This window comes from Scytonema sp. PCC 10023 (assembly GCF_963920835.1).
Classification (GTDB): Bacteria; Cyanobacteriota; Cyanobacteriia; order Cyanobacteriales; family Nostocaceae; genus Kalymmatonema.
Genome location: NZ_CAWUDP010000072.1, coordinates 1 through 50,080, shown reverse-complemented (window position 1 = coordinate 50,080; position 50,080 = coordinate 1). Strand labels below are relative to the sequence as shown.

54 protein-coding genes and 2 pseudogenes are annotated in these 50,080 nt (G+C 43.2%); 20 read left to right on the top strand and 36 right to left on the bottom strand.

The features are described from left to right. The 15 genes and pseudogenes from ACM0OZ_RS33640 to ACM0OZ_RS33570 form a co-directional block, all read left to right on the top strand. Positions 1-183 (top strand): hypothetical protein (locus tag ACM0OZ_RS33640; protein WP_414587182.1); only part of this gene is annotated, 183 nt, incomplete at its 5' end. Beyond that, on the top strand, positions 104-382 hold the full coding sequence (locus tag ACM0OZ_RS33635; RefSeq protein ID WP_414587181.1) for a hypothetical protein: 279 nt from the start codon (positions 104-106) through the stop codon (positions 380-382). The genes ACM0OZ_RS33640 and ACM0OZ_RS33635, both read left to right, overlap by 80 nt. A 22-nt stretch (positions 383-404) precedes the next feature. Then, positions 405-705 (top strand): annotated as a pseudogene (locus tag ACM0OZ_RS33630) (alpha/beta fold hydrolase); the annotation flags it as partial. Positions 706-741: 36 nt separating this feature from the next. Beyond that, entirely contained in the window at positions 742-1,443 is a 702-nt protein-coding gene (locus ACM0OZ_RS33625) for an NAD(P)H-dependent oxidoreductase (RefSeq protein WP_414587177.1), read from the top strand. A gap of 531 nt (positions 1,444-1,974) precedes the next feature. Beyond that, positions 1,975-4,563 (top strand): AAA-like domain-containing protein, encoded by a 2,589-nt coding sequence (locus ACM0OZ_RS33620; RefSeq protein ID WP_414587176.1) that lies wholly within the window; start codon positions 1,975-1,977, stop codon positions 4,561-4,563. 1,508 nt (positions 4,564-6,071) lie between these two features. Next, complete coding sequence (locus ACM0OZ_RS33615; protein WP_414587175.1) at positions 6,072-10,361, top strand: carotenoid oxygenase family protein; 4,290 nt, start codon at positions 6,072-6,074, stop codon at positions 10,359-10,361. Between the two features lie 171 nt (positions 10,362-10,532). Then, on the top strand, positions 10,533-10,658 hold the full coding sequence (locus tag ACM0OZ_RS33610; protein WP_414587174.1) for a hypothetical protein: 126 nt from the start codon (positions 10,533-10,535) through the stop codon (positions 10,656-10,658). A gap of 126 nt (positions 10,659-10,784) precedes the next feature. Further along, positions 10,785-11,591: an SAM-dependent methyltransferase gene (locus ACM0OZ_RS33605; protein WP_414587173.1), complete on the top strand. Its 807-nt coding sequence runs from the start codon at positions 10,785-10,787 to the stop codon at positions 11,589-11,591. Continuing rightward, positions 11,591-12,517, top strand: coding sequence for a tetratricopeptide repeat protein (locus ACM0OZ_RS33600; protein ID WP_414587172.1), 927 nt, complete (start codon positions 11,591-11,593; stop codon positions 12,515-12,517). The genes ACM0OZ_RS33605 and ACM0OZ_RS33600 overlap by 1 nt, the downstream gene beginning before the upstream one ends. Before the next feature lie 24 nt (positions 12,518-12,541). Beyond that, the gene (locus ACM0OZ_RS33595) at positions 12,542-13,963 is read left to right on the top strand and encodes a tetratricopeptide repeat protein (RefSeq protein ID WP_414587171.1); all 1,422 of its coding nucleotides are present in this window, start codon (positions 12,542-12,544) and stop codon (positions 13,961-13,963) included. 110 nt (positions 13,964-14,073) lie between these two features. Continuing rightward, positions 14,074-14,361 (top strand): hypothetical protein, encoded by a 288-nt coding sequence (locus ACM0OZ_RS33590; protein ID WP_414587170.1) that lies wholly within the window; start codon positions 14,074-14,076, stop codon positions 14,359-14,361. Positions 14,362-15,052: 691 nt separating this feature from the next. Further along, entirely contained in the window at positions 15,053-20,470 is a 5,418-nt protein-coding gene (locus ACM0OZ_RS33585) for an AAA family ATPase (RefSeq protein WP_414587169.1), read from the top strand. 2 nt (positions 20,471-20,472) lie between these two features. Beyond that, on the top strand, positions 20,473-20,841 hold the full coding sequence (locus ACM0OZ_RS33580; protein WP_414587168.1) for a response regulator: 369 nt from the start codon (positions 20,473-20,475) through the stop codon (positions 20,839-20,841). Positions 20,842-20,864: 23 nt separating this feature from the next. Further along, a complete protein-coding gene (locus tag ACM0OZ_RS33575; protein ID WP_414587167.1) occupies positions 20,865-23,045 on the top strand; it encodes an AAA-like domain-containing protein in 2,181 nt (726 codons plus the stop codon). A gap of 43 nt (positions 23,046-23,088) precedes the next feature. Beyond that, the gene (locus ACM0OZ_RS33570; RefSeq protein ID WP_414587166.1) at positions 23,089-24,006 is read left to right on the top strand and encodes an ABC transporter permease; all 918 of its coding nucleotides are present in this window, start codon (positions 23,089-23,091) and stop codon (positions 24,004-24,006) included. A gap of 211 nt (positions 24,007-24,217) precedes the next feature. Here the strand turns inward: ACM0OZ_RS33570 and ACM0OZ_RS33565 are convergent, their stop codons facing one another. From ACM0OZ_RS33565 to ACM0OZ_RS33555, 3 genes are all read right to left on the bottom strand, one after another. Continuing rightward, positions 24,218-24,523 carry a helix-turn-helix domain-containing protein gene (locus ACM0OZ_RS33565; RefSeq protein WP_414587180.1) on the bottom strand — a complete coding sequence of 102 codons (306 nt, stop codon included), beginning with the start codon at positions 24,521-24,523 and terminating at the stop codon, positions 24,218-24,220. Between the two features lie 327 nt (positions 24,524-24,850). After that, entirely contained in the window at positions 24,851-25,879 is a 1,029-nt protein-coding gene (locus ACM0OZ_RS33560; protein WP_414587165.1) for an RNA-guided endonuclease TnpB family protein, read from the bottom strand. 19 nt (positions 25,880-25,898) lie between these two features. Then, positions 25,899-26,591 carry a hypothetical protein gene (locus ACM0OZ_RS33555; protein ID WP_414587164.1) on the bottom strand — a complete coding sequence of 231 codons (693 nt, stop codon included), beginning with the start codon at positions 26,589-26,591 and terminating at the stop codon, positions 25,899-25,901. On the opposite strand from ACM0OZ_RS33555, the gene tnpA reads away from it, so the two are divergent. Continuing rightward, positions 26,566-26,964, top strand: a complete 399-nt coding sequence (gene tnpA, locus ACM0OZ_RS33550; RefSeq protein ID WP_414587163.1) for an IS200/IS605 family transposase — start codon at positions 26,566-26,568, stop codon at positions 26,962-26,964. The genes ACM0OZ_RS33555 and tnpA overlap by 26 nt on opposite strands. Positions 26,965-27,456: 492 nt before the next feature. Continuing rightward, positions 27,457-28,471, top strand: a pseudogene (locus tag ACM0OZ_RS33545) (transposase). 124 nt (positions 28,472-28,595) lie between these two features. Here the strand turns inward: ACM0OZ_RS33545 and ACM0OZ_RS33540 are convergent. Then, entirely contained in the window at positions 28,596-28,958 is a 363-nt protein-coding gene (locus ACM0OZ_RS33540; RefSeq protein WP_414587162.1) for a helix-turn-helix domain-containing protein, read from the bottom strand. A gap of 223 nt (positions 28,959-29,181) precedes the next feature. Between ACM0OZ_RS33540 and ACM0OZ_RS33535 the strand changes: the two genes are divergently transcribed. Beyond that, complete coding sequence (locus ACM0OZ_RS33535) at positions 29,182-29,649, top strand: hypothetical protein (RefSeq protein WP_414587161.1); 468 nt, start codon at positions 29,182-29,184, stop codon at positions 29,647-29,649. Between the two features lie 43 nt (positions 29,650-29,692). On the opposite strand, the gene prfA is transcribed toward ACM0OZ_RS33535, so the two are convergent. The 32 genes from prfA to ACM0OZ_RS33375 form a co-directional block, all read right to left on the bottom strand. Beyond that, positions 29,693-30,793: a peptide chain release factor 1 gene (prfA, locus tag ACM0OZ_RS33530; RefSeq protein WP_414587160.1), complete on the bottom strand. Its 1,101-nt coding sequence runs from the start codon at positions 30,791-30,793 to the stop codon at positions 29,693-29,695. Positions 30,794-30,897: 104 nt separating this feature from the next. Beyond that, positions 30,898-31,140, bottom strand: a complete 243-nt coding sequence (rpmE, locus tag ACM0OZ_RS33525) for a 50S ribosomal protein L31 (protein WP_073629566.1) — start codon at positions 31,138-31,140, stop codon at positions 30,898-30,900. Positions 31,141-31,539: 399 nt separating this feature from the next. Continuing rightward, positions 31,540-31,956: a 30S ribosomal protein S9 gene (gene rpsI / locus ACM0OZ_RS33520; protein ID WP_414587159.1), complete on the bottom strand. Its 417-nt coding sequence runs from the start codon at positions 31,954-31,956 to the stop codon at positions 31,540-31,542. Next, on the bottom strand, positions 31,956-32,417 hold the full coding sequence (gene rplM, locus ACM0OZ_RS33515) for a 50S ribosomal protein L13 (protein ID WP_073629570.1): 462 nt from the start codon (positions 32,415-32,417) through the stop codon (positions 31,956-31,958). The genes rpsI and rplM overlap by 1 nt, the downstream gene beginning before the upstream one ends. A gap of 106 nt (positions 32,418-32,523) precedes the next feature. Then, the gene (truA, locus tag ACM0OZ_RS33510; RefSeq protein WP_414587179.1) at positions 32,524-33,351 is read right to left on the bottom strand and encodes a tRNA pseudouridine(38-40) synthase TruA; all 828 of its coding nucleotides are present in this window, start codon (positions 33,349-33,351) and stop codon (positions 32,524-32,526) included. A gap of 107 nt (positions 33,352-33,458) precedes the next feature. Continuing rightward, positions 33,459-33,809, bottom strand: a complete 351-nt coding sequence (rplQ, locus tag ACM0OZ_RS33505) for a 50S ribosomal protein L17 (RefSeq protein ID WP_073629572.1) — start codon at positions 33,807-33,809, stop codon at positions 33,459-33,461. A 39-nt stretch (positions 33,810-33,848) separates the two neighbouring features. Then, positions 33,849-34,796: a DNA-directed RNA polymerase subunit alpha gene (locus ACM0OZ_RS33500; protein ID WP_073629574.1), complete on the bottom strand. Its 948-nt coding sequence runs from the start codon at positions 34,794-34,796 to the stop codon at positions 33,849-33,851. Positions 34,797-35,146: 350 nt separating this feature from the next. Next, entirely contained in the window at positions 35,147-35,545 is a 399-nt protein-coding gene (rpsK, locus tag ACM0OZ_RS33495; protein ID WP_041036056.1) for a 30S ribosomal protein S11, read from the bottom strand. Between the two features lie 54 nt (positions 35,546-35,599). Then, positions 35,600-35,980 (bottom strand): 30S ribosomal protein S13, encoded by a 381-nt coding sequence (gene rpsM / locus ACM0OZ_RS33490; RefSeq protein ID WP_041036058.1) that lies wholly within the window; start codon positions 35,978-35,980, stop codon positions 35,600-35,602. 106 nt (positions 35,981-36,086) lie between these two features. Next, positions 36,087-36,200 carry a 50S ribosomal protein L36 gene (gene rpmJ / locus ACM0OZ_RS33485; protein WP_071599794.1) on the bottom strand — a complete coding sequence of 38 codons (114 nt, stop codon included), beginning with the start codon at positions 36,198-36,200 and terminating at the stop codon, positions 36,087-36,089. Positions 36,201-36,670: 470 nt separating this feature from the next. Then, on the bottom strand, positions 36,671-36,895 hold the full coding sequence (infA, locus tag ACM0OZ_RS33480; RefSeq protein ID WP_006276978.1) for a translation initiation factor IF-1: 225 nt from the start codon (positions 36,893-36,895) through the stop codon (positions 36,671-36,673). Between the two features lie 195 nt (positions 36,896-37,090). Beyond that, on the bottom strand, positions 37,091-37,645 hold the full coding sequence (locus ACM0OZ_RS33475; protein WP_414587158.1) for an adenylate kinase: 555 nt from the start codon (positions 37,643-37,645) through the stop codon (positions 37,091-37,093). Beyond that, positions 37,645-38,958 carry a preprotein translocase subunit SecY gene (secY, locus tag ACM0OZ_RS33470; protein ID WP_414587157.1) on the bottom strand — a complete coding sequence of 438 codons (1,314 nt, stop codon included), beginning with the start codon at positions 38,956-38,958 and terminating at the stop codon, positions 37,645-37,647. Before secY ends, ACM0OZ_RS33475 begins: the two co-directional genes overlap by 1 nt. 71 nt (positions 38,959-39,029) lie before the next feature. Next, positions 39,030-39,479, bottom strand: a complete 450-nt coding sequence (gene rplO / locus ACM0OZ_RS33465) for a 50S ribosomal protein L15 (protein WP_096567062.1) — start codon at positions 39,477-39,479, stop codon at positions 39,030-39,032. Positions 39,480-39,619: 140 nt separating this feature from the next. Beyond that, positions 39,620-40,144 (bottom strand): 30S ribosomal protein S5, encoded by a 525-nt coding sequence (rpsE, locus tag ACM0OZ_RS33460; protein WP_041037869.1) that lies wholly within the window; start codon positions 40,142-40,144, stop codon positions 39,620-39,622. A 217-nt stretch (positions 40,145-40,361) separates the two neighbouring features. After that, on the bottom strand, positions 40,362-40,724 hold the full coding sequence (gene rplR, locus ACM0OZ_RS33455; protein WP_414587156.1) for a 50S ribosomal protein L18: 363 nt from the start codon (positions 40,722-40,724) through the stop codon (positions 40,362-40,364). Positions 40,725-40,726: 2 nt separating this feature from the next. Then, the gene (gene rplF / locus ACM0OZ_RS33450) at positions 40,727-41,272 is read right to left on the bottom strand and encodes a 50S ribosomal protein L6 (RefSeq protein ID WP_414587155.1); all 546 of its coding nucleotides are present in this window, start codon (positions 41,270-41,272) and stop codon (positions 40,727-40,729) included. A 93-nt stretch (positions 41,273-41,365) separates the two neighbouring features. Next, the gene (gene rpsH / locus ACM0OZ_RS33445; RefSeq protein ID WP_041036065.1) at positions 41,366-41,767 is read right to left on the bottom strand and encodes a 30S ribosomal protein S8; all 402 of its coding nucleotides are present in this window, start codon (positions 41,765-41,767) and stop codon (positions 41,366-41,368) included. A gap of 20 nt (positions 41,768-41,787) precedes the next feature. Then, positions 41,788-42,336 (bottom strand): 50S ribosomal protein L5, encoded by a 549-nt coding sequence (gene rplE / locus ACM0OZ_RS33440; protein WP_414587154.1) that lies wholly within the window; start codon positions 42,334-42,336, stop codon positions 41,788-41,790. Between the two features lie 100 nt (positions 42,337-42,436). Continuing rightward, entirely contained in the window at positions 42,437-42,793 is a 357-nt protein-coding gene (rplX, locus tag ACM0OZ_RS33435) for a 50S ribosomal protein L24 (RefSeq protein ID WP_414587153.1), read from the bottom strand. After that, entirely contained in the window at positions 42,793-43,161 is a 369-nt protein-coding gene (gene rplN / locus ACM0OZ_RS33430; protein WP_041036069.1) for a 50S ribosomal protein L14, read from the bottom strand. The genes rplX and rplN overlap by 1 nt, the downstream gene beginning before the upstream one ends. Positions 43,162-43,208: 47 nt before the next feature. Further along, complete coding sequence (gene rpsQ, locus ACM0OZ_RS33425; protein WP_073629594.1) at positions 43,209-43,457, bottom strand: 30S ribosomal protein S17; 249 nt, start codon at positions 43,455-43,457, stop codon at positions 43,209-43,211. 6 nt (positions 43,458-43,463) lie between these two features. Further along, positions 43,464-43,697 carry a 50S ribosomal protein L29 gene (gene rpmC, locus ACM0OZ_RS33420; protein WP_414587152.1) on the bottom strand — a complete coding sequence of 78 codons (234 nt, stop codon included), beginning with the start codon at positions 43,695-43,697 and terminating at the stop codon, positions 43,464-43,466. A gap of 3 nt (positions 43,698-43,700) precedes the next feature. Then, positions 43,701-44,126, bottom strand: coding sequence for a 50S ribosomal protein L16 (rplP, locus tag ACM0OZ_RS33415; protein WP_414587151.1), 426 nt, complete (start codon positions 44,124-44,126; stop codon positions 43,701-43,703). A 119-nt stretch (positions 44,127-44,245) separates the two neighbouring features. Beyond that, positions 44,246-45,013: a 30S ribosomal protein S3 gene (rpsC, locus tag ACM0OZ_RS33410; RefSeq protein WP_041036075.1), complete on the bottom strand. Its 768-nt coding sequence runs from the start codon at positions 45,011-45,013 to the stop codon at positions 44,246-44,248. A 38-nt stretch (positions 45,014-45,051) separates the two neighbouring features. Further along, positions 45,052-45,414 carry a 50S ribosomal protein L22 gene (rplV, locus tag ACM0OZ_RS33405; protein ID WP_414587150.1) on the bottom strand — a complete coding sequence of 121 codons (363 nt, stop codon included), beginning with the start codon at positions 45,412-45,414 and terminating at the stop codon, positions 45,052-45,054. Between the two features lie 97 nt (positions 45,415-45,511). Continuing rightward, positions 45,512-45,790: a 30S ribosomal protein S19 gene (gene rpsS, locus ACM0OZ_RS33400; protein ID WP_414587178.1), complete on the bottom strand. Its 279-nt coding sequence runs from the start codon at positions 45,788-45,790 to the stop codon at positions 45,512-45,514. 113 nt (positions 45,791-45,903) lie between these two features. After that, positions 45,904-46,767 carry a 50S ribosomal protein L2 gene (rplB, locus tag ACM0OZ_RS33395; protein WP_414587148.1) on the bottom strand — a complete coding sequence of 288 codons (864 nt, stop codon included), beginning with the start codon at positions 46,765-46,767 and terminating at the stop codon, positions 45,904-45,906. Between the two features lie 4 nt (positions 46,768-46,771). Beyond that, a complete protein-coding gene (locus ACM0OZ_RS33390; RefSeq protein ID WP_073629608.1) occupies positions 46,772-47,086 on the bottom strand; it encodes a 50S ribosomal protein L23 in 315 nt (104 codons plus the stop codon). Continuing rightward, positions 47,079-47,711: a 50S ribosomal protein L4 gene (gene rplD, locus ACM0OZ_RS33385; protein WP_414587147.1), complete on the bottom strand. Its 633-nt coding sequence runs from the start codon at positions 47,709-47,711 to the stop codon at positions 47,079-47,081. The genes ACM0OZ_RS33390 and rplD overlap by 8 nt, the downstream gene beginning before the upstream one ends. A gap of 68 nt (positions 47,712-47,779) precedes the next feature. Further along, positions 47,780-48,421: a 50S ribosomal protein L3 gene (rplC, locus tag ACM0OZ_RS33380; protein WP_414587146.1), complete on the bottom strand. Its 642-nt coding sequence runs from the start codon at positions 48,419-48,421 to the stop codon at positions 47,780-47,782. A gap of 248 nt (positions 48,422-48,669) precedes the next feature. Next, the gene (locus ACM0OZ_RS33375; protein WP_414587145.1) at positions 48,670-48,807 is read right to left on the bottom strand and encodes a hypothetical protein; all 138 of its coding nucleotides are present in this window, start codon (positions 48,805-48,807) and stop codon (positions 48,670-48,672) included. 494 nt (positions 48,808-49,301) lie between these two features. Between ACM0OZ_RS33375 and ACM0OZ_RS33370 the strand changes: the two genes are divergently transcribed. Further along, positions 49,302-49,778 (top strand): NAD(P)H-quinone oxidoreductase subunit N, encoded by a 477-nt coding sequence (locus ACM0OZ_RS33370; RefSeq protein ID WP_414587144.1) that lies wholly within the window; start codon positions 49,302-49,304, stop codon positions 49,776-49,778. A gap of 71 nt (positions 49,779-49,849) precedes the next feature. Further along, positions 49,850-50,080: DUF99 family protein (locus ACM0OZ_RS33365; RefSeq protein WP_414587143.1), on the top strand; the 231-nt coding region annotated here is incomplete at its 3' end.

Sequence of the window (50,080 nt, the reverse complement as noted above, 5' to 3'; positions counted from 1 at the left end):
TCATGCACGGTTCTGAAGACCAACGGATTTGGTGACAAATTCGTTGAGTTTAATCTGGTTGATGTGCGCTTGCTATTTGTCAATCGCCGTGTTCCAAAACTCGATACTGTTTATCCCCTTGAGCATTCTAATGGGATTGGGCTTCTATATGATGCACAGCACTTTCCAGACACAAGCGACTGAATTAGCACCCCAAGCACGAGGGACTGCGGTTTCGTTATTCGCGTTCAACCTGTTTATCGGACAGGGAATTGGCGCAGCAGCTTTCGGTAGGGTTGTGGATAGTTTGGGCTACGTTCCGTGTTTTGTTGTGGCTGGTGTTGCGATCGCCCTCCTTTCTATCTGGTACGTATATCAAAAGCAGCGTATTAGATTGGGATAAAACCGAAGCGGGAAAAATGAGTGATTACCCCTTCCCGCCCACGACTCATGGATTGTATCATCAGAGCCGGGCTATCCTGAAGAGCGACACACCAAACATGAATGAAAAACATTCATTGCCCCACGTTGGTTCTACTTGGTAAGCAGGAAATTTTAACCCCGGTGAAGTTTAATGAGCAACTTGCCCAAGGAATTCCTCACGCCGAACTAGTTGTGCTTAAGCGTGGTGGTCATGGTTTCTTGATTGAGTCGCCAGATGCTGTGGCTCAACTCATGCTTAACTTCCTAGCGAAGCTATGTCACTCTCATTTGCCTGTCTCATGACAACTTAATTTTATTAATTTGACGGATGTTGAATTTATGAAATTCTTTATTGTTCACGCGCATCCAGAACCCAACAGTTTCAATGGTACGTTGACTCGCTATGCCAAGGAAGTTCTGAAAGCTACAGGACATGAAGTCATCATTTCCGACCTTTATGCCATGCAGTTCAACCCAGTTTCTGATCAGCGCAACTTCACTTCTCAAAAAGACCCAAACTACTTTAGACAACAAGCTGAAGAAATGTATGCCACCGAAGTTAATGGCTTTGCTCCCGATATCAAAGCCGAGATGGAAAAACTCGACTGGTGCGATGTGCTGATTTTTCAGTTTCCTCTTTGGTGGTTTGGACTTCCTGGTATCCTCAAGGGTTGGGTTGACCGAGTCTTTGCAATGGGGCGAATTTATGGCGGCGGTAGATTTTATGACAATGGAGTATTCCAAGGCAAAAAAGCCATGCTGTCTCTCACCACAGGTGGTCCATTAACTATGTATACCGAAATAGGTATCAACGGTGATATTCATACTATCCTTTATCCGATTAATCACGGAATTTTTCGCTTTGTGGGTTTCGATGTTTTGCCACCTTTCATCGTTTGGAATGCAAGCCGTATCGGGGATGAACGTCGCCAAGCCTATTTGGAGGAGTACAAGCAGCGGTTGTTAATGGTGAATGCAACGTCTCCTATTGTCTATCCATCGCTTGCAGACTTTGATGAAGATTTCCAACTCAAGCAGTGATGACAGTTAGTTAAATACTAAACTTTACCTAGATTCAGTAGATTTATGTTAACTACTGCTACATCTAGGTATTTAACAATTTCAAACAGTAGTTAACCCGATTTGATATCAGTCTCAAGCACTAAATTTTACTTTAAGTATAGAGTTTTCTACCAATTTAATTTTTTTAAAAAACCACTTATTGTAATATAGGAGAAAAACATTTTCAACTGCTTGAACACTAAAATTCCCCAGAAGAATTAGGAAATTAGGGATTGTCAAAACAAGATTTAAAAACAATGTTATATTTTTGTCATAAAAACCAATACACTTAACTAGTCAATAAAAAACATAGAAATAAAAATATAATTATGACAAAATAATGAAAAATAGTCAAGATAAAATGAAAAAATAATATTTACTTAATATTTTCTACTCCATTCTGTGCTAGGAGAAACTGCCCTTACGGTAATACACTTGTATACTGAGATTACCTCATCCTTGCGAAGTATCTGTCGCGTTTACAGTTAACTTTATATTTTATAAACTGCTATGAGTAGGTTAGTTGTTTTAAACTTAGGTCAGGGAAACCTACACGATGGCTTTGCCAGTGTTACGGCACAGCTTGGAGAAGCAGACAACTCTTACCTGACCAAATTTACTGCCAGTTTGCCACCTGCACCAAAAATTCCTGAACTCTACCAAAATTGGCAGTCAGTTTACTATGCTTTCTATCAACGTTTGAGTTGGCGTCTTGATATCGAAATAGACGATAATTTTGAAATTGAAGAAGGTTATGTAACTAATATTTCAGAATCTGACATTAATGACTTATGTCAGATGTTGTCAAAAAGAATGAATGCATGGCTTAACTCAACAAAATTTCGTAAAATTGACCAACAATTACGTACACAGTTAAAACCATCTGAAGAAATTCGCTTTATTATTGAAACCAACGACACTTTGCTGCGACGACTTCCCTGGCATCTGTGGAAGTTTTTTGAGGATTATCCATATGCAGAAGTTGCCTTGAGTGCAGCAGAGTATAAAAACCCAAATAAATTGCTTGTTAATAATCGCAAAGATAAAGTTAGAATTTTAGCAATTTTTGGCAATAGTCAAGGAATTGATATCAGTCAGGATAGAACTTTTTTAGAAAAATTATCAACTCGAGCAGAAATTCAATTTTTAGTAGAGCCAAATCTGAGTTATTTAAACGAGCAGCTTTGGCAACAAGGTTGGGATATTCTCTTTTTTGCCGGTCATAGTTGCAGTAAAGAAAAAGGTTTGTTGCAAATCAATCAAACAGACACGATAACTTTGGAGCAATTAAAATATGCTCTCAAGCAAGCTATTAGTCGTGGTTTGAAACTAGCAATTTTCAACTCTTGTGATGGTTTAGGTTTGGCGCAACAACTCCAGGATTTACACATTCCACAAGTCATTGTCATGCGTGAGCCTGTACCGGATGTGGTCGCTCAAGAATTTTTAAAGTATTTTTTGGCTGAATTTTCGTCTGGAAAGTCTTTATACGCTGCGGTGCGTTCTGCACGCGAAAGACTGCAAGGATTAGAGGGGGAATATCCCTGTGCCACGTGGCTACCAGTCATTTTCCAGAATCCTGCTGAACCCCCTATGATTTGGTCACACAATGCACGGAATAAATGGAAACAGAAAACTGATTCCTCAATGTTGGCTTCGATGATGAATGCTACAGGGGTGAAAACAAACATCAGATTCCCACTAGCAACTCCGATTCTCTCTAAAACAACGACACTCGATTCACTCATAGAGACACTAAATGGCAAGCTCCTAGAATTCCAGAATCGTCCCCTCAATCACACAGAAATTTTGGTTTTACAGGGCATTTGGCAAAGTCAAACTTACAACCAAATTGCTCAGCAGGGGGGCTACAGTGCTAGCTACTTTACTAACGTAGTCGCCCCAGAGTTACGCCAAAAATTGTCTTATCTGATCGGCAAGCGTGTGACTAAAAAGAACTGTCGAGTGTTGCTCGAGTCGTATGTCACTGAACAAACTTTTTCAAAACCAACACCACCAGGACAAAATCCTCCTACCGACTTTTTCCCCAATATTAAGCAGGAAATGTCACCTCGGTTCCCCAGTGGTTTAGTTCCGCTTAACTCTCCTTATTACATTGAACACTCTTCGCTTGAAGCACAGGTTTATGAAGAAATCATGAACCCAGGAGCTTTGATTCGCATTAAAGCTCCTCAGGAAATGGGTAAAACCTCGCTGCTATTAAGAATTTTGGAATATGCAAACCATGTGGGCTACCAGACAGTGAGCCTGAACCTGCAGGAGCAAGTTGACCAAAGCATTGTGAGCGATTTAAATCGTTTTTTGCGCTGGTTGTGTGCCAACGTCTCACGTCAGCTTGAGCTTGAGCCACAATTAGACGAGTATTGGGATGATGATATTGGCAGCAAAGTGAGCTGCTCCCTCTACTTACGAAATTATGTGCTAGAGCAAATTGACTCTCCTCTGGTTTTGGCTTTAGACGAAGTGAACCAGATTTTTGAGCATCCGCAAGTGGCGAAAGAATTTTTACCATTGTTGCGTTCTTGGTATGAAGACGCCAAAAGACAACCCATCTGGCAAAAGCTGCGCCTGATTGTGGTTCACTCAACTGAAGTTTATGTTCCCCTCCAGCTTCATCAGTCCCCGTTCAATGTCGGACTACCGATTCACTTAACCTGTTTTAGTTTAGAGCAGGTGCAGCAGTTAGCCCAGCGCTTTGGACTCAATTGGACAGACGATGAGGAAGCAAGATTATTGATGGACGTCGTTGGAGGACATCCTGCATTAGTACACCTAGCACTCTATCACCTCACCCGTACAGAAGTCACTCTAGCGCAACTGCTGCAAAGTGCTTCCACACCCACGGGTATTTATTACCATCATATGCAGCGTCACTGGGCAACTTTGCAGGCACAGCCAGAATTAGCATCTGCTCTTTATACGGTGATGAGTGCGTCTCAACCCGTACAATTAGAACCCATCGTTGCTTACAAATTAAGCAGTATGGGGTTGATTAAGTTAGATAACAATAAGTCTTTACCGAGTTGTCAGCTGTATCGGCAGTATTTTCAACCGATGTTCCTGACTGCGGCAAGCTAAGTATTACCTAAAACCTTGGATACGAGTTATTTATAATATTTTTCAACTTTTGCTTTTGCAGTGTATTTAAGGTTGATTGCGGACAGCGATTGGGCTTTAGCCCAGCCTCGAAGGGGCATCACCCGTTGTCCAGCGCCAAAGGGGGATCGCCATTCATTCAGCTATCAATGCCACTGAACCTCTGCCATTAGAATCCATCGAGACTTAAGTCATAAGAAAATCATATCAAATCCGTCTCATTGCCCATAAGAAAAACCTCTCTGCATCCGGTGTATCACCGCGCCAGTCCTAATTATGGGTATTCAACCGGAGATGATATCAAACCACAAGAGAAAGGTCAGACTGCATAAGTTAGATTAACTCACTTCTATTACTGGTTAAGTGGTGATGTTAGAACTGATTTATAAAGTAAACCTTAATTGTAGGGTGCGTTAAAGCAACGCACAACGCACCAACAAATGCGATGCGTTCCGGCAAGTTCTCACTCTCTCAAACTTTCAAATCCTTACATAGCCGTAACACATCCTACTTAATATTTACTTTATAAATGACCTCTTAGGCTAATTGTAGCTGTCTAAAAAAGATCGCAGGAAAAGCCAAAGTCACTTCAGATGCAGTTCTGACTTTTCACGGGATGTGGAAAAGACAGATTGGTTCGCGAGTTTTGTACGCTGGTTAAATACCCATATCGACGTATTTGCCGCTCACAAAGCCAAGTCCGGCTTTATTTAGGCTTAAAAAGTTTCAAAGCCCCAATACTAATCCCTCTTTTGTTACTACGAGGAGACAAAAATACTGCCCCAACTTTGTCATTTAAATGCCCTTATTGAAAAAACGTAAAAATAGGTTTTTTAGATTATCATCTACCACAATAAATAAAAATTTGAATATAAATATAAAGTGTTTTTAAGTTTATTGCTTTCTCATACTAAAGACTGATAGTTTAATTACGCTGCAGGTAAATGACAAAAAACAATTTCCGTGTAAATAGGCTTACTTATACACAGATTACGAGGGTTTATACAGGGTATCATGGCTAACCAAAACACTGTACAAAAACTGTAAGAAAAAATACTGAACTAAAAACAAATTTGTTTGAAGAACTAACCGATGCAGAACTTGGAGCAGTTAGACAGTAATGTATTAGACGTGGCTAACATCAGTTTTCAAATCAATTAGTTGCCATAACTAAGCATTGCAAGAACGGGCTTTCGAGATTCTTAAACAAGGTTTGAAAGATTTAGTTGAAGAAACTTCTAAATACAAGAAGAACTAGGTTGGGTTTGCGGATGATAAGCGCGAACCAATCTTCTTTTTCCATATCTCGTGAAAAGTTAGATATGCAGTTGCGTTCAAAAATGTAATTTACTCGTGGGGTTGTTAATTGTTAGTTGATTGTCAACTGTTAACCGTTAACAGCGCTCGTAAATTACTTTTGGCAAATGCAACTTGGTGTCAGTCGCAATAAATGTTGTACATCACGTCAAATAAGCCAACGGTAAGCTGATATGAGCAACGCAATTCCAAATTTGCTAGACATCAAGCTCCAGTCAAACACTCAGCAGCCTTCATCATCGCGCTTTCCAGAGTCTATCCTGACTGTTAGCCAGCAAGAGCTATCAAAAACTCAAATGATTGTTGATGGGGTACTACCGGATGACTTATCTGGTCACGTATTTATCATGGCTCCAGTAGGACATGTGGACTCTGAGCGCATCCCAGATACTTCTATTGTCCATCCATCCAAGGACGGTACTCCACTTTTTAATGGCAATGGAATGATCTATCGGCTTGACTTTGACAAGGCCCGACAAGTGGGGTTAAAGTCCAAGATTGCTAAAACGCCGTGCTACTATGCCGATGAAGCAACACAATCTGGAACCAAATATCAAGAGTATGGATTCCGCAATTTTGGCTTGGCACGTCTGTCACCTTGGTTGGGCGTTCGCAACGTGGTCAATACGGCACTGCTACCTATGAAATTTGGAGACGATAATGAACGTTTGCTAGTTACGTGTGACGTGGGTCGTCCATACGAAATCGATACACATTCCCTTGAGATTGTAACACCTATAGGATGGAACCAAGAGTGGAGACAACAGTTGCCACTCAATATTCCTTTTGAAATGGTAATGAATACGGCGCATCCTTACTTCGATGCCCATACCAGTGAAATGTTCACGGTTAATTACGGTAAGTCATTACCCACTCTTTTATCATCCATCGTTAAACCTGATGTGGCAAAACTGCCACAAGTCATCAAAGAAATCCTAGGAAAGTTCGCGAAATTCTTAGAAGCTCCGCAGGATATCAAAACGTTAGAAATAGCAAAAGGTATTTATGATATTTTAAAGATTTTAAACAAAGAAATTAATCAAATTCCGGGATTTCTTAAGAGCTTATGGCAAGGATTGCGACAACTGCTCCAACAACTGCTCAAAGAAGTGATAGAAGGAACTGCCCTAAAACGAATCGATGAAGTCAAACAACTGGTGGAAATCGTCAAGCAAATGTTGGAAGGATTGGATAAAATTGACGATTTTGTCTATCTCATTCGCTGGGACGGTAAAAGTGACATTGAGCGATGGCGGATAAAGCTTCCTGATGGCTCAGCAGTCAAGATTAAGCATACCATGCATCAAATTGGGGTGACTCAGGATTATGTGGTGCTGATGGACACGGGTTTCAAAGTAGGGCTGGAGCAGCTTGTTACCGAACCAATTATTCAGAATAAGAAGCTAGAAAACCGAAACAGAGAGTTACTAGACTCTCCAGAATCATCCGACGAAACATATTTATATATTGTGCGCCGTGCTGATTTGAAAGCCGGACAACGCCCAGCATCTAGTCAGAAGGAAGTTGAGGTTGTAGCACAGCAGGTGGTGATACCTGAAGGGGTTATTCACTTTGTCGTAGACTATGAAAATCCTCACAACCAAATTACACTTCATGTTGCTCATAGTTGTGCTTGGGATGTGGCTGAATGGCTGCGGGACAATAACACAACCTCTAAGCTGAATAATTCACACCGTCTGCAGGGAATGGTTTCGGGTCCAGTAGACATTCACTCGCTCGGACGATATGTGATTGATGGAGAAAAAGGAAAACTGGACCCGTCACAGTCGAAGGTGATTAGCGATCGCGACTTGACTTGGGCTGTCGCCATATACACCTACAACGAGCGCGCCGCCTCGAAAAAATTCGACAATATCTACTGGAACTCTTGGGGATGCTGGGAAGATCTGTTATCCGAATTTGTTGTCAAGCTGTATGAGAATTATCCTCAACGGAAGTTATCGCTCAAGGAAGTTCGGGAAATCACAAAACAGGGCGTACCTGCTAATATATGTCGGCTGGTTGCGGACTCTAAAGAATCAATGGCGATCGCCGACAGGTATAAGTTCCCGCCAGGTTACTTTGGCAACTCCGTCCAGTTCCTGCCACGAACTCACAGTGACGGTAGCTCAACTGATGGTTATATCGCGTGTACAGTTGTCTCACACAAGAGCGAAATCTGGATTTTCGACGCCAAAGATCTAGCTCAAGGTCCCCTTTGCAAGCTAAGTCATCCTCAACTCAAGTTTGGATTTACCACCCACACGACTTGGTTACCCAAAATTGCACCCCGCACAGCTAACTACTACATTCCTGTACGTAAGGATTTTGAAAATTTAGTCAACCAACAGCGTGCTGAAATCCAGAAACTGTTTGAAGAGGCAGTATACCCCAAATTTCCTTTAACAGCTTGGCCGTCTGTCCCCGATTCCATCACAACAGCGAGTCGGTGTGAACTCTCTGGCATCAAGCTGAATATTCTTGAGTCAAAATTGCCAGCTAAAAAACTTCCAGATGGACTGCACGGTCACGTCTTCATTATGGGTCCGGTCGGTTCTGTTGATTCTGGTGGTCTTCCTCACCCCAATGGGGATCCAATCTTCAACAGTGATGGCATGATTTACCGACTCGACTTTAATCGCAACGGAGAAGTCGGTTTGAAGACACGAATTGTCAAACCGCCATGTTACTACGCCGACATAGCAACTCAACTAAAAACTAAATATGCCAAGTATCGATTCCGCAATTTCGGCATTTCACGATTCTCCCCTGACTTAGGCTCTCGCAACCAGTTAAATACTGCTTTTGTGCCCATTTACAGTCAAGAAGAACCAGATCGCTTGCTAGTCACTTGTGATGCTGGTCGTCCCTATGAGATTGATACAGAAACCCTTAAAGTTGTGACGCCTGTTGGCTCAAACAAAGAGTGGCGTCCAGAGATTAAGCTGAATTTTCCGTTTCCACCTGTCCTAACTACAGCCCATCCCGCCTTTGATGCTCGCACTCGTGAGGTATTCACCGTCAATTATGGTCGGTCATTGTTTAATTTCCTCGAAACTATACCTTCGATTCACAAGCTGGATAAATTTCTTGATGAAGTTGATGAATTTCTGGCAAAAGATGTTTTCAAGACCTTTTCCCAAGTGTCCGATAAACTTCTTCAAATCTATAACAAGTTTGTTTCACCAGACATTAGTCCAGTACCTCAGGATTTTGTTTATCTCATCCGTTGGGATGGTGTTGGTCACTTGGAGCGATGGAAGTTAGTGCTTCCAGATGGAACTCGTGTTCAGATTAAGCAATCTCTACATCAGATTGGAATAACCAGAGACTACGTAGTCCTGATGGACACAGATTTCAAAGTTGGAATCACTCAGGCATTCAACAATCTTTTTCCGAGTCATAAGAAAGTAGAAGAACTCATAAGAAAGTTACTGACACTGCCAGTGTTACCGGATACTACACTTTATATTGTCCGTCGTGCAGACTTGAAAGCCGGACAACGCCCAGAAGTGAGTCACAAGGAAGTTGAAGTTGTAGCGCGGAAGATAGTCATCCCACAGGCTGCAATCCATTTTGTATCAAATTACGACAATCCTGACAACCAAGTTACGCTCTACGTAACCCATAACAGTGCAGATGTTGCTGAGTGGGTGCGCCAGAATGACAATTTAGCCTCTAGCCCCAAAACTCTCGTACCGCCGAACCTAGTAGGTATGCTGACTAGTGTGACGGACATTAGCCGTCTAGGTCGTTACGTCATAGATGGTGAAAGCGGAGAGATTCTTGATTCAAAGAAGTTAAGTGATTCCAGACAAACTTGGGGGGTAGGGCTTTATACTTACTGTGATAGGTTATCAACAGGTCTACCTTCAGCACAGGTAGAAAATATTTACTGGCAGTCTTCGGGATTCTGGCAAGAGCTATGTACAAAATTTATCTTCGACCTGTACAAAGATGACAAATACCGGGTCGTGTCACCGGAGGAACTACTTCACGCAGACAGTGGACGAAGCAGACCGTCTTGTTTATTCCGTCTAGATACAAAACACATGGTGATTGCTGACGCTTATGAATTTCCTGTGATTTCTGAAGACGACAAACACTGGGACAGTCACATGGTCTTGTCTCCACAGTTTGTACCCCGCGCTGATGGTGATGGTAGTTCAACTGATGGTTACATCGTTTGTACCGTTGTCTCAAAAGACGGGGATCAAATTTGGATCTTTGATGCCAAGGATCTGGCTCAAGGACCCCTTTGCAAGCTCGGTCATCCCTCACTAAATTTTAGTTATACAATACACACAGCTTGGTTACCTAAAATCGCGCCTCGTACAGCTGGTTATAACTGTCCCGTGCGCGAAGATTATCAAGACCAAGTGGAGAAAAATTCTCAAGATATTCAAGATTTGTTTGAAACGGAAGTTTACCCGTATTTTGAGGGCAATTCACCTGTAGTTTGAACTATTTCAAACCTTGAATTTTGTGCTGATTTAAGGGGATGATTGTGGAGGGCGATCGCCTCCCTTCTGGCACCTTTGCAATCGCTGCGAAGGCGGGCACTCTGTGCCATCGTACTCGTAGCGTAGCACAGTGAGCTTTACCTTAATGGCCCTGTGAGCGAAACAACAGTTATGTGCACCAACAACACGGCACTCAGCAGTGACGAAAGCAGTGATTGTCTGGACAGATCCTATTTACATCGGCAAGCGGCGCTTTCACTGCACTATTTGTATGACCCCAACGCTCACAGCAAGTAGGTAAGTATGGTGGTGTTCTTGCTATTGTCATCCCAAAAGTGCATAAGTTGATTTTGCTTACACTTATCAAGAATATGTGAGGAAAGCAAACAAGCTTATGTTCCTAAGATGAGAAGGAGGTCGAATTTGAAAGCTGGTTTGTTAACTGTTGTTGGCACAGGTATTCAATTGGTTGGTCATCTCACCTTAGCGGCAAAAGCTTGGATTGAGCAAGCTGACAAGGTTTTGTTCGCTGTCGCAGATCCAGTCACAGCAAAATGGTTACGCTCGCTCAATGCAACGGCAGAAGCCCTGCCTTATAATACCGACAATCAGCGGCGCAAACAGACCTATCGTGAGATGGTCGATGTGATTCTGTCCCAGGTTCGTCAGGGGTTGAATGTCTGTGCTGTTTTTTATGGACATCCGGGTGTATTTGCTGATCCAGCGCACGCAGCCATTCAACAGGCGCGACGGGAAGGCTTCCAAGCGCAGATGTTACCAGGAATTTCTGCAGAAGATTGCTTATTTGCTGACCTTGGTCTTGATCCGGGGCGCAATGGTTGTCAAAGCTTTGAAGCAACGGATTTTCTGATTCGGCAGCGCAGATTTGATCCCACGAGTGCTTTGATTTTGTGGCAGATTGCAATGGTAGGCAATCTTGGGTCTTACAAACCAGGAGAACAGTTTCGTCCTTTAACTGTATTGACAGAGGTCTTAAAAACACATTATGGCTCTGAACACGAAGTCATTGTTTATGAAGCAGCCGTTTATCATCCGGTCTGTAAGCCTGTTATCCAACGGGTGCCACTGGATAAGCTGCCAGAGACTAAGGTAAGGGAGGTTTCGACACTTTATGTTCCGCCTAAAGCCCCAGCACCTGTGGATCGTGAAATGCTGGAGCGGTTGGGTATGTCTGTGTCCATAGAACACATAAGGGAAGAAACTAGGTAATGGAACACTACGAGGAGACTTTAACAAACCTCAATCGGTCGATAAATAAGAATCCTGACGACATAAAGGCTCTTGCCCATCGAGGGGAGATTTACCGACTGATGGAACGTTATTTTGAAGCCCTGACAGATTTCAACCAGGTGATCCATCTGAAACCCGATTACGTTTGGGCGATCGCTCACCGGGGTGAAACTTACCATCGCATGAAACGCTTTTCTGAAGCTTTAGCTGATTTCAATCAAGCGATTGAGCTAGAACCTGACTATGCTTGGGCTATTGCTCACCGGGGCGTAACCTACCGCTTTCTGGGGGAAGCATATTATACAAAGGCACTGGCTGACTTAAATCGAGCAATCGAGCTGAAGCCGGATTACCTTTGGGCAATTGCCTATCGCTGCCGCGTCTATGCACTAATAAAGTACTACGAGCAAGCCCTGACTGACTTCGACCGAGCGATCGCCTTTGACGAAACCATATTTGGGAAAAATTGGCGAATTGAGAGAGGGTTGATCCTTTGCTACAACGGTCAATATTCTGAAGCGATCGCCTGTTGCGAGCAGAGATTGCACGAAGATCCTTATGACACTACAGCTTTGTATTGTATTGCAGTAGCTAAGGCTCGCTGGCAAGGATTGGACAAAGCCAAAAGCGAAATTGCAAACGCGCAAACAGCGTTACTCTCTAAATGGGAGACAGGAGATCACGGAGATATCCTGTATCGGCTTAGCGGCTTAGCCATATTAGAAGGTAATACTCAGCAAGCATGGCAGTATCTCCAAGAGGCTATTCCGCTCAATGATGAAGCCATTGAGTTAGTCAATTGCGATCCAGCTTGGTTGGACGGGCGACATGACTCAAGAACTCAGGCATTACTGACTAGTCAAGCTTTTGAAGCGACAAACCTCAAGGAATTAAGTGTTCACTAAGCGTTAAGAAGGAATTTGATTCAGATGAGCCAGAACATTCACTCTCGTGCCCAAAAGGCAGAAACACTTCGCTTAACAGGGGCATATGAAGAAGCTATCAAAGTTTTTGAAGAGCTCCAAAAGGAGAACCGAAACAGTGCTTGGAATGCTTGGGTTAACGCCCACCTAGGAGTAACTTATTACCAGATAATGGATTATGAGAAGGCAAGACAATATTTAGAAAAGGCCATTGCACAAAATGATGGATATCTTTGGGCTCACGCACAATTAGGGGAAACCTATCGTATGTTGGCGATCGTGGACAGGCGGAACAAGGATGAGATTGAGAATGCCATAAAACATTTCCTCAAAGCGATTGGTTCTGATTTAGAAAATAGTGACTATGCATGGGCATTAGCTCACTTAGGAGCAACTTACCGCCTGGAAATGACTCGTGAACCCAACATATATGACGATAAAATAGAGATAGATCAAAACAGCAAAGAAAATGCATTAAAGTGCCTTAGCAGAGCAATTGAACTTATCCCCACCTATGCCTGGGCTTGGGGTATGCGAGCATCAGTTTACAGATTAGCTCAAGAATATGAGGATTCATACTGGGATCTGGAAGTTGAGACAGTAATAGCTCCAGATATTGAAGTCTTGCAAACCTCTCGTTCACCGGTTCCTTTATTGGTAAGTAAAAGGTTAAATCTTCACGAGCATGCATTACTGTCTCTTTATTTGACAAAAGAAGGATACCAAGAAGGGAGAGTTGTAAAGGAGAAACAAAAAGAAGAGAGAATAAAACACTGTAGGAGAGGAATTGCTTATGCCCAAAAAGCTTTGATCGTTCAACCAGGTGACCTTATTGCCAAGCTAATTCTTCTGGTAGCTAAAGTGAAGCTAGAGAAAGAAGAAGCTGAGCAAAAGAAAGATCTGAATGATACTACACCAGAAGAACTAGACAAAGAAATATCTCGATTGTTGAATGACTTAAAGTTAGTATTTCCTGAACAGTGTAAGACGGTATTACACTATTTAATTAAGGCTGGACAGATTTGTTTTGAGAAATGTTTGTATGATGAGGAGAGTTTGAAAGAGTTTAGTGACAAAATAAGTGAGGAACACCCAATCAAACAACTTGTTTTGAATGATTTGCTCCAAGACCCTACTTTACGTGAGGACTTTCAGTCAAATCCTGATGAAAAAGCAAAACTGTGGATATGGCAAAACTTTGCACTAACGGAGTCATGTAGCCATGTACTTTTCCTACTTGCTGACTTAAGCTACCTGACAAAACTTCCTAAGCTAGGGGACTCAGAATATTATCGATGGCTTGCCAATTTAATCAATCGTTACTTCAATTTTGAAAGGACTTTGCAAACTCCAGCATTGCCGAATGATAGACGGTGTGAACTCCTAAGGAATTTTAAGTCGAGTTGGGAGAAAAGCATCAACTCATAGAGCAGTTGAGGGGGCAGTTTGACAAGCAAACTGATTAGTACTGAGGAGCCTGATCTACAGCTTCCTAAGTGAATCAATGACTAATAAATCAAGTATCAGGAGGATATAGTATGGGTAAGCTGTTTCATTTGTTAACAGATTTAGCACTTGACCCCAAAAAACAAAGTATCTTCATCAATAACCCCAGATTCTTAATGGATGAAGTGGGTTTATCTCAAGCAGAGCAAACTGCAATCATGAGCAAAGAAGATGCTAAAGTTGCAGCGTTTTTTGCACACGAAATAGTTCAACCCGCTGTTACTACTAGCGATCCTGGACCTGATCCCTTGCCAGATCCAGATCCCTTTCCTTTGCCAGATCCAGACCCTTCTCCTTCTGATCCACTAAAAGAACCCTAAGTGGGATTTGCTTGTAGAGAGTGCTATTACAGCAGTTTTCACGTATTTGAACCACACTGTAAGGGCACAGCAATGCTGTGCCCCTACGGCAAATGTGGTCTATTTACCTGAAAATAGCTGTAAGCTCAATTTTCTGAGTTTTGAGAAGTCTGCATTCAGTTCAACGTAGCTTGTAAAGAACTTGGCGGACTGACGTATATGCTTAGCTGACTTTTCACGGTTGGGTAAAAACCTAGAAAAATCTGCCAGCCTCCGTAAGATGCCCGATGAAAGATTGTCATTTTTGTATACCAGTACTTTCGGGGCGATTTTTCCGTCAATACGAGGCTTAGAACCCGTTAACTTGTAATGAGGAAGCTCCCAAAGGGAGCCGCTTCGCTAAGGCAAATTTTTCAGTCTTTCGATGAAACGGTATGTGGATTCATGTCATTTTAAGGGTTTCCCCAAGCCTGATTTTTCCGTTTGTCATTTTCAAGAATCTCAAATTATTGAAAATAATGCTGTGGAAAAAGCCACGCTGTTTCATAGTTTGAGAACTTCCTGTGAAAAGTCAGATATGCTTAGTAGGTGAGATGAAAGTGAAATCCCTCATGACTCCCCAAGATTGAGAAAGTAAAATAATATTTTATTAAACTCAAACCGCAGTTGTTGCGGTTTTTTTCTAATAATAGCTCCTTGAAAGGAGGTAAAGATGCACAAAGTTTCAGGTTACCAAGTTACTGAAAAACTGTATGAAAGCAGCAACTCCCTAGTCTATCGCGGATATCGGCTAGAAGATAACCAACCTGTTATCCTTAAAATGCTCAAACAAGCCTATCCTCCACCTGAAAAAATTGCTTGGTTCAAACGAGAGTATGAAATAACCCGAAGCATTAACCTAGCAGGTGTAATAGATGTTTACAGTTTGGAAAACCCAGAAAATAACTGGGTCATCGTGTTGGAAGATTTTAGCGGCGAATCCCTCAATAGAATAATCTCCAAGAAGCAATTCACAATTGCTGAGTTTCTCCACCTGGCAATTGAGATTATTGACATTCTCGCTCAGGTTCACCAGCAGCATATTATTCATAAAGATATTAACCCATCAAATATCATTTTAAGTCAGAAGACAGGTAAGCTTAAGCTCATTGATTTTGGGATTTCAACAACACTGTCCCGGGAAAACGCAACCTTTCGCAACCCAAATGTGTTAGAAGGGACGCTAGCTTATATCTCGCCAGAACAAACGGGTCGAATGAATCGAGCAATCGATTACCGCACTGATTTTTACTCGCTGGGGGTGACCTTTTATGAATTACTGACAGGAAAGTTACCTTTCCCTACAGATGATGTTTTGGAATTAGTGCATTGTCATATCGCCAAACAACCTACACCACCGCACGAACTCAAGCCAGAAATTCCACCAATTATTTCGGCGATCGTATTGAGATTGATGGCGAAAAATGCTGAGGAGCGCTATCTATCAGCGTATGGGATAAAGGCAGATTTAGAAGAATGTCTCAGACAGTGGCAGAGCAAAGGGCGAATTGATCCTTTCCTAATTAATCAGCACAATGTTTCTGACCAATTTCAAATCCCGCAAAAACTGTATGGACGAGAACAGGAAATTTCCACCTTATTAGCTGCTTTCGATCAAGTCAGCCAAGGAGCCAGTGAAATGATGCTGGTGTCGGGCTATTCTGGTATTGGAAAGTCAGTGTTAATACAAGAGGTATATAAGCCACTAACGCGCCAACGCGGCTATTTTATTTCTGGTAAGTTTGACCAGTTTCAACGAGATATTCCCTACGCCTCCTTAATTCAGGCATTTCGGTCATTAGTACAACAGTTACTTACAGAAAGTGAGGCGGAGATTAACAATTGGCGAGAAAAGTTGCAAGTGGAATTAGGGGAAAATGGACGGGTTATCATTGAAGTCATTCCTGAGGTAAAACTGATTATTGGTTCACAACCACCCATACCAGAACTTCCTCCGGTAGAATTGCGGAATCGCTTTAATCTTGTTTTTCAAAAGTTTATTAAGATATTCACTCAACCCGAACATCCGCTAGTCATTTTCTTAGACGACTTACAGTGGGCAGATACAGCTTCGCTGGAATTCATTCAACTGCTAATGAAAGCAGGAGAAAATAAATATCTTTTTCTCATTGGGGCATATCGAGATAATGAAGTAAACGAGGTGCATCCACTGATTCAAACTTTAGAAAAAATTGAAAAAGCAAGAGTAATAATTAATAGAATATTACTTCCACCATTAGCCTTAAGCGATGTTACACAACTTATAAGTGATACGTTTTTTGTAGAATCAACAACTGCAAAACCGCTTGCCCAATTGATACAGGAAAAAACTGGTGGGAATCCGTTTTTCATCAATGAGTTTCTAAAATCTTTGTATTCTGAAGGATGGTTATATTTTAACTATGGTTCTCAAAGATGGCAGTGGGACTTAGAACAAATCAAAGCGCAACCACTGACAGATAATGTTGTGGACTTGATGACTAAAAACGTAAAAAAAAGACCCACAGAAACTCAGGCAGTATTAAAATTAGCAGCTTGCATAGGTAACCAGTTTGACTTGAAAACACTGGCGATCATATATGAAAAATCTATCCGGGAAACTGCAGCAGATTTACGGTCAGCGCTCCGCTCGGGCTTAATCATACCTCTTAGCTATGTCTACCAATTAGTGGAACTTGATGTAGAAGGTTTGTCAAATCGGTTAGTTGCAGAATACAAATTCGCCCACGATCGCATCCAACAAGCAGTTTACTCGCTCATTCCCAAGACAAAGACACAGGCAGTACATCTACGCATTGGAAAGTTGTTACTGCAAAATAGATCATCTGAAGAACCTGAACAAAAGCTGTTTGAGATTGTTAATCAGTTGAACAAAGGTCGGGAGCTCATTGAGGGACAAACAGAGCGAGATGAGTTAGCTCAATTAAATCTACGGATGGGGAAAAAAGCCAAATCCTCAGCAGCTCGTCAACAGGCTTTCAATTATCTCCAAATCGGCATAAGTTTGTTGGGAAAAAAGAGTTGGTCGCAGCAGTATAACCTCTCCTTAGATTTGTATGTTGAAGCAGTAAAAGCGGCTTATACAATTGCCAACTACGACGAAATGGAGCGATTGAGTAAAATAGTTTTGCAAAAAGCTCAAACGCTGCTAGACAAAGTTAAAGTCTATGAAGTCAAAATGCAAGCTTATTGTGCCCAAATTAAATTTATAGAAGCAATCAAGACAGGGCTAGAAGTTCTCAAGTTACTTGGGGTAGAATTACCCGAAAGACCAAGCCAATTAGATCTAACGCGAGAAATAGAGCAGATAAAATTTGCTTTAGGGGGGAGACAAGCCAACGAGCTAATCGATTTACCACAAATGACCGATCCACATAAACTAGCAGCTATGCGGGTTATGAACTACTTGTTTGGTCCTGCTTTCATAGCAATGAACCAACTGAGCTTGGTCAATTGGTGCCGTCAGGTGAAGTTATCAATTCAGTACGGGCATTCTGCTGATTCTGCTTTTCCGTATGTAGGTTATGGGCTTATTCTCTGCTTAACAGGAGAGCTTGATACTGGCTATCAGTTTGGTCAACTTGCTTTGAAGTTAATAGAACAATTCAAAGATAAAACATTCAAAGCAAGAACTTATGCAATGTATAACTTATTTCTCAAGCATTGGAATGAACCTCTGCGGGACACATCATCTTTTTGCTTGGAAGCTTATCAAAGTGGGATAGAAACTGGAGATTTTGAATATGCTGCGTCTGCGATAGCTGGATATGCCTATGCTTTATACCTAAGTGGAGTAGAACTAATGGATGCTAAGAAAGAGATGGCAAAAGCGATCACAGCTACTAGTCAAACTCAGCAGGAAGCTTACCTTCATTGGACCCAAATGTATATGCAGGCTATCCTTAACTTGCTGGGACAAGCCGACAATCCATTACGTTTGATTGGTGAAATATACGACGAACAGAAGATGATGCCAGTTCATCTTGCAGCTAAAGATCGAAGTGCAATGATGCACGCTTATTCACATAAACTTCCTCTGTGTTATCTTTTCCAGGAATTTCAGCAAGCCGTTGAAAATGCAGACCAGTTTGAAGAATATGCTGCTAATGCAGGCTCATCATTCATCCTTCCCACTGCCTACTTCTATGACATACTGGCTCGGTTAGCAGTTTATCCTAATGTCTCAGAGGCCCAAAGAGAACAAATCCTGAGAAAGGTTGCTGCAAAACAAGAAAAAATGGAACTATGGGCAAAGCAAGCTCCCATGAATTTTCTGCACAAATTTTATCTGCTAGAAGCCGAACGTGCTCGCGTATTAGGCAGAGATAAGGATGCCAGGGAATATTACGATCGCGCCATTACCCTAGCCCACGAAAACGAATATCTCAACGAAGAAGCCCTCGCCTACGAGCTGGCAGGTAGATTTTACCTAGCCAGAAACCAAAACCATGTTGCTCGCCACTACCTGCAAGATGCCCACTATGCTTATCAACGCTGGGGGGCTGTGGCTAAAGTCAAGGATTTGGAGGCACGATACCCACAGTTTTTAGCCAATACCTCAACAGATACTTTTCCAACTCGCTTAAATCTCTCAACTACCGACACGGGTAAAACGACATCTGATGTCTTAGATTTAAACAGCGTACTGCAAGCTTCGCAAGCTCTAGCTAGCGAAATTGTGCTGGAAAAGTTACTGCAAAAATTGATGCGACTTGTGATTGAGAACGCAGGTGCTCAAAAAGGTTTTATGATTCTACAGCGCTCAGGTCACTGGGTTATTGAAGCTCAAGGAACTGTAGATTCTGATAACGTTACCATACTGCAATCCCTTCCCTTAGACTGCGAAGATTCTGACAGTTCACTTCCCCTCGTCTGTGCCGCCATCATCAACTATGTCGCTCGTACTCAGGAAAATGTGGTCTTAAATAATGCTGTCCATGAAGGACAATTTACCCGCGATCGCTACATTGTCGCCACTCAACCAAAATCCATTCTCTGCACTCCCCTACTCTATAAAGGCAAACTGAGCGGCATTTTATATTTAGAAAATAATCTCACAACAAGCGCATTTACGAGCGATCGCGTCGAAGTCCTAAAAATCCTTTCTGCTCAAGCAGCCATCTCAATTGAAAATTCCCGTCTCTACGAACAGTTGGAGGATTACAGCCGCACTCTCGAACAGAAAGTGAAGACGAGAACCCAGGAATTAGAAGAAAAAAATCAGGATTTGGCAAGTCTGTTGCAAAAGCTCAAAGCCACGCAAGCTCAGATTATCGCACAAGAAAAATTGGCTTCTCTGGGCGCTTTAACAGCGGGTATTGCTCATGAAATCAAAAATCCCTTAAACTTTGTTAACAACTTTGCCGAACTTTCTGTAGAGTTAACCCAAGAACTGCTCGAAGAAATTGAAAATCAACAAGACCGATTAGACTCAGAATCGAGAGAATACATTGAAGAGATTTTAAATGATCTTAAGCAAAACGCTAAAAAAATTAATGAGCATGGCAAACGAGCAGATAATATAGTGCATGGAATGCTGATGCATTCTCGGGGTCAAACTGGCGATCGCCAACAGACTGACATCAATGCAATGCTTGCAGAAGCTATTAGTTTAACTTATCACGGGATGCGTGCTAAGGATCCTGCCTTTAACATCGTTATAGAAACTGACTATGATGACAACCTTGATTTAATCAATGTTGTGCCGCAGAATATCAGTCGTGCTTTCATAAATCTTATTAATAATGCTTGCTACGCTACGTATACAAAGAAAATGCGTTTTCAAGCCGAGGGTAACGCTGAAGAATTCTTACCTAAACTCATATTGAGTACAAAAGATTTAGCTAACTACATAGAAATACAGATCCAAGATAACGGCGAAGGTATTCCGCAGAAATTGCGAGATCAGATTTTTAATCCTTTTTTTACCACCAAGCCACCCGGCGAAGGAACGGGTTTGGGTCTTTCTATTACTCATGATATTATTGTTCAGCAGCATCAAGGAAATATCAGAGTAGAAAGCCAAGTAAACTCTTATACACTGTTTATCATCACTTTACCCAAGAATTTTCCCTATAAAAAAGAAATTTAAAAATGGAAGTAATGGTTGTAGACGATGAACAAGACGTTCAATTTTTGTTTGAGCAAAGATTTAGAAGAGAACTCAGACAAAATCAAATCTCCTTATATTTTACCTTGTCAGCAGAGGAAGCACTGGAACAATTACGAAGTAACCCAAGTAATTCTTTATCTCTGATACTGACAGATATCAATATGCCTGGTATGAACGGGCTAACTCTTCTCAAAATTATTAAAGAAAATTATCCTACTTTAAAAGTGTTTGTCATTACTGCTTATGAGGATGAACAGAATTATTTAACTGCTAAAAGATATGGGGCTGATGGTTTTATCACAAAGCCAATAGAATTTAACAAACTTAAGGAAAAAATATTGAATTCGTAAACAATCCCAATCAGGACAAAACTATGCCAGCTAAAATACTGGTTGTGGATGATGAGCCTGACTTAGAACTGCTGCTTTGTCAGGCATTTAGAAAAAAAATTCGTCAAAAGCAATTTCAATTAATTTTCGCCCAAAATGGATTAGAAGCCCTCGAAAAGCTAGAAGCTGAACCGGATATAGATATAGTTTTAACCGACATCTATATGCCGGAAATGGATGGGCTAACTTTACTTACTAAACTTAATGAGTTATATCCTATCATTAAAGCAATCATTATTTCTGCCTATGGCGATATAGAAAATATCAGAACGGCAATGAATCGGGGTGCTTTTGACTTCCTGACTAAGCCGATTAATTTTCAGGATTTAGAAATTACTACTAACAAAACTCTGCAACATGTGCAGCGGATGAAAGCGGCTCGCGAACAGGAGCGTTTAGCACAGCAGGCTCAAGCAGAATTATTGAGCCGTCTGCAACAAGAGGTCACAGAACGCCAGCGAGCAGAGGAAGCATTGCGCGAAAGTGAGAGAAGACTGGCTCAATTTCTGGAAGCTGTGCCAGTGGGGGTATTTGTCGTTGATACTAACGGTAAACCCCACTATGCCAATCAGACAGCACAGCAAATACTGGGCAAGGGAATTGAACTTGGAGCTACAGCTGCACAATTGACCGAGATTTATCAAGTTTATCAGGCGGGAACGGAACAGTTGTACCCCACGCAAGAGCAACCCATTCTACAAGCATTAAATGGGGAAAGTGTAACCGTTGATGACATGATGATCCACCAAGCTGACAAAATTATCCCTTTAGAGGTGTCAGCAACCCCGATTTATGATGAGAAGGGAGAAATTGTCTATGCCATAGCTGCTTTTGCTGATATCACCCAACGCAAACAAGCGGAAGCGGAGCGAATTAAGTTTACCCAAGAACTAGCACTCAAAAACGCAGCTTTACAGCAGGCAAAAGACGCATTAGCTGAATCCAACCGTACCTTAGAACAAAAAGTCGAAGAGCGTACTTGCGAACTCTCACAAACCCTCGAAATTCTTAAAGCCACTCAAGCTGAATTGGTGTTTGAAAACGCTCTGCTTAAAAATGCAGAACAATCTTCAACTTTTGATTATCAAGTAGGCGGTAGTTTGCCAATGAATGCTCCTACATATGTGGTGCGTTCTGCAGATCGTTTGCTCTATCAAGCACTAAAGCGTGGAGAATTTTGTTACATTTTGAACACACGCCAAATGGGCAAGTCAAGCCTCATGGTACACATGATGGACTATCTCCAAAAAGAGGGGTTTAGCTGTGCAGCGATTGATATCACTCGCCTTGGCACTGAAAACGTGACTCCTGCACAATGGTACAAGGGATTTGCCGTGGAGTTATGGCAAAATTTTAATTTGTTTGGAAAAGTCAATCTGAAAGCTTGGTGGAATGAGGAAAAAGATTTATCGCCTATCCAATGCTTGAGCAGATTTATAGAGGATATTATACTTGCTCAGGTTAAGAGTGAAAAGGTATTTATTTTTGTAGATGAAATTGATACTGTTTTGGGCTTAAATTTTCCAGTCAATGACTTTTTTGCTCTCATTCGTTCTTGCTATAACCAACGTAGTATTAATCCAGAGTATGAACGTTTAACTTTTGCTTTGTTTGGAGTAGCAACACCTTCAGATTTGATAACTGATCCCCAAAGAACGCCTTTTAACATTGGTCAAGCAATTCAACTCAATGGCTTTCAAATTCATGAAGCTCAACCTTTACTTTATGGATTGACAGAGAAAGTGAGCAATCCACAAGTGCTGCTCAAAGAAGTGTTAGCTTGGACAAGCGGTCAACCTTTTCTGACTCAAAAACTTTGTAAACTCATACGCCGTGCTTCATCCCCGATTCCTACAAATAATGAAGCGCAATGGGTTGAACATTTGGTACGGACTTGTGTGATAGACAATTGGGAATCTCACGATGAGCCAGAGCATTTGAGAACTATCCGTGACCGAATTCTTAACAGTGAACAGCAACCTGTTCGGCTACTACAACTTTATCAACAAATTTTGCAGCAAGGAGAAGTTGTCTCTGTAGACTCTCCAGAGGAAAGGGAATTGCTGTTATCCGGGCTAGTTGTCAAGCAACAGGGTTCTTTAAAAGTGCATAACCGTATTTATGAATTAATATTTAATCCTAGTTGGATCAATCTCCACCTGTAAATTTTGAATTTTGAATTTTGAATTTTGAATTGCTTATAGGCTTGTGTCTACTCAAATTCCTCACTCTCCATTACATCCTCCAAATAATGTAGCCCAACCACCAAAATTACCTCGCCCACGGCTCCACTGGCTACAACCCTTGGCATTGCTTGCACCTGCTGGAATTTGGTTGTTGCTTTTGCTGGTGCTGCCAACACTGATAATCTTTGAGTTAAGTTTGGTACCAAATATTCGCCCTGGAGATGTGGTGAACCCCAGTGGATTTGCGAACTACATCCGGATATTTGACCCCTTATACCTGCAAGTTATCGGGCGATCGCTCTTTTTTGCAGTCAGTTCCACAATCATTTGTTTAATCTTGGGTTTCCCCGTCGCCTATTGGATTGCTCAGAGAGCACCTTGGCGCTGGCGAAATTTGCTACTTATTGGCTTTATCTTGCCTTTATGGACTTCGTCTTTACTTCGCTCTTATGCTTGGATTACAATTCTCCGCCCTACTGGGTTACTCAATAGCATTCTTAGTAGTTTCAGCTTACCGACTTTAGATGTCCTTAACACCAGTCCAGCTGTCTTAATTGGCATGAGCTATAGCTTGTTGCCGTATATGGTTTTGATTTTATACGCTGCTCTAGAAAAACTAGACAAGCGTTTGCTAGAAGCCGCAGCTGATTTAGGCGCAAATCCCGTGCAAACTTTTTGGAAAGTCACTGTACCTCAAACTCTCACAGGAATTGCTGCAGCTTCTTTTTTGGTGTTCATCACGGCATTTGGCGATTTTATCAATCCCGAATTACTTGGTGGTGCTTCCAGTATGACGGCGGCGCGGTTGGTTTACAACCAGTTTCTTGGAGCAACCCAAAATTGGGGATTTGGTTCAGCTTTGAGTATGACAATAATTTTGGTTGTTAGTATGGCTATTGCTCTTTTAATTAAGTTTGGCGAAGCTACACCAAAGCAATAAAAAAAATTGGCGTTGCTAATTAAGAGGTCATTTATAGCAATCCGCGCAGGATTTATGAAAAATCTTAAGTATTGTAGGGTGTGCCGTGCTTACCGTATTTTGCCCACTAGATTTAGGTTTTGCGTTCGCACTGCCCTATTAACCGTGTCGTTCAAAAATCTGCACAGGAGTCCTATATAAAGTAAAAATAAATTAAAACACAACTGAAAATTTAACTCGCTTTTGCTTCATCGCCTAATGCCTCTGCCGCAGCAGCCAACCTAGCTGCTCCAGGTTGAACTATCTGAGCCACTTGGCTAAGAGGCAGATGATTAATTTGCCTAAGAATCAAACTTAAATCTGAAGCTTCTGATACTGGCTTGCCTTCTAAGCAGCAGAGTAACTCCTCGAATGTATAGCCTGCTCGCGCTGCTATTTGAGCCAAATTTTCTGTATCTGGCACCTTAACGCCCTTTTCCCACATTTGAACAGCAGTCGCAGAAACTCCCAACAGCTTACCAAAAGCTCGCTGACTCATCGAACCACGAGCTAGCTTGATGATCTCAATCAGTTTTTGTCTGCTTTTTGAGCCACACCCCCAAATTTTATTTGGGGGATTCTGGCTGGAAGTTGGGATTAGCTTTTTGCTCGATTTTGTTTGCACAAAATAGCTATCTGGCTAACCTTTTCCAGCTTAAAGCAGAACCGCTCTACCGGGCAATCAGGACACGGGGGTTCAGACTCGCTTACTACTCTCGCGGTTTAAATCGACGCTTTCATGTCTCCAAAAAGAACAGCTCCGTCCTTGGGACAAATCCCTACATGAAAACTTTCCTGATTCTTTATCCAGAAATTATCCGCTGAACTACCCCCTGCCTTTAGGCATGGGGTACCAACTTGCTGTGCAAGTTTCGTTTACCCTTACAGGTTCCGACTCCTCACAAGCTATTGGATTATTGCACATCAACTCTGTCCCACCAATGGTAGGAGACTTTGGACTAACCTCGGTTCTCGTTGATTGATTTGACCGTTTCTGCCAACCGTGCAACAAAGATTGTTCCATCCCTAACCAACCATCTCTGGCTAGCTGGATTGACAGAGTTTCTGTTTTTGGGTCAACGTAACGACTCAGATAAGCAGATAAAATATCACGTTGCATTTTCAAACCGCATTCAGAGCAGTTATGCACTCGTTGAGATAATGATTTTTTCTGCTTATTACCACACAAACAAGTTTGAGACAGTGCAGTATACCTCGTCGAAAACATTAGAACTTGACCACCAGCATTTTCAGCTTTGCGTTTTAGTTCGGATTGAAAACTTGATGGGGACTTAAAGCTTATGGACTTACCCCAATTTTTTTGCCATGCTTTAACCGAAACTTTCTCAGCTTTTATATTCTTGCCGAGTTTTAAAGTTTGGTTAACTAGCTTGCCATGTAAGGACTTACGGTAAGCAGCTTGTTTACGTTCTATTTCACGTTTCTTAGCTACAGTCTTTTTATAGCAATTTGACTTATTCCAACGCTTTTTACCTTTTTTAACTGTACCGTTGGAGTTGAAATTATCAGGATTACCAGCACGACGTTGCCTATTTAGCTTACGTTGTAGTTTTCTAACTTCTTTTTGTTTTGAAGTTAATTCCATAGCAAAGGGAGTCCAGATAGTCTCACTATCCCCAACAATAGCTACAGTACTAACGCCTAAATCAATTCCAACCGTGCCATCATTGACGATATTTTTAGGCTTTTGATAGGGTATCCCTTCACAAATTAACTGTGCAAACCAGTAAAGTTTTTGATTAAGAATACGACGTACTAAGCGAACATATTTAATCTTTGAGTTTAAACCGTGCAGAATTACAGGGTCGTTATTAATGATGGCTTTTAGCTTCAACCCAGACCATTCAACACCATTACCAGTAAGCGCGAATACCTTGCTTATTGGTTTTACCTTCTAGAGATGCAAATTGACCTTTTTGCTTAAATCTTACCTTTCTAGCCTTACCAAACGCCATTTTTTCTAAAGCTTTAAAAGCCCTAGTAGCTATTTTTTGAATGGTATTAGCATCAAGGTGAGTTTTAATCCAAACACTAGCTATTGCTGTTTTATTTGCAAAAGCTTGTAAGTCATAATCGCTAAAACGGTAAGACTCTCTGGGTTTTTGAAATACTGTTGACGCATTGTCCCCTAGAAAATGAGCCAGCCTTTGTTTTGTTGATCTGTCGGCGTAGTCGGGTACTCGTTGTAGTAAGGCTGGCTCATTTTCTTTACGTGGAAGACCTCGTGACCGTTCTTTTTTATTAGCTTTGTTAATAGCCTTAGCCTGTCGGTAAAGCTTAGAATTACGAAATAATTCTAGTCTGGTTTTACCTTCAGACAATACAGCATTATAAAGTTGTCGCCCTGCCTCACATCTTGCAGCAAGTACAGACAAATCTCTAGAAGTCGCAATTAATGGTATTTCTGTGACAAAACTGGTAGTAGTTGCTGCCAAAAGTAAATCACCCCCTTGTGGTTGCTTTATTAGTTTTCTACATCCTATCATATAGATACGACATAGAAAAATATGGTTACAGAAAATGTCTGAAAAATTTAAATCAAACAATAATATCGTTTACTCATGCAAATACCATGTTATTTTCTGCCCAAAATACCGCAGAAAGGTATTAGTTAATGCCGTTGCATCTAGGCTAAAAGAATTAATCGCTCAAATAGCTATTGAGATTAAAGTTGAAATCTTAGAGATGGAGATAATGCCAGACCATGTGCATCTATTAATTGAAGTAGACCCCCAATTTGGGGTACATAAAGCTGTGAAAAGATTTAAAGGGGCTACTTCTAGATATTTGAGGTTAGAGTTTCCTGAATTAAAAAGCAGACTTCCATCTTTGTGGACTAATTCTTACTTTGTTTCAACAGTAGGAGGCGCACCACTGGATGTAATTAAAATGTACATTCAAAACCAAAAAGAAACTTGACGGCGATTAAAATCGCCCCCGCCTAGCCCCCATAAATAGAATTTAGGGGCTACCCCGGCGCGGTTATTCTGGTGTACTTTCAACCGTGGATTCTGGAAAAAACATTGCAGTTTAAGCATAACTTTCTAGATATTGCTATCTATGTATCTCATCACTGCTGAAATTATTATAACACGGCAATTAAAATTGCTCGTGTCAGCTTTGGGCCCCGATTTAAAAATGCGGGGCTACCAGCTATCCCGTGATTTTAAGGTGTATTCACTGCTGGGTTGTTACTCACAGGACTTACGCAACTGGCACAGGCGATCGCTACATTTCAGTACATATGTATTGTAGGGGTGACGCAACTGGCACAGGCGATCGCATTTATATAGTATTTCCGTACTATCCAAGAGAGGCTTGCTAAAATTAGTAACAGTGATCGCCTGTGTGAAGCTTTCTTCAAATCATGAGAAAATCAGTTGAGGATGCGTAAAATAAATTCTCTAGTTTCTGAGATTTACTAAGCTTAACTATTGCCAGTATTTGTTAAGTAGTCAAATTAATTATACTGTGACAAATTTGGCAGAACACTTAGAACATATTAGTCATGATAAAATTAACCGCTATCTGAAAAATGAGAGGCTAACACCACGGTTGCTTTGGGATAATGTTAAAAATATCATCCAAGTGAGTCATAGTGCATATCTAGTTTTTGATGACACAGTAATTGATAAAAGGTACGCCACAGAAATAGAGACAAGCAAACGGCAATATAGTGGTAACCAACATGGTGTTATCCAAGGAATTGGGCTAGTAAATTGTATATATGTCAATCATGAGATTGGAAAGTTTTGGGTAGTTGATTATCGCATTTTTGATCCAGACACAGATGGTAAATCAAAGATAGACCATGTGACAGAAATGCTGCAAAACCTTGTGTATCATAAGGATTTACCGTTCCAGTCCGTCTTAATGGACAGTTGGTATGCGACAAATAAATTGATGTTATATATTGATGATTTAGGAAAATATTATTATTGCCCTCTGAAACGTAATCGACTCGTTGATGATACAGTCGGTCAAAAAGATTATCAAAGAATTGAATTGTTATCTTGGGATAAACAGGAGTTAAAATCAGGTAAAATAGTTAAAATAAAAAAGTTCCCTCAAGCTAAAAAAGTGAAGCTCTTCCGGGTGACTGTCTCAACCGACAGAACGGACTTTATCGCTACAAACGATTTATCTCTAGATTCTACGGACGTTGTGCAAAAAGTGTGTAAGGTTCGATGGAAGATTGAGGAGTTTCATAGAGAATTAAAGCAATTGACTGGTATTGAATCATCTTAATGCCGTAAGGGGTCGTATCCAAAGAAATCATATTGCCTGCGCTATTTTAGTCTGGCTTAGGCTCAAATATTTAGCTTATAACACTGGTCAAACAATCTATCAAATTAAGCATGGATTGTTATCAAATTATTTAGTTCAGCAACTGAAACGCCCGGATGTTTCCATGTTTATCGCTTAGTTGTTTGGCGTGTGGCGCGGTTACACCGCGCCATTGCTTGTGACACTTGCGTAAGTCCTGACTCAACTTTAATTACAAGTTTGCTTGTCATTCTATAAGGTATCACTTAATTCCAAACAAATATTCAACTCGCCTTAGCTTCATCGCCTGACGCCTCAACAGCAGCAGCCAATCTATCCATTACGGCTCTACCAATTATCGCCACTTCATTCAATGGCATAGACTTGATGTGCTTCACTATCTGGTTTACATCTGAGGATTGTGGCAATGGCTTCACACCCAGGTAATTGAGCAGTTCCTCCATCGTGTAGCCTGCTCTTGCTGCAATATTAGCCAAATTCTGTGTATCTGGAATAGATTCTCCCTTTTCCCACAACTGTACAGCAGTAGCAGAAACTCCCAACAGCTTCCCAAAAGCTCGCTGACTCATAGAAGCACGAGCCATTTTCACTACTTCAATCAGTTTCTTTCTAGCCTCTAGATCCACTGTTGTACTATTTGTTGGGCTGCACTTAACCAGTTTACTTTCTCAAATATAAATTTTTGTTTAGCTCTTTACAAGTTTACTTGCCAAAACTGTATTATACTTAAACTTGTAATTGATAAGATTACTTGTAATGTGAGCCAGAAAATATAGCCTGACTCTTTCATTTTAGCTTGGAACTGATAGAAAACGTAGCTCTGCAGTCAAGTAACACCAGAGTGTAATCATGGTTCGGAACAAACCCCAGATTCGTCAATATCGTCGCAAAGGTCAAAGCTTAATTGCTGCCAATAAAATTAAACCAGAAAAATGGCACATTTCCAACACTGAGGCAAAAGAAACACTGCAAGCACAAGGCTGTAACGTAAAAGAAATTAAGAAAATCCGCTGTTTAACCCATCAAGTGTGTATTTCTTACTGGGATGAAAAAGGTAACGTGTGCAGTGGGTTTTTTAGCTACAGAATTTTTAGCCGTTGGCAAATAGAAGTAGAAAAGTTAATTGAGCGCTGTCAAACTTTGAAGGAATGGTGTCACTTGAATCATGTCATGCAGTATGAATTTGCTTATTATCCATATCCTAAAAATATTGATAATGCACTCCACAAGACATTAGAAAACCGCCTGTGTGTGTTAGAGGGAACAACACAACAGGCGGTCTTCCAAGATATTGAAAGCCAAGTGGTTAGTCGTTAATGGTAAAAAACTCATAATTAACAACTAACAACAAACTTAAAGATTAATTACTAGCGCCAGAAGCGGCGAGTTCCGCTAACCGTTCTTGCTGGTCTTGAGAAATACAAGCCTGAATCACAGACTCAAGTTCGCCTTCAAGAAATGAGTTGAGCGAATAGTTTTGACCTAAACGATGGTCGGTGACGCGGTTATCTTTGTAGTTGTAAGTGCGAATCTTTTCAGAACGCGACCCTGTACCTACTTGCGATCGCCGCATAGAAGTCACAGCTTCCTGTTGTTCGCGTAACTTCATTTCATACAACTTTGCCCGCAAGATTTGCATTGCCCGTTCTTTGTTTTGCAACTGGCTGCGTTCTTCGGTACAGAAAATGCGGATACCAGTAGGTTTGTGGTACAAGTCAGCCGCTGTTTCTACCTTGTTGACGTTTTGTCCACCAGCACCCCCGGAACGAGCTGTACTCATTTCAATATCCTTCGGGTCGATATGGATTTCTACGTCATCCACTTCTGGCATGATCGCTACAGTTGCTGTTGAAGTGTGAACCCGTCCTCCTGCTTCGGTGACAGGTACGCGCTGTACCCGATGCACACCAGCTTCAAACTTCAGCTTGCTGTAAACGTTATCACCCTGAATTTCCAAAATCGCTTCTTTGAAGCCGCCCATTTCCGCTAGGGACTCGCTCACAAGCTTCACTTTCCAACCCTGGACATCAGCATATCGCGAGTACATACGTACTAAATCACCCGCCCAGATACTTGCTTCATCACCGCCTGTACCTGCACGAATTTCTAGCATGATGTTTTTATCATCATTGGGGTCACGCGGTAGGAGCAATATCTTCAGGCGATTTTCTAGGTATTCTATTTTTTGCTCAAGTTCTTGAACTTCCAGGGCTGCCATTTCTTGCAGTTCTGGATCGCCTTGAGCTTCTTTTAGCACCTGACGCGCCCCGATGAATTCTTCCTGAGCCGTTTTCCAGGTTTCATAAGTATCTACGACTTCTTCCAAAGAAGAGCGTGCCTTTGCGATTGTTTGATACTCATCAGGGTTTTTGGCAGTATCGGGGTCAGCAAGGCGACGAGTCAATTCATTAAAAGTTTGTTCAACGGATTTTAATTTCTCCAGCAGATATGTTTCAGCCATGACGAATGCAGCGCTCCTTAAAAAATAGCAAATTGGCTTGAGCATTAAATACAACAATCGACCCGGCTGATGCAGGGTCGTCGTTAACAGCTAAAGCCAGCCCGCTACTTTTTCCTTCTGCCGCCTTTCGATTGACCACCTTCGCTCATGCCGTATTTACGGAGGAAGCGTTCTACGCGACCTTCGGTGTCAATAATCTTCTGAGTACCTGTGTAGAATGGGTGGTTTCCAGACCAAACATCTACATGCAGTTCTGGCTTAGTGGAGCCGACGGTCATCACAAGTTGACCATTGCAGTAAACTTTTGCCTCTGGATACCACTGGGGATGAATCTCTGGTTTAGCCATTTTTCCTTCCGTGGTTTCTATATATATTTTGACACTCTCCGCGCTAAAGCAACGGAGATTCTTAAAACATCGCTGTCTTAATATCCTGATTTCTCAGGTTCCCAGGCTCACCACGTTTGCCACAAGGGCGTGGTGATATCTCCTCAAGGTTCTTTCGGGCGTAGACTTTCCCCCAGTCAGTCCGGGGGTAGGTTTTTAAATCTTGTACTGATCTAAATATTTTAGCATATCTGACCCAAGCTTGAAGGCTACGGGGCGCAGCTTTCATCCCTGGCGCTACTTGCACGGGGTTTTCAGCCAGCCCTCCTTATAACTTCTGGCTTGGCGTCGAGAAGAGGGACTGGCGACTGGAGATTGGCGATTAGGCAAGAATTTTCCCAATACCTAATCGCCACTGGCTTAACGCTTAGAGTACTGAGGTGCTTTGCGAGCCTTGTGCAAACCGTATTTTTTACGCTCCTTCGCCCGTGGATCACGAGTCAGGTAGCCTTCGGTTTTTAAAGGGGGACGGTTTTCTGGGTCAAGTTGGCACAGGGCGCGGGCGACTCCCAAACGAACAGCATCTGATTGTCCGGTTAAACCGCCGCCTTCAGCTTTTACGATAATGTCGTATTCGTTTTCCAAACCTAGAGTGTCTAGAGGTGCTTTGGCAACAGAGAGGTAGTTAGGGTTGAATTGGAAGTAAAGGTCTCCTGGTTTGCCATTAACAATCAATTGTCCGGTACCAGGAACTAAGCGTACCCGCGCTATTGCGTTTTTACGACGACCTGTGCCCCAGTACATGGCACGACCGCTATCAGTGTCTGTTGCTTGCATTAGTTTTGTACTCCTGGAATTGTCTGAATCTTTAACTCTTTTGGTTGCTGTGCTGTATGGGGATGAGTGGGTCCGGCGTAGACTTTTAGCTTAGTAAACAACTGCCTTCCCAAGCTATTTTTCGGTAACATGCCTTTGATAGCATGTTCCACAATCCGTTCTGGCAAACGTTGTTGCAGCTTGTCAAAGGTTTCAGTCTTCATACCGCCGGGACGACCGGAGTGACGACGGTAAACCTTTTGAGTGCGCTTTTTACCTGTGACTTCGACTTTTTCAGCATTTACAACGATCACGAAGTCACCTGTGTCCAAGTGAGGGGTGTATTCGGGTTTATTTTTCCCTCTAAGAATGATGGCGATTTCGCTTGCTAGGCGACCTAGACGTTGGTCAGTAGCGTCTACTATGTACCAATTGCGCTCAAGAGTATCTTGAGGAGGAAGGTATGTTTTGTCGTTTGTCATTTGTCCTTTGTCCTTTGTCATTTGTCATTTGTCTTTTGTCTTTTGTCTTTTGTCTTTTGTTATTTGTTGTTAGTTGTTCTACTAACGACCAAGCACTCACAAATAACTAATAACCAAAGACTAATTTGGGTTGGGCGTCAAACCAAATCTTTGGGGGAAAGGGGAAATCAGGATAGCCGACTCGCAACAAGCATAAGCCGTGAGGGGGTGCGGCATATTTCACTTCTTGGCGGCGTTGATGTTTCCAAAGGTCCGTGAAGTCAGCGACTGTCCGCTGTCCGGAACCAACCTGTACGAGCATCCCCACCAACAACCGCACCATACCATACAAAAATCCATTTGCTTGAATTTCAATATGAAGAAATGGTCCGGTGCGATAGCACTCTGCTGCTTGTATTTCTACCCAGGAATCCTTGCGACTTGAGTTTGCTCGGTGAAAAGCAGCCAGATCATGGTGTCCAATCAGAGGTTTGAGTGCTGAGAGGATGAGAGATTCATCGAGGGGTGCATGATAATAATGCCAACTAAAGGGTCTGGCAAACAAGTTCGGTAGGTCTTCAGTATAAAGCGTATAACGATACCGTCTATAAGTAGCACTAAAGCGAGCATGCCAATTTTTACTCACTTGTGCGGAAGCTCGAATCAGTATATCTTTGGGCAAATAGCTGTTAAGAATGGTTGCCCATTTGTGAGCTGGTATCATACTCGTGGCATTAAAATGTGCCACTTGAGCAGCAGCGTGAACTCCAGCATCAGTTCGTCCCGCACCGTGCAGTGTCGTTGGATGACCGAGTAGATGAGAAATAACTTTTTCTATCTCTTCTTGGACAGTGCGATGTTGCGCTTGCCGTTGCCAGCCATGAAAATGAGTGCCCAGGTATTGAATTACCAGGGCGACTCTATAAGTTGGTGTCAGCTGGGGGCAATCTAACATACAGTTAATGGTCATTGGTCATTAGTCATTAATCATTAGTCGCGAATCAGGGACTACTAGACACATGAGAAACGACACATGACCAAATCCTAAAATCCAAAATAGAATTAGACGAGCTCGAGGATTGCCATCTCAGAATTATCACCCCGACGAGGTACGGTATGCAGAATCCGGGTATAACCTCCTTGGCGATTACCATACCGAGTGGGAACTTGCTCAAACAGAGCATGAACCAGTTCTTTGTCGTATATGTAGCCCAGGGCTTGACGGCGTGCTGCTAGAGAACCGTCTTTGGCTAGAGTAATCATTTTGTCTACTTCGGAGCGTACCACCTTAGCTCGGGCTAAAGTGGTAGTGATTCGTCCATGACGGATGACTTCAGTGGTAAGCGATCGCAACAGGGCGCGGCGCTGGTCAGCTGGTTTGCTGAGTTTTTTAATCCCACAACGGTGACGCATAATTATGCACTACAAATTAAAATTATCTAAGGTTTTGTCTTAGGTGTGTTTGGAAGCTCTTTCAGTCGGCAGGGTAATTCCCAAGCGTCGCTGTAAAGCTTCAACGACCTCTTCAGCTGACTTCTGACCGAAGTTTTTAATTTCTAACAGATCCTCTTGGGTGTAATCCAACAAGTCAGCAACAGAGTTAACTTGTGCCCGTTTGAGACAGTTATAGGCTCGCACAGAAAGTTGCAACTCTTCAATTGGAATTTGGGCAGTTGGATCCTCTGAGACTTCTGCGCCTATATCCGGTGTATCAAGCGAGATATCTTTCAACGGATTGAATAGATCCACCAGGATAGTAGCGGCAGAAGAGAGTGCTTCTTGGGGGCTTAGACTGCCATTTGTCCAAACTTCCAACAGCAGACGGTCTTTTGGTATCCCAGTATCTCCACGGGTTTCCTCAACGCTGTAGTTCACTTTCCGCACTGGCATAAATACCGAGTCGATTTGCAGAAAGTCCAAAGATGTGGCTTCTTCACGACTCCGTTCTACAGTGCGATATCCTTTGCCTCTTTCAATCCGAAACTCCATTTCCAGCTTGCCACCTTCAGCTATGGTGGCTACATACTGAGTCGGATCGATGACTTCGACTTCACTTGGCAAATCAAAATGTGCCGCAGTAACTGTTGTTGGACCTGTAACGAGTAAGCGACCAATCTGGGGTTGAGCAGAATAGCTTTTGAGGATGACTTCCTTCATTTTCATTAGGATTTCCAGCACGTCTTCCCGTACGCCCGAAACTGTGGCAAACTCGTGTGAAACGCCCGCAATCCGAACTGCTGTGACTGCTGTACCCTCTAGGTTAGACAGTAAAACCCGTCTCAGGGCATTGCCAACTGTCGTTCCTTGACCACGCTCTAGAGGTTCCAAGACAAATTTACTGTAGTGGCTCCTATTTTCCTCAGAATTTGACTCTACACATTCAATTTGAAACTGCGCCACGGAGTAGCCTCCCTTGTTATAAGGTCTTGCTAGCAGGGAAAATCCTTGCCTCGTCGGACACTTGGTTGCGGCGAAAACCGTCTTTCCCAGTGTCCTCGCTTTTTTGACTTAATGCCCTGTTGAGCTACTTTGGTCTATCAAACTGTATTTTCCGATGGCGGTGAAGTTTGAATCCCCAAAGAGTCAGCGGGCGCTAATAGTGTTTTGGGTTGTTTAAAGTTTTGAGTTTCTTGCAGAGGTTGGTTGATGTTAGTGAAGGAAACTCCCCGGAAATGGGGGTATCCTCCATAATTTTCTGCAACGAAGGCGATCTTCAAACTCTTTGCCCTCACCACCCAATCATGTTGTATCTATACTCGGCGGCGTTTGGGCGGACGGCAACCATTATGAGGAATCGGGGTAATATCCCGAATCAGCGTGATTTCCAGTCCTGCTCCTTGGAGTGCTCGGATAGCCGTTTCTCGACCTGCTCCTGGACCTGAAACCATAACTTCAATTTGGCGCATCCCTTGGTCGATCGCTCGACGTGCTGCACTTTCCGCTGCGGTCTGTGCTGCAAAAGGAGTTCCCTTCTTTGCTCCCTTAAAACCGCTAGAGCCAGCACTTGCCCAGGAGATGACATCCCCATTTTGATCGGTAATGGTGACAATGCTATTGTTGAAAGTAGACTGGATGTAACCCAGCCCATTTGGGACGTTGCGTTTTTGCTTTTTGCTTCCGGATTTTTTGTTGCTTTGCTGTCGCGCCATATTACACTCAGTTAAATTAAGATTAAGTATTGCTGAAGATAGGCAAAGAAAAAATTATTTGGATGGTGCTTTCTTCTTACCTGCCACTGTCTGCCGTCTTCCTCGACGAGTTCTGGCATTAGTACGAGTTCTTTGTCCTCTGACTGGTAATCCCATCCGGTGACGGCGACCCCTATAGGTGCCAATGTCGATTAAGCGCTTGATGTTCATTGCCTCCCAGCGCCTTAGATCACCTTCTACTTGGTAGTTGCTTTCTATTTCTCCGCGCAGGGCTGCTACATCAGCATCGCTCAGGTCTTTAACACGGGTATCAGGGTTAACAGACGTAGCCTCTAAAATCTCTTTCGACAGAGATAACCCTATTCCATAAATGTAAGTGAGACCGATTTCAACGCGTTTGTCACGTGGAAGGTCTACTCCGGCAATACGTGCCACAACAATCTCCCTATTTCTAAAAGCTAGTGGTGTAAATGTTTGTCAGTTAGCAGTCAACAGTTATCAGATGACGCACTGGCTATGACTGTTAACTATAAATGCTGTGTTATCCTTGACGCTGCTTATGCTTGGGATTCACACAAATCACCATGACGCGACCACGACGTCTAATCACGGTACACTTTTCACAGATTTTCTTGACAGAGGCTCTGACTTTCATCGCTTTTCTTTTGACTCCAAATGGTGAATTATAACATTTTAGGGTAAATTAATCACTAAAAATCATCGGAAAAACAAAAAAAAATGTTTTATGGTATTATTTCTTACATATATTTACTTTTGTCACATTTGATCTCTCATTTGACTTTTGGTTATATCGTTGTGTTTGAAGCTAATTTTGAGGCGATGGCACAGAGCGCAGCCCCAAAGGGGCATCGCAAGAAATTCTAGTGTCGAAGGCAACTGCGTTTTTGCTATTGCTCAGGCAATCACTGTTGGAAAAAGTTCCTTACGTCTGATACTTTGATGCCTTGGTAAATTAGGACATGAGAGTCATTGTTCACATCGACGCCCAAAATTTCATAAAGGATACCGTCACGAGGTCATACCTGAGTAACAGTAACTTCTATTTGAATCGCATCTTGGTTAATCAATAATTGATTTGCCTCCTGTAAAGAGTTTGAGAATTGCCTATTTTTTACGTAATCGATAGGTAATTCTACCTTTTGTCAAGTCGTAAGGTGTCAGTTCTACTTTGACGCGATCGCCAGGTAAAATTTTGATATAGTTACGGCGAATCTTGCCAGAAATGTGAGCCAAGACATTGAAGCCGTTATCTAGATCAACGCGAAACATTGCATTTGGCAGGGACTCTGTGACCGTGCCTTCCATTTCAATCAAATCTTGCTTAGACAAGTTTTTTCCTCAACTCAACAGTCTCCTGGTTTGTTGCAGCTTTTTGTCGCCTGCTAAAAACATATTTCGGAGAATATATCAACAGTTTATTAATATATCTTATCCAATCTTGACATAGATCTGTCGGGACAGGGAACAGGGAACAAGCGACAGGGAAAAACCTGTTACCTCAAACTTGTAACCTATTCCCTCTTTTTAGGCGGCGATGAGCTTGTGTAATTCGCCAGTGACTTCTTCTGGGGACTGATCGCCGTTGACATTAAGGAGAGTCTGGCGACTGCTGTAAAAGTCAATCAACGGTGCCGTTTCAGAGCGGTAGACTTCTAAGCGGCGACGAATCACCTCTTCGGTGTCATCTTTTCTTCCTCGCTGCAGCAACCGCGCTATCAGAATTTCGTCTGGCACTTCCAGATTGACCACCTTTTCGCCATGCTGGTTTAGCTTTTGCAGCAACTCCTCTAAGAAAACTGCTTGATTAACGGTACGGGGAAAGCCATCCAAAATCCAACCTGATTGAGTATCAGGCTGACTCAAACGTTCCTGCACCATTTCCTGCACTAGCTGATCAGGAACCAACTCACCTTTGTCCATATAACCTTGAGCCTTGACACCCAAAGGCGTTTGCTCTTTCAGAGCTTGGCGTAGTATGTCACCCGTAGAAATATGGGCAATATTCCAGTTGTCAGCTAGCGTTTTCGCTTGCGTTCCCTTACCAGCTCCAGGCGGTCCCAAGAAGATTACTCGTGTCACTATTGTTTCACCATTCCTTCATAGCGCTGAGAGATAACATAGGTTTGGATTTGCCTTGATGTATCAATAGCTACCCCCACAAGAATCAATAGAGAGGTGGCACCTAGTCCCCTAAAGGTTCGCACATTCAAAGCACTTTCAACAGCGGTAGGGATAATCGCAATCAAGCCCAAGAAGATAGCACCTAAAAAAGTGAGTCGATTAAGAACGCGCTCAATATACTCGCTAGTTGCCTTTCCTGGACGAATCCCTGGTATACTAGATCCCATCTTCTTCAAGTTCTGCGCCACATCAACTGGGTTGACAATCAACGAAGAATAGAAGTAGCTAAAGAACACAATCGAAACTAGGTAGATAAGGGCATATACCCAAGGCTGAGAACCGCCTGGGACCAGATAAGTGTTAACTATTTTTGAATATTCTGGATTGCGGATGAAGTTTTCTGCCAAAAGGGGCAAACTTAGAATTGCAGTTGCAAAAATAATCGGCATAACGCCCCCTTGATTGAGTCGTAGGGGTAGGTAGTTACGCTGCTCTGCAAAAATTCTGCGACCAACTTGACGGCGAGCAGAAATAATCGGAATGCGGCGGATTCCTTCTTGGACAAACACAATTCCAACAATCGTGGCAATGAAAAGCAGCAGTAGTACGATAACGCGACCTACTGTTTCTCGGCTTCCGCTTTGTACAAAATCGATAGTGTCGCCCAAGGCTTTTGGCAGTGTTGCCACAATATTGACAAAAATCAATAAAGATGCTCCATTACCAACACCCTGCTCTGTAATGAGTTCTGATGCCCACATGACAAACATCGAACCAGCTACAAGAGCGAGCGCTGTCTCGATGACAAAAATCGGTCCGTAGTTGACGGCAAAGGGTTTGAGCCAGAACGCTGCTAAGAAGACACTTTGAATAACCCCCCAACCCAAAGACACATAGCGTGTAATTTGGGAAATTTTGCGCCGTCCTGCTTCACCTTCATTTTTCTGTAAATTTTCTAAAGCTGGGATGGCAGCGGTAAGTAATTGGATGATAATCGAAGCGTTAATGTAAGGCAAAATACCCAAGGCAAAGACTCCCAAAGCAGAGAGTCCTCCTCCAGAAAAGATATCCAAAAAGCTTAATATCTGGTTATTACCTTCGATTGCTCTGGCAAACTCCTCTCGATTAATATTTGGTATGGGCAAATGTATGCCAAGACGAATCAAAAAGAGAATACCGAGGGTGACAAGCAGCCGACCTCGCAGCCCTGCTGCTTGCGCCATCTGCATAAAAGTTTCTTGAGCCGTTGGGGCTTTGTCTCGACTGATCATAAAGGGCTACCTTGCTAGTTAAGTCAGGCGCTTGGCTGGGGTAGGCTTGTCGTAGGTGCGCGCTTTTTGGCTTATTTTGAAACGACTTCGCAACTCCCACCAGCTGCCTCAATTTTGCTACGAGCTGTACCTGTAAAAGCAGCCGCTTGCACCTTGAGCGGAACGCTCAATTCCCCATCCCCCAAAATCTTCAAAGGTCCTCGACTCCCAGTGAGAATACCAGCTTCTTTTAAGGAGCTCAGTGTGACTTCTGTATTTGCAGGCAGGGAGGCTAGCTTTTCTACATTAATCGTAGTGTACTTCTTAGGATTAATGAGGGGAAAGCCTTTCAACTTAGGAATACGGCGGTACAATGGCTGTTGACCCCCTTCAAATCCAGGTCGGGTACCGCCACCAGAACGCGCGTTTTGACCACGCATACCTTTACCAGCACTAGCACCCTGACCGGCAGAAACCCCCCTACCTAAACGACGAGGGCGTTTCTTAGAGCCTTTTTGAGGACGAACATCAGTGAGTCTCATAGTCGAAACCTTATGTAAAATTAGTCACCTATGATTTGTCCTTTGTCATTTGTGAACCAGCGCTGCAAGAAGGTTTCCTTCTGTAGGCGACTGGCAAACCCGAAGGTCATTTGCCAAGGACTAAGGACAAATATCGATTTTTAAATGTAAAGATTTTCAACAGGAATGCCTCGGTCTTCGGCAACTTCTGCAAAGGTTCGCAAGGTACCTAGGGCATTAATTGCCGCTCTGGCATTATTGAGAGGATTATTTGATCCAAGTTGCTTAGCGAGGATATTACGGATTCCTGCCAATTCGAGTACTGTACGCACAGCACCACCAGCAATTACCCCAGTACCAGGAGCTGCTGGTCGCATCATCACCTTAGCGCCGCCGCCAATACCATCAATAGGATGGGGTATGGAGTTGGATTTGGTCATGGGGATATCTATGAGATGCTTTTTGCCGTCGGCTACGCCTTTTTTTACAGCACCAATCACATCTGAGGCTTTGCCTACTCCCACGCCAACTTGACCGCGTTCATTACCCACAACGACTATCGCTCGGAAGCTAAGTTTTTTACCTCCTTTGACGACTTTACTGACGCGTCGGATTTGGATGACTCGCTCTTGCCAGTTGGTTTCTTCTTTTTTTGTACGGTTAGTTTTACGACGACCAGTTGCCATTTTAATTACCTCGTGATGGTCAGAAGTCATGAGTCATTAGTCATTAGTCAATGACCGTTTTTTGAATTCAAAATTCGCTCATTCAAAGTTCAAAATTTAAGAAAAAATTTTGAATTGACAGTTGGGATACAAGCCCATGGCTAAAGCCAGGGGGTATTATTTTTGAATTTTGAATTTTGAATTTTGAATTGTTTTGACACGCTTACCAATGACTTCTTTAAAAATCTAGACCAGCTTCGCGAGCTGCTTCTGCTAGTGCTTTCACACGACCGTGGTAAAGGTTGCCACCTCGGTCAAAGACAACTTTGGTGATCCCTTTTTCTAGAGAGCGAGCTGCAATTAATTTGCCGACTTCAACCGAAGCATTGCAATTGGAACCGGAAGCTAATTTAGATTTCAACTCTGGTTCTACAGTTGAGGCTGCCACCAAGGTATGATGCTGGGTATCATCAATGACTTGAGCATAAATATGTTGGTGGGAGCGAAATATCGCTAAGCGTGGACGTTCTGTAGAACCACTGACTTTGCCACGAATGCGTCTATGGCGACGCTCTTTTGATTCTCTACCTGTAAGCTTCATTTTTACTTCTTACTCTTACCAGTTTTACCAGCTTTACGTCTTACCGCTTCACCAGCGTAACGAATACCTTTGCCTTTGTAAGGTTCTGGTGGGCGAACAGCACGAATTTTCGCTGCTGTGTTGCCTACCACTTCTTTGTCATAGCCACTGACAATAACATTGGTATTATTTTCAACAGCAAACTGAATTCCGTCAGGTGGAGCGATTTGCACTTGATGGCTGTAACCCATGTTCATAACCAGGTTCCGACCTTGAACTTGTGCCCTGTAGCCAACCCCTTGAATTTCCAAACGACGTTGAAAGCCTGTGGAAACTCCTTCAACCATATTGGCAACCAAGGTGCGGCACAAACCGTGCATTTGGCGCGATGTGCGAGAATCGTCGCGACGGTTGACCTGTAATGTTTCTCCTTCTTGGGAGACTGTGACATGAGTAGGCAAATCGCGAGAGAGTTCCCCTTTAGGACCTTTGACAAGCACTTTTGTGCCGTCAATGGTCACTTGCACTTTGGCTGGAACTGTAATTGGGCGTTTACCAATTCGAGACATAACTTTTTGTCCTTTGTTATTTGTCGTTTGTTATTTGTCGTTTGTTATTTGTCTTTTACGAATGACAAATGACTTATGACAAATGACTCATGACTACCAAACGTAGCAAAGTACTTCACCACCCAAGTTTTGACGTCGTGCTTCACGGTCAGTCATAATGCCACTTGATGTCGAAATAATGGCAATACCGATACCGCCTAGTACTCTTGGTAGTTCTTTTTTATTCGAGTAAACGCGCAAACCTGGTTTACTCACTCGCTTTAAGGCAGTGATCAGAGGCTGGCGATTCTTGCCCTTGTATTTCAAGGAAATCACCAAATTGGTTTTTACGCCTTCTCCTGCTTCTTCAAACTCAGCAATAAAGCCTTCATCGCGTAGCACTTTTGCAATGCTACGAGTCAATTTTGTGGATGGCACTTGTGTTGTTTGATGCCGCGCCATGTTAGCATTGCGGATGCGCGTGAGCATATCTGCAATTGTGTCGTTAACCGCCATCGTTCCCTCTTTACATGAACTTATTGATCCCGAAAAGGCATTCCCATTTCTTTAAGTAAGGCGCGGCCCTCTTCGTCTGTTTTTGCCGTGGTGATGATGGAAATATCCATACCACGGATTTGGTCAATTTTGTCGTACTCAACTTCTGGAAAAATGAGTTGCTCTCTGACACCTAAGGTATAGTTGCCGCGACCATCAAAGCTTTTGGGACTTACACCGCGAAAGTCCCGAATTCTTGGTAGTGACAGATTGATTAAACGGTCGAGAAAGGAATACATCCTTTCGCTTCTTAAAGTCACCATGATACCAACGGGCATACCCTGGCGAATTTTGAAGCCAGCGATCGCCTTTTTCGCTCGCGTCACTACAGGCTTTTGACCGGTAATCAGCGCAATTTCGCTTAAAGACGCTTCTAGCGCTTTCGCGTTTTGAGATGCTTCCCCTAAACCACGGTTTACCGTGACTTTCACCACTTTCGGTACTTCATGAATGTTCTTGTACTGAAACTGTTGTATCAGTTTGGGGACAATTGTTTCTTGGTATACAGTTTTAAGTCTTATTGCTGCCATAGTTTTTTGTCCTTTTTATCCCTGGGCTTGGTCAGGGAACAATGAAGTTTTGAGTTGTAAGTTCTGAGTTCTATTCCTAACTCCTAACTTCTCCTTGCTTCTATTTATCTATGATTTCGCCAGTTTTCTTAAGCATCCTGACTTTCTTGCCTTCTTCTGTGAAGGTGTAGGAAATGCGACTGGCAACGTTTTGCTTGGTGGAATAGAGCATCACGTTAGAACTGTGGATTGGGTATTCCTGATTGACAATCCGTCCAGATTCTCCTTCTTGCTGGGGTTTAACGTGCTTAGTTTTAATATTTACACCTTTGACAATGACTTTACTGACTTGGGGAAGCGCTTTGATGACTTCACCAACTTTGCCTTTGTCTTTCCCAGCAATGACTTGCACGGTATCACCAGCTTTTACGTGCATTTTGTAAAAAACTTTCGGCTGATTTCTCTTCTGAGTTACCATTACAGCACCTCCGGAGCTAGAGAAACAATTTTGGTAAAGTTTTTGTCACGTAGTTCCCGTGCCACTGGTCCGAAAACCCGTGTTCCTCTGGGGTTACCATCTTTATTAATGATAACTGCGGCATTATCGTCAAAGCGAATACTCATACCGCTGTCTCGATTGATGTTATGACGGGTGCGGACAATCACTGCCTCGACAACATCAGACTTCTTCACAGCCATATTTGGCTGAGCATCTTTGACTACGGCGATAATGCGATCGCCTATAAAGCCGTAACGGCGGTTACCTGCTCCTAATACGCGGATGCACATGAGTTTGCGGGCACCGCTATTATCTGCGACATTAAGGTAAGTTTGGGGCTGAATCACAATTGTTCTCCCTTTGTGTGTTGTTAGCTACCTAACAACTATGATGTTTAGCTAGCTTTGGTAGTCAGGATTTCTGCGACTGTCCAGCGCTTGGTTTTACTCAAGGGTCGCGTTTCCTGAATGCGAACGCGATCGCCGACTTTACACTTGTTTTCTTCATCGTGCGCCTTATAGCGCCGGGTTTTCACGACAATCTTGCCGTATTTGGGATGGGGAGCGCGGTTTTCGATGGCGACTACCACCGTTTTTTGCATTTTGTCGCTCACTACCAAGCCAACTCGTTCTTTAACTGCCATAATCTTTTACTCTGATTCTTTCACGGGTTGACTTGAGGAAGATGCCCGTTTCCGCTCTGCCTCCACAGTCATTAATTGAGCGAGGCGGTGGCGGGCGTGTCTAAACTTGTGCGGTTTGTCTAGCTGTCTGGTTGCTTGTTGCAAGCGCAACTGAAACAATTCCTTTTTGACGGCGGTAATTTGCTGCGCCAGTTGCTCGTCAGTTAATTCTCTGGCTTCGGAAATCTTGGGAAGAGGCATAACTTACACCTGCTGTTCCTCTTGGGAGCGTGTAATGAACTTGGTTTTAATGGGCAACTTGTAAGCTGCTAATCGCATTGCTTCGCGCGCGGTTTCTTCAGCAACGCCTGCAATTTCAAACAAGATTCGTCCGGGTTTGACGACTGCTACCCAGTACTCTGGCGAACCTTTACCAGAACCCATCCGGGTTTCTGCAGGACGCATGGTGACTGGTTTATCGGGGAAAATCCGAATCCAAATTTTCCCACCCCGGCGGATATAACGAGTCATTGCCCGACGAGAAGCTTCGATTTGGCGGGAGGTGATCCAACAGGGTTCTAAAGCTTGGAGAGCAAAATCCCCAAAGTTGAGAGTGCTGCCGCGACTGGCGAGACCATTCATCCGTCCGCGCTGTTGTTTACGGAATTTCGTTCTTCTTGGACTTAGCATGACTAGGTACTAGGGATTAGGAATTAGTGATTGGGGATTAGGGATTAGGGATGAGTGATTAGGGATGGGAAGGTTCTTTCCCAGTCCCCAGTCGCCAGTCCCCAGTCGCCAGTCCCCCGTTATCCTTCATTTGAGCGGTCTTCAAATTGTTGGCGACGGCGTTGTTGTTGGCGGCGAGATGGAGGGCGATCGCGATCGCGATCGCGAGTCGTTGCTGCGGGAGTCGTTTCTTCCTGTCCGGGAATAATTTCTCCCTTGAACACCCACACCTTAATGCCGAGAATTCCGTAAACAGTTTTTGCCGTGCAGTATGAGTAGTCAATATCAGCTCGTAACGTATGTAGAGGAACTCTACCTTCACGAGTCCACTCTGTCCGGGCGATTTCTGCCCCGTTGAGCCGTCCGCTGACTTGAATTTTGATGCCTTGTATGCCGGCGCGTTGAGCACGCTGAATCGCTTGCCGTACGACACGCCTAAAGGAAACGCGGCGTTCGAGTTGTTGAGCAATATATTCAGCAATTAGGAAGGCATCCGCATCAACTCGTTGTACTTCAACTACGTTAATACGAATCTGGCGATTGCTGCCCAGCAGTTGCTGGAGACCGGTACGTAAAGATTCAATGCCTTGCCCACCTCGACCTACAACGACACCTGGTCGAGCTGTACGTACTTCTAGATCGATTTGGTCTGCTTTGCGGTCAATCCGCACTTCAGAAATTCCGGCGTTATTTTGGGCGTATCTACCCAGTTTTCGTTCTATGTACTGACGAAGTTTGTAATCTTCTTGTAGAAGTTCTGGATAGCGACTCGGGTCAGCAAACCAACGAGATTGATGTTCTTGGGTTACGCCTAAGCGAAAACCGACTGGATGTATCTTCTGTCCCACAAATGCTTCCTCTAAAAATTCTTTCTGTAAGTCATTTCTTATTGAGCTGCGCTGTCAGCTGCGACAGCCACAGTGATATGACACGTCGGCTTGCGAATCTGGTAAGCACGACCTTGCGCTCTAGGTTGGAACCGTTTTAGTACCGGACCTTGATCCGCGTAAGCCTGAGTAATTACCAAATTCGTTCTATCTAACCCCGCGTTATGCTCCGCATTAGCAGCAGCACTTCTGAGCACCTTTAACACTGGCTCGCAGGATCGATAAGGCATGAATTCTAGAATAATCAGTGCTTCTCGGTACGAGCGTCCCCGAATTTGGTCGAGTACGCGACGCACTTTATAGGGAGACATCCGTATATAACGGGCGATCGCTTTTACTTCTGTCGTATTATCTACTGCCATATTTTTCTCCATTTGTCCAGAGGTTGACCCTTGCAAAGCGTGCATTCGAGAGCCAACCACTCATTTTGACTTTAAACTCTGGATTTTGGGCTTTTAACTATCTGCCTGATTTTTTGTCACTCTTAGCGTGACCTCTAAAAGTACGCGTTGGTGCAAATTCGCCTAGTTTGTGTCCCACCATTTGGTCAGAGATAAAAATTGGCACGTGCTGGCGTCCGTTATGAACGGCAATGGTATGACCTACCATGACGGGTAAAATTGTCGAAGCCCGCGACCAAGTTTTAATGACTTCTTTTTTGTTGTTTTCGTTGAGCTTTTCAATTTTTGTCATCAGATGATCCGCAACGAACGGACCTTTTTTTAGAGAACGACCCATAATTAGTAAGTTCTTAGCTTCTTCTTTGAATGAACGAACTTTCAGCGCTGAGTCCCAACTGCCAAGCCCCGATTTCTCTTGACTCAGCACTTGGCACTCTTTCTCAGCACCTATTAAGATTCACGACCGCCACGACCGCGTTTAGAAGATTTACGGCGACGGCGGACAATTAACTTGCTACTGGGTTTCTTACGCTTGCGTGTTTTATAGCCTAAAGCAGGTTTACCCCAAGGTGTCACAGGTCCCGATCTACCGATGGGTGCCCGACCTTCACCACCACCATGTGGGTGGTCAACTGGGTTCATGACACTACCTCTGACTTGAGGACGGCGACCCTTCCAGCGAGTTCTACCGGCTTTACCGGCACTCAGGTTTCTGGCATCAAGATTACCGACTTGTCCAATCGTGGCATAGCACTCGCGGCGCACCATCCGGACTTCTCCAGAAGGCAACTTGAGTGTAACGTAGTTACCTTCTTTTGCCACAACTTGAGCAGTCGCACCAGCAGCGCGAACGATTTGACCGCCTTTACCAGGTTTCAATTCTACGTTGTGAACGCTGGTTCCCAAAGGAATGTTAGATAGGGGTAAAGCGTTGCCATCTTCAAAGGGAGCATCTGGACCTGCAACAACTGTTGTCCCGACTTTCAAACCGTTGGGTTGAAGGATGTAACGCTTTTCGCCGTCTTCGTATTGCAAAAGGGCAATCCGGGCGTTGCGGTTGGGGTCGTATTCAATTGCCGTCACTGTGGCACGAATACCACGCTTATCTCGTTTAAAGTCGATGATGCGGTAAAGGCGCTTGTGACCGCCACCCCGGTGGCGAACCGTGATCCGCCCTTGATTATTTCTACCTTTGGCACGATGTATCGATACTGTTAGCGATTTTTCTGGCTCGGTTTTGGTAATTTCCGAGAAGTCAGAAATCGTAACTTGGCGAGTACTGGGGGTGTAAGGGCGATAAGAACGAGTACCCATTTTCTTAAACCTCTGGGAAGAGAACTTGTCTAATCTTGTCTACGTCCCCAGCTGCCACTGTAACAATAGCTCGCTTGTATTGGGGCTTGAAACCAATAAACTTACCAACACGCCGCTTTTTGCGCGGTGGCTTTGAAGTGTTGACTTTTTCGACCTTGACGTCAAATAAATCTTCAATTGCGGCTCTGATTTGTGGTTTTGTTGCTTTTGGAACCACTTCAAAGGTGTATTTATTTTGCTCCATCAAAATCGTCGCTTTTTCAGTGACAATTGGGCGACGCACAAGGTCGGGTAGGTTGCGGGGGTCAAATTTAGTCACCGTAGACCTCCTGAATTTTTTCGAGTGCTGATGCTGTCACAACAATTTTGTCGGCGTGGAGCAAATCGTAAACATTTAACTGGTCAGCTGCAAGTAGCTTTAATTTTTCTACGTTGCGGGCTGATAAATATATGTTTTCTGTACGTTCGGACAAGATTAACAAGGTATTATTTTCTGGATCTGAACCCCAACGGGCGATCGCTCCCACTAACTCTTTGGTCTTGGGACGCTGGATCTGATCTCCAAATTCTTCCACCACAATTAAATCGTCAATCCGACTTGCAAAAGCGGTTCGCAAAGCTAAACGCCGCTCTTTGCGGTTCATCTTGATCTCATAATCTCGCGGTTTCGGTCCAAAAATCACACCACCACCACGCCACAATGGTGAACGAATAGATCCAGCACGCGCACGACCTGTCCCTTTTTGCCGCCAAGGTTTGCGACCGCCACCTCTGACTTCAGAACGGGTTTTGGTACTTGCAGTTCCTTGGCGAGCATTGGTCATTTGTCTTACCAACGCTCGATGTACGACATGAGATGCCGTTTCCTGTTTGGCAACCTTGAGGTCGAACGTTTTTTGTTCGACTTGTTCTCCTTGCCAATTTTTGACTACATACTCAAACATTTCTCTGTCTACCTCTTCATAGCTATCAGCTATCTACTTCTAGCCATCAGCGAAAAGCAAGCTGACTGCTATTTACTACGACCAACTAATGTTGCCGGGACAATATCTACTAAGGCACCTGGCTTACCAGGAATACCTCCCTTGATGAGTATTAAGTTGCGTTCTGGGTCTACTCGTACCACAGTCAGTTTGCGAATTGTGACGCGCGTACCTCCCAAACGTCCTGCCATCCGCTTACCTGGATAGACACGACCGGGAGTTGTACCAGCACCAATCGAACCTGGTTCTCTGTGGTTTTTGGAACCGTGCGACATTGGTCCTCGACCAAAATTGTTGCGTTTTTGGTTACCAGCAAAACCCTTACCAATACTTGTACCAATTACGTCTACAATTTGACCGGCACTAAAAATATCTGCTTTAATCTGTTGACCTAAAGCATAGTCACCGGAGTTATCTATGCGATACTCCTGTAAATGACGCAGCGCTGGGGCAGATGCTTTATTCAAGTGTCCCAGCAGCGGTTTATTCAGCGCTTTTGGCTTGACTTCGCCATAACCTACTTGGATGGCGGAGTAACCGTCGGTCTGTTTTGTTTTAACTTGGGTAACGGTACATGGTCCCGCTTGAATGACAGTAACAGGAATCGCTACTCCTGCTTCGTCAAATATTTGGGTCATGCCCAGTTTGGTGCCGAGAATACCTACAGACACAGTTACTGGTTCTCCTTTTTACTTACTTGTTTTGGAATCGGATTCTTATCGGGTACGCTGTTTCAACGCCCGTCAAGAAGAGTTCCGGCTTTTTGTGAACTGACCTGTGAAGTCGCTCTGCTTAGGTAATGACAGATTCAACTTCTTTGGGTCTTCACCAAAGATTCCGTACTGTTTAATCAATCCGTTTACTTGTTATTCGTCACCAGAACAGCCAAAAGTACCTTCCTTCTAGGAAGAGATAACTTCTAGATTTTTTGCAAGGCGCTATAACTTTGCGCTTTGTGCAGCAATGCTTTTGTCCAAGCAATTGCTCTGGCACGTCTTTGTTGTAGTAGGACTTGTGCAGCTAGCTGCCCAGTATCCATTGACTGAGACTTTTGCAATGCTACAAACCAACATTACTGCTCAGTTTCTACTTCATCCGCTACCTTAAACAATAATTCAAGCTTATTTAAGGTTTTGCGTTGTTGTAAGCTTCAGGAGTGAATGCTGCTTATGCCCTAAGGCAAGCATTAGTTTTTTAACTAACCACTCCTAAGTTGTCGTCGCAGCTTTTCTAGTTTACCAGTCTCTTAGCAATTTCTGCTATTTTATTCCATATGGAATTCAATGATCAGTTTTTGATGCTAACACCAGCTAGAAATGACAGTCAGACGATAACCTGACTTTTATTTTTGTCCACGGTCTAATAGTATAGCTGATCTATTTATATTTGTCTACAAATTTTTCTGGTATTTTTGGACAAAAAAGCAAAATGCAGACGGCTGGTATATACGGAAAGATCTAATCTAGCCCATAAGTTAATTTGTAGAACTGAATCTATTGCTAAACGGTAAATAATAGAGATATCGAAGTGGGATAGGACAAAAATCAAATTATGGCGCTCATTACCACTGGCAACGGTTTAATTCGTGATCTGGAAAAATTCGGCTCTCTTGGTGTGTATGTACCTCTAGAAGGGGGCTTTGAAGGTCGGTACAGACGCCGACTGCGTGCAGCAGGCTATGTCACCCACCATATGAGTGCAAAAGGATTGGGAGATGTGGCTGCCTATCTCACAGGAGTTCATGGTGTTAGACCTCCTCATTTAGGCAAAAAAAGCACTGGTAGTGGTGCGGCAGTAGGTTATGTGTACTACGTACCGCCCATTGTTAGCTATCAGCTCGAACAGCTCCCACCCAAGTCAAAGGGCTTGGTATTGTGGCTGATTGAAGGGCATATTCTTTCCGATCAGGAAGTTGAGTATTTGGTGACCTTACCCAGCTTGGAACCACGAGTGAAAGTGGTGATTGAGAGGGGTGGCGATCGCGCCTTCCGTTGGACGCCTTTACAAAAGACCCTTTTAGCCGGTTAGGACAAGGGGACAGGGAACAGGGAACAGGGAAAAACTATAACCTGTAACCTGTAACCTACCCCTATGGATAGATGAAACTAGAATCTCTGCTGAAGCTAAACCGTACTATCCGCGTTATCGGTTTCGATGATGCTCCTTTTATTCGAGGTGCTGGTGGGACAGTACATATAGCGGGAGTTGTTTGTGCTGGGACTCGATTTGAAGGAATGGTTTGGGGAGAGGTGCAACAGGATGGGCTAAATGCCACAGACTCATTACTAGAAAACACAATTTCGCAGTTAAATGGAGTGAGTCATAGTATT

Coding starts and splice junctions, on each gene's coding strand:
- ACM0OZ_RS33625 (WP_414587177.1), top strand. CDS start 742: ATGAAATTCTTTATTGTTCACGCGCATCCAGAACCCAACAGTTTCAAT.
- ACM0OZ_RS33620 (WP_414587176.1), top strand. CDS start 1,975: ATGAGTAGGTTAGTTGTTTTAAACTTAGGTCAGGGAAACCTACACGAT.
- ACM0OZ_RS33615 (WP_414587175.1), top strand. CDS start 6,072: ATGAGCAACGCAATTCCAAATTTGCTAGACATCAAGCTCCAGTCAAAC.
- ACM0OZ_RS33610 (WP_414587174.1), top strand. CDS start 10,533: ATGTGCACCAACAACACGGCACTCAGCAGTGACGAAAGCAGTGATTGT.
- ACM0OZ_RS33600 (WP_414587172.1), top strand. CDS start 11,591: ATGGAACACTACGAGGAGACTTTAACAAACCTCAATCGGTCGATAAAT.
- ACM0OZ_RS33595 (WP_414587171.1), top strand. CDS start 12,542: ATGAGCCAGAACATTCACTCTCGTGCCCAAAAGGCAGAAACACTTCGC.
- ACM0OZ_RS33590 (WP_414587170.1), top strand. CDS start 14,074: ATGGGTAAGCTGTTTCATTTGTTAACAGATTTAGCACTTGACCCCAAA.
- ACM0OZ_RS33585 (WP_414587169.1), top strand. CDS start 15,053: ATGCACAAAGTTTCAGGTTACCAAGTTACTGAAAAACTGTATGAAAGC.
- ACM0OZ_RS33580 (WP_414587168.1), top strand. CDS start 20,473: ATGGAAGTAATGGTTGTAGACGATGAACAAGACGTTCAATTTTTGTTT.
- ACM0OZ_RS33575 (WP_414587167.1), top strand. CDS start 20,865: ATGCCAGCTAAAATACTGGTTGTGGATGATGAGCCTGACTTAGAACTG.
- ACM0OZ_RS33565 (WP_414587180.1), bottom strand. CDS start 24,523: ATGAGTCAGCGAGCTTTTGGTAAGCTGTTGGGAGTTTCTGCGACTGCT.
- tnpA (WP_414587163.1), top strand. CDS start 26,566: ATGTCTGAAAAATTTAAATCAAACAATAATATCGTTTACTCATGCAAA.
- ACM0OZ_RS33535 (WP_414587161.1), top strand. CDS start 29,182: ATGGTTCGGAACAAACCCCAGATTCGTCAATATCGTCGCAAAGGTCAA.
- prfA (WP_414587160.1), bottom strand. CDS start 30,793: ATGGCTGAAACATATCTGCTGGAGAAATTAAAATCCGTTGAACAAACT.
- rpmE (WP_073629566.1), bottom strand. CDS start 31,140: ATGGCTAAACCAGAGATTCATCCCCAGTGGTATCCAGAGGCAAAAGTT.
- rpsI (WP_414587159.1), bottom strand. CDS start 31,956: ATGCAAGCAACAGACACTGATAGCGGTCGTGCCATGTACTGGGGCACA.
- rplM (WP_073629570.1), bottom strand. CDS start 32,417: ATGACAAACGACAAAACATACCTTCCTCCTCAAGATACTCTTGAGCGC.
- truA (WP_414587179.1), bottom strand. CDS start 33,351: ATGTTAGATTGCCCCCAGCTGACACCAACTTATAGAGTCGCCCTGGTA.
- rplQ (WP_073629572.1), bottom strand. CDS start 33,809: ATGCGTCACCGTTGTGGGATTAAAAAACTCAGCAAACCAGCTGACCAG.
- rpsK (WP_041036056.1), bottom strand. CDS start 35,545: ATGGCGCGACAGCAAAGCAACAAAAAATCCGGAAGCAAAAAGCAAAAA.
- rpmJ (WP_071599794.1), bottom strand. CDS start 36,200: ATGAAAGTCAGAGCCTCTGTCAAGAAAATCTGTGAAAAGTGTACCGTG.
- secY (WP_414587157.1), bottom strand. CDS start 38,958: ATGATCAGTCGAGACAAAGCCCCAACGGCTCAAGAAACTTTTATGCAG.
- rplO (WP_096567062.1), bottom strand. CDS start 39,479: ATGAGACTCACTGATGTTCGTCCTCAAAAAGGCTCTAAGAAACGCCCT.
- rpsE (WP_041037869.1), bottom strand. CDS start 40,144: ATGGCAACTGGTCGTCGTAAAACTAACCGTACAAAAAAAGAAGAAACC.
- rplR (WP_414587156.1), bottom strand. CDS start 40,724: ATGAAGCTTACAGGTAGAGAATCAAAAGAGCGTCGCCATAGACGCATT.
- rplF (WP_414587155.1), bottom strand. CDS start 41,272: ATGTCTCGAATTGGTAAACGCCCAATTACAGTTCCAGCCAAAGTGCAA.
- rpsH (WP_041036065.1), bottom strand. CDS start 41,767: ATGGCGGTTAACGACACAATTGCAGATATGCTCACGCGCATCCGCAAT.
- rplE (WP_414587154.1), bottom strand. CDS start 42,336: ATGGCAGCAATAAGACTTAAAACTGTATACCAAGAAACAATTGTCCCC.
- rplX (WP_414587153.1), bottom strand. CDS start 42,793: ATGGTAACTCAGAAGAGAAATCAGCCGAAAGTTTTTTACAAAATGCAC.
- rpsQ (WP_073629594.1), bottom strand. CDS start 43,457: ATGGCAGTTAAAGAACGAGTTGGCTTGGTAGTGAGCGACAAAATGCAA.
- rpmC (WP_414587152.1), bottom strand. CDS start 43,697: ATGCCTCTTCCCAAGATTTCCGAAGCCAGAGAATTAACTGACGAGCAA.
- rplP (WP_414587151.1), bottom strand. CDS start 44,126: ATGCTAAGTCCAAGAAGAACGAAATTCCGTAAACAACAGCGCGGACGG.
- rplV (WP_414587150.1), bottom strand. CDS start 45,414: ATGGCAGTAGATAATACGACAGAAGTAAAAGCGATCGCCCGTTATATA.
- rpsS (WP_414587178.1), bottom strand. CDS start 45,790: ATGGGTCGTTCTCTAAAAAAAGGTCCGTTCGTTGCGGATCATCTGATG.
- rplB (WP_414587148.1), bottom strand. CDS start 46,767: ATGGGTACTCGTTCTTATCGCCCTTACACCCCCAGTACTCGCCAAGTT.
- rplD (WP_414587147.1), bottom strand. CDS start 47,711: ATGTTTGAGTATGTAGTCAAAAATTGGCAAGGAGAACAAGTCGAACAA.
- ACM0OZ_RS33370 (WP_414587144.1), top strand. CDS start 49,302: ATGGCGCTCATTACCACTGGCAACGGTTTAATTCGTGATCTGGAAAAA.